This window comes from Sphingomonas sp. FW306-1B-B10E (assembly GCF_058782005.1).
Map to the genome: position 1 here is coordinate 1 of NZ_JBYSXG010000037.1, position 49,454 is coordinate 49,454.

General features: G+C 66.3%; 40 protein-coding genes and 1 pseudogene. 15 read left to right on the top strand and 26 right to left on the bottom strand.

What is annotated here, in order from left to right; all coding sequences use genetic code 11:
* Positions 1-159: 159 nt before the first annotated feature.
* Both AC3WJI_RS14445 and AC3WJI_RS14450 read right to left on the bottom strand, forming a co-directional pair.
* A complete protein-coding gene (locus tag AC3WJI_RS14445) occupies positions 160-1,188 on the bottom strand; it encodes an aspartate-semialdehyde dehydrogenase (RefSeq protein WP_492757977.1) in 1,029 nt (342 codons plus the stop codon).
* Positions 1,189-1,436: 248 nt separating this feature from the next.
* Positions 1,437-1,679 (bottom strand): hypothetical protein, encoded by a 243-nt coding sequence (locus tag AC3WJI_RS14450; RefSeq protein WP_492757978.1) that lies wholly within the window; start codon positions 1,677-1,679, stop codon positions 1,437-1,439.
* A gap of 83 nt (positions 1,680-1,762) precedes the next feature.
* Here AC3WJI_RS14450 and AC3WJI_RS14455 point away from each other — a divergent pair, with 83 nt between their 5' ends.
* Entirely contained in the window at positions 1,763-2,908 is a 1,146-nt protein-coding gene (locus tag AC3WJI_RS14455) for an aminotransferase (RefSeq protein ID WP_492757979.1), read from the top strand.
* Positions 2,909-2,994: 86 nt separating this feature from the next.
* Complete coding sequence (locus AC3WJI_RS14460; protein ID WP_492757980.1) at positions 2,995-3,669, top strand: hypothetical protein; 675 nt, start codon at positions 2,995-2,997, stop codon at positions 3,667-3,669.
* A gap of 116 nt (positions 3,670-3,785) precedes the next feature.
* Here the strand turns inward: AC3WJI_RS14460 and mtnA are convergent, their stop codons facing one another.
* From mtnA to AC3WJI_RS14485, 5 genes are read right to left on the bottom strand one after another with little or no spacing between them, the layout of a single operon-like run.
* Entirely contained in the window at positions 3,786-4,829 is a 1,044-nt protein-coding gene (gene mtnA / locus AC3WJI_RS14465; protein ID WP_492757981.1) for an S-methyl-5-thioribose-1-phosphate isomerase, read from the bottom strand.
* Complete coding sequence (mtnC, locus tag AC3WJI_RS14470; RefSeq protein ID WP_492757982.1) at positions 4,826-5,455, bottom strand: acireductone synthase; 630 nt, start codon at positions 5,453-5,455, stop codon at positions 4,826-4,828. Before mtnC ends, mtnA begins: the two co-directional genes overlap by 4 nt.
* Before the next feature lie 2 nt (positions 5,456-5,457).
* The gene (locus AC3WJI_RS14475) at positions 5,458-5,997 is read right to left on the bottom strand and encodes a 1,2-dihydroxy-3-keto-5-methylthiopentene dioxygenase (RefSeq protein ID WP_492757983.1); all 540 of its coding nucleotides are present in this window, start codon (positions 5,995-5,997) and stop codon (positions 5,458-5,460) included.
* A complete protein-coding gene (locus AC3WJI_RS14480; protein WP_492757984.1) occupies positions 5,994-6,626 on the bottom strand; it encodes a methylthioribulose 1-phosphate dehydratase in 633 nt (210 codons plus the stop codon). The genes AC3WJI_RS14475 and AC3WJI_RS14480 overlap by 4 nt, the downstream gene beginning before the upstream one ends.
* Positions 6,627-6,673: 47 nt before the next feature.
* Positions 6,674-7,441: a L,D-transpeptidase family protein gene (locus AC3WJI_RS14485; protein WP_492757985.1), complete on the bottom strand. Its 768-nt coding sequence runs from the start codon at positions 7,439-7,441 to the stop codon at positions 6,674-6,676.
* Between the two features lie 306 nt (positions 7,442-7,747).
* Between AC3WJI_RS14485 and AC3WJI_RS14490 the strand changes: the two genes are divergently transcribed.
* From AC3WJI_RS14490 to AC3WJI_RS14500, 3 genes are read left to right on the top strand one after another with little or no spacing between them, the layout of a single operon-like run.
* A complete protein-coding gene (locus AC3WJI_RS14490; protein ID WP_492758016.1) occupies positions 7,748-8,395 on the top strand; it encodes a murein L,D-transpeptidase catalytic domain family protein in 648 nt (215 codons plus the stop codon).
* 60 nt (positions 8,396-8,455) lie between these two features.
* Positions 8,456-8,959: a CinA family protein gene (locus AC3WJI_RS14495; RefSeq protein WP_492757986.1), complete on the top strand. Its 504-nt coding sequence runs from the start codon at positions 8,456-8,458 to the stop codon at positions 8,957-8,959.
* A complete protein-coding gene (locus AC3WJI_RS14500) occupies positions 8,959-11,010 on the top strand; it encodes an NAD(+) synthase (protein WP_492757987.1) in 2,052 nt (683 codons plus the stop codon). The genes AC3WJI_RS14495 and AC3WJI_RS14500 overlap by 1 nt, the downstream gene beginning before the upstream one ends.
* On the opposite strand, the gene AC3WJI_RS14505 is transcribed toward AC3WJI_RS14500, so the two are convergent.
* Both AC3WJI_RS14505 and AC3WJI_RS14510 read right to left on the bottom strand, forming a co-directional pair.
* The gene (locus AC3WJI_RS14505; protein ID WP_492757988.1) at positions 11,007-12,608 is read right to left on the bottom strand and encodes a response regulator; all 1,602 of its coding nucleotides are present in this window, start codon (positions 12,606-12,608) and stop codon (positions 11,007-11,009) included. The two genes, AC3WJI_RS14500 and AC3WJI_RS14505, sit on opposite strands and share 4 nt — an antisense overlap.
* Before the next feature lie 97 nt (positions 12,609-12,705).
* Positions 12,706-13,731: an oxidoreductase gene (locus AC3WJI_RS14510; RefSeq protein WP_492757989.1), complete on the bottom strand. Its 1,026-nt coding sequence runs from the start codon at positions 13,729-13,731 to the stop codon at positions 12,706-12,708.
* 593 nt (positions 13,732-14,324) lie between these two features.
* Here AC3WJI_RS14510 and AC3WJI_RS14515 point away from each other — a divergent pair.
* Positions 14,325-14,537 (top strand): hypothetical protein, encoded by a 213-nt coding sequence (locus AC3WJI_RS14515; protein WP_492757990.1) that lies wholly within the window; start codon positions 14,325-14,327, stop codon positions 14,535-14,537.
* A 66-nt stretch (positions 14,538-14,603) separates the two neighbouring features.
* Here the strand turns inward: AC3WJI_RS14515 and AC3WJI_RS14520 are convergent, their stop codons facing one another.
* The 4 genes from AC3WJI_RS14520 to AC3WJI_RS14535 all read right to left on the bottom strand — a co-directional run bounded on the left by AC3WJI_RS14520 (position 14,604) and on the right by AC3WJI_RS14535 (position 18,498).
* The gene (locus tag AC3WJI_RS14520; protein WP_492757991.1) at positions 14,604-15,908 is read right to left on the bottom strand and encodes a Gfo/Idh/MocA family protein; all 1,305 of its coding nucleotides are present in this window, start codon (positions 15,906-15,908) and stop codon (positions 14,604-14,606) included.
* Positions 15,909-15,991: 83 nt separating this feature from the next.
* Positions 15,992-17,152 (bottom strand): Gfo/Idh/MocA family protein, encoded by a 1,161-nt coding sequence (locus AC3WJI_RS14525; RefSeq protein ID WP_492757992.1) that lies wholly within the window; start codon positions 17,150-17,152, stop codon positions 15,992-15,994.
* 10 nt (positions 17,153-17,162) lie between these two features.
* Positions 17,163-17,567 (bottom strand): cupin domain-containing protein, encoded by a 405-nt coding sequence (locus AC3WJI_RS14530; protein WP_492757993.1) that lies wholly within the window; start codon positions 17,565-17,567, stop codon positions 17,163-17,165.
* A gap of 208 nt (positions 17,568-17,775) precedes the next feature.
* Positions 17,776-18,498: a GDSL-type esterase/lipase family protein gene (locus tag AC3WJI_RS14535; RefSeq protein ID WP_492757994.1), complete on the bottom strand. Its 723-nt coding sequence runs from the start codon at positions 18,496-18,498 to the stop codon at positions 17,776-17,778.
* Positions 18,499-18,853: 355 nt separating this feature from the next.
* Here AC3WJI_RS14535 and AC3WJI_RS14540 point away from each other — a divergent pair, with 355 nt between their 5' ends.
* Together AC3WJI_RS14540 and AC3WJI_RS14545 are read left to right on the top strand one after the other, a co-directional pair.
* Entirely contained in the window at positions 18,854-20,269 is a 1,416-nt protein-coding gene (locus tag AC3WJI_RS14540; protein WP_492757995.1) for a L,D-transpeptidase family protein, read from the top strand.
* A 14-nt stretch (positions 20,270-20,283) separates the two neighbouring features.
* Positions 20,284-20,613: a hypothetical protein gene (locus tag AC3WJI_RS14545; RefSeq protein WP_492757996.1), complete on the top strand. Its 330-nt coding sequence runs from the start codon at positions 20,284-20,286 to the stop codon at positions 20,611-20,613.
* A 34-nt stretch (positions 20,614-20,647) separates the two neighbouring features.
* Here AC3WJI_RS14545 and AC3WJI_RS14550 read toward each other — a convergent pair whose 3' ends face one another.
* From AC3WJI_RS14550 to AC3WJI_RS14565, 4 genes are all read right to left on the bottom strand, one after another.
* Positions 20,648-21,688 carry a cupin-like domain-containing protein gene (locus AC3WJI_RS14550; protein WP_492757997.1) on the bottom strand — a complete coding sequence of 347 codons (1,041 nt, stop codon included), beginning with the start codon at positions 21,686-21,688 and terminating at the stop codon, positions 20,648-20,650.
* Positions 21,685-22,374: a SapC family protein gene (locus tag AC3WJI_RS14555; RefSeq protein WP_492757998.1), complete on the bottom strand. Its 690-nt coding sequence runs from the start codon at positions 22,372-22,374 to the stop codon at positions 21,685-21,687. Before AC3WJI_RS14555 ends, AC3WJI_RS14550 begins: the two co-directional genes overlap by 4 nt.
* Before the next feature lie 119 nt (positions 22,375-22,493).
* Positions 22,494-25,679: a TonB-dependent receptor gene (locus AC3WJI_RS14560; protein WP_492757999.1), complete on the bottom strand. Its 3,186-nt coding sequence runs from the start codon at positions 25,677-25,679 to the stop codon at positions 22,494-22,496.
* A gap of 279 nt (positions 25,680-25,958) precedes the next feature.
* Positions 25,959-27,542 (bottom strand): glycoside hydrolase family 43 protein, encoded by a 1,584-nt coding sequence (locus AC3WJI_RS14565; protein WP_492758000.1) that lies wholly within the window; start codon positions 27,540-27,542, stop codon positions 25,959-25,961.
* A gap of 126 nt (positions 27,543-27,668) precedes the next feature.
* On the opposite strand from AC3WJI_RS14565, the gene lldD reads away from it, so the two are divergent.
* The 3 genes from lldD (at position 27,669) to AC3WJI_RS14580 (ending at position 32,657) form a co-directional block, all read left to right on the top strand.
* Positions 27,669-28,826 carry an FMN-dependent L-lactate dehydrogenase LldD gene (lldD, locus tag AC3WJI_RS14570; protein ID WP_492758001.1) on the top strand — a complete coding sequence of 386 codons (1,158 nt, stop codon included), beginning with the start codon at positions 27,669-27,671 and terminating at the stop codon, positions 28,824-28,826.
* 46 nt (positions 28,827-28,872) lie between these two features.
* The gene (locus AC3WJI_RS14575; RefSeq protein WP_492758002.1) at positions 28,873-30,336 is read left to right on the top strand and encodes a Gfo/Idh/MocA family protein; all 1,464 of its coding nucleotides are present in this window, start codon (positions 28,873-28,875) and stop codon (positions 30,334-30,336) included.
* 122 nt (positions 30,337-30,458) lie between these two features.
* Positions 30,459-32,657, top strand: a complete 2,199-nt coding sequence (locus tag AC3WJI_RS14580) for a hypothetical protein (protein ID WP_492758003.1) — start codon at positions 30,459-30,461, stop codon at positions 32,655-32,657.
* Between the two features lie 104 nt (positions 32,658-32,761).
* Here the strand turns inward: AC3WJI_RS14580 and AC3WJI_RS14585 are convergent, their stop codons facing one another.
* Together AC3WJI_RS14585 and fucP are read right to left on the bottom strand one after the other, a co-directional pair.
* Positions 32,762-33,568, bottom strand: a complete 807-nt coding sequence (locus tag AC3WJI_RS14585) for an amidohydrolase family protein (RefSeq protein WP_492758004.1) — start codon at positions 33,566-33,568, stop codon at positions 32,762-32,764.
* Entirely contained in the window at positions 33,565-34,863 is a 1,299-nt protein-coding gene (fucP, locus tag AC3WJI_RS14590; protein ID WP_492758005.1) for an L-fucose:H+ symporter permease, read from the bottom strand. The genes AC3WJI_RS14585 and fucP overlap by 4 nt, the downstream gene beginning before the upstream one ends.
* Positions 34,864-35,018: 155 nt before the next feature.
* Between fucP and AC3WJI_RS14595 the strand changes: the two genes are divergently transcribed.
* Positions 35,019-35,810 (top strand): IclR family transcriptional regulator, encoded by a 792-nt coding sequence (locus AC3WJI_RS14595; RefSeq protein WP_492758006.1) that lies wholly within the window; start codon positions 35,019-35,021, stop codon positions 35,808-35,810.
* A gap of 3 nt (positions 35,811-35,813) precedes the next feature.
* On the opposite strand, the gene AC3WJI_RS14600 is transcribed toward AC3WJI_RS14595, so the two are convergent.
* From AC3WJI_RS14600 to AC3WJI_RS14610, 3 genes are read right to left on the bottom strand one after another with little or no spacing between them, the layout of a single operon-like run.
* Positions 35,814-36,545, bottom strand: coding sequence for an SDR family oxidoreductase (locus AC3WJI_RS14600; protein ID WP_492758007.1), 732 nt, complete (start codon positions 36,543-36,545; stop codon positions 35,814-35,816).
* Positions 36,542-37,576 (bottom strand): aldo/keto reductase, encoded by a 1,035-nt coding sequence (locus AC3WJI_RS14605; protein ID WP_492758008.1) that lies wholly within the window; start codon positions 37,574-37,576, stop codon positions 36,542-36,544. Before AC3WJI_RS14605 ends, AC3WJI_RS14600 begins: the two co-directional genes overlap by 4 nt.
* Entirely contained in the window at positions 37,573-37,908 is a 336-nt protein-coding gene (locus AC3WJI_RS14610) for an L-rhamnose mutarotase (protein ID WP_492758009.1), read from the bottom strand. Before AC3WJI_RS14610 ends, AC3WJI_RS14605 begins: the two co-directional genes overlap by 4 nt.
* 234 nt (positions 37,909-38,142) lie before the next feature.
* Between AC3WJI_RS14610 and AC3WJI_RS14615 the strand changes: the two genes are divergently transcribed.
* Together AC3WJI_RS14615 and AC3WJI_RS14620 are read left to right on the top strand one after the other, a co-directional pair.
* Positions 38,143-39,450, top strand: a complete 1,308-nt coding sequence (locus AC3WJI_RS14615; protein WP_492758010.1) for an L-fuconate dehydratase — start codon at positions 38,143-38,145, stop codon at positions 39,448-39,450.
* A gap of 16 nt (positions 39,451-39,466) precedes the next feature.
* Positions 39,467-41,071 (top strand): DUF5597 domain-containing protein, encoded by a 1,605-nt coding sequence (locus tag AC3WJI_RS14620; RefSeq protein ID WP_492758011.1) that lies wholly within the window; start codon positions 39,467-39,469, stop codon positions 41,069-41,071.
* Positions 41,072-41,080: 9 nt separating this feature from the next.
* On the opposite strand, the gene AC3WJI_RS14625 is transcribed toward AC3WJI_RS14620, so the two are convergent.
* From AC3WJI_RS14625 to AC3WJI_RS14640, 4 genes and pseudogenes are all read right to left on the bottom strand, one after another.
* A complete protein-coding gene (locus AC3WJI_RS14625; RefSeq protein ID WP_492758012.1) occupies positions 41,081-41,731 on the bottom strand; it encodes a hypothetical protein in 651 nt (216 codons plus the stop codon).
* A pseudogene (locus tag AC3WJI_RS14630) lies at positions 41,728-43,208 on the bottom strand (tryptophan halogenase family protein). The gene AC3WJI_RS14625 and the pseudogene AC3WJI_RS14630 overlap by 4 nt, the downstream one beginning before the upstream one ends.
* A gap of 53 nt (positions 43,209-43,261) precedes the next feature.
* Positions 43,262-44,770 (bottom strand): tryptophan halogenase family protein, encoded by a 1,509-nt coding sequence (locus AC3WJI_RS14635; protein WP_492758013.1) that lies wholly within the window; start codon positions 44,768-44,770, stop codon positions 43,262-43,264.
* 78 nt (positions 44,771-44,848) lie between these two features.
* Entirely contained in the window at positions 44,849-47,929 is a 3,081-nt protein-coding gene (locus AC3WJI_RS14640; RefSeq protein ID WP_492758014.1) for a TonB-dependent receptor, read from the bottom strand.
* A gap of 241 nt (positions 47,930-48,170) precedes the next feature.
* On the opposite strand from AC3WJI_RS14640, the gene AC3WJI_RS14645 reads away from it, so the two are divergent.
* Positions 48,171-49,361, top strand: a complete 1,191-nt coding sequence (locus AC3WJI_RS14645; RefSeq protein WP_492758015.1) for a dipeptidase — start codon at positions 48,171-48,173, stop codon at positions 49,359-49,361.
* The last annotated feature ends 93 nt before the right edge of the window (positions 49,362-49,454 follow it).

Here is a 49,454-nt window from a genome sequence, read left to right on the forward strand (position 1 = left end):
GTAATTCTCCCCTCCCTGCAAGGGAGGGGTCGGGGGTGGGTGCGAGCCGAAGGCGAGCCCAACGAGCCGCGCCGATAAAAGAAAAGGTCGGGCATCGAGCCCGACCTTCTCTTAACCCACCCCCTGATCCCCTCCCTTGCAGGGAGGGGAGACTCAAACTTACGCCGCCTTTTTCAAATGCCGCCGGCCAAGCAGTTCGGCGATCTGCACTGCGTTGAGCGCGGCACCCTTGCGGAGGTTGTCGCTGACGCACCACAGGCTGAGCCCGTTCTCGATGGTCGAATCTTCGCGGACGCGGCTGACGAAGGTGGCGAACTCGCCGACGCACTCGATCGGGGTGATGTAGCCGCCGTCCTCGTGCTTATCGACCAGCATCACGCCCGGCGCCTCGCGCAGGATGTTCTTCGCCTGCGCCGCGCTGATCTCGTCCTCGAACTCGAGATTGATCGCCTCCGAATGACCGACGAACACGGGGACGCGCACGCAGGTCGCGGTCACCTTGATCTTGGGATCGAGGATCTTCTTGGTCTCGACCACCATCTTCCACTCTTCCTTGGTCGAGCCGTCATCGAGGAAGCTGTCGATGTGCGGGATCACGTTGAAGGCGATCTGCTTGGTGAATTTCTTGGGCTCGGCCTGGTCGCCGACGAAGATGTTGCGGCTCTGCTCGAACAATTCGTCCATTCCCGCCTTCCCCGCGCCGGACACCGACTGGTAGGTCGCGACGACGACACGCTTGATCTTGGCGGCGTCGTGGAGCGGCTTCAAGGCGACCACCATCTGCGCGGTCGAACAGTTGGGGTTCGCGATGATATTGCGCTTGGTATAGCCGTCGATCGCCTCGGGGTTCACTTCCGGCACGATCAGCGGAACGTCCGGGTCCATCCGGTAGAGCGAGGCATTGTCGATCACCGTGCAGCCGGCCGCAGCGAAGCGCGGCGCGTGGAGCTTCGATCCCTCCGAGCCGATCGCGAACAGCGCCATGTCCCAGCCCGCCGGGTCGAAATGCTCGATATTCTGGACCTTGTACTTCTTGCCGGTCTCGCCGAAGTCGATCTCGTCGCCCTGGCTGCGCGCCGAGGCGAGCACCGCCAATTCGTCGATCGGGAATTCGCGCTCGGCGAGGATGTTCAGCATTTCACGCCCGACATTGCCGGTGGCGCCAGCGACCACGACACGGTAGCCCATTTTCGTCCTTCCCTCAGGATCGTCGCGCAAAGGGCGACGAGCGGTTCATTTGGTGGTGATTGGTTGGGAATGCCAGCGCATTCCGGACTGCTTCGAAGCAAGCCATGCTTCGCGCGCCTGAGCGTCAGACGCGTTTGCTAATTCGCGGAGTAGTTCGCGGTTTTCGAAGCATGGCGCGCCTCTAACAGACCGAAAGCTGCGTGACGAGGGCATCTGGTGAAATAATTCTGTCGTGCGTGACAGCCTGCCTATTTGCCTTCCTTGCGATTGCCGCGCCAGAACAGCAGCCCCGCGACGATCGCTGCCGAGCCGACGCCGACTGCGGCACCGATGCCGAGCTGACGCGACGAAGGGCCCGCGCGGCGCTGCTTGGCGGCGGCCATCTCACGGACGATCGCCACGGTCTCATTGTCGTGGCTGTGGTCGTGCGCCGGTTCTTCCTTGGGATAGGGAGACTGGTTTTCGGCGGGGACGGGCGGCTTCTTGCTCATGATCTTCCTTACGGACGCTACGCATCAACGATCTGCTTAATGCGGCGGTTGCGTGCTTGGTTGCAAGCAGTCACAAGCCGGGCATGAATCCGCTCTACGCGCAAATGGGCACGACGATCTTCGAGGCGATGTCGGCGCGCGCGCGCGAAACCGGCGCGATCAACCTCGGCCAGGGCTTCGCCGACGGGCGCGGGCCCGAGGCGGTCCTGGAAGCCGGAGCACGTGCGCTTCTCGAGAAATCGAACCAATATCCGCCGATGGCCGGCCTTCCCGAGCTGCGCCAGGCGGTCGCCGATCATTATGTCCGCCACCAGGGCCTCGACCTGACGTCCGAAGAAGTTATCGTCACCTCGGGCGCGACCGAGGCGCTCGCCGCCGCTCTGTTCGCATTGATCGAGCCGGGCGACGAGGTCCTGCTGTTTCAGCCGCTCTATGACGCCTATGTGCCGCTAGTCCGCCAGGCCGGCGGGGTACCGCGCTTCGTCCGGCTCGAGCCGCCGCACTGGCGCATCGACCCCGCCGCGCTCGAAGCCGCGGTCACCCCGCGCACGCGGCTGCTGCTCCTCAACAATCCGCTCAATCCCGCCGCGACGATGTCCAGCGCGGCCGAACTGGCGATGCTCGCCGATTTCTGCGTCGCGCACGACCTGGTCGCGGTGTGCGACGAGGTATGGGAGCATGTCACCTTCGATGGCGCGCGCCATCTCCCATTGATCGGCTTCCCCGGCATGCGCGAGCGGACGGTCAAGATCGGCAGCGCGGGCAAGATCTTCGCGCTCACCGGGTTCAAGGTCGGTTGGATGTGTGCCGCCCCACAGCTCGCACGCGTGCTCGCCCGCGCCCACCAGTTCCTCACCTTCACCACCCCTCCCAATTTGCAATGGGCAGTGGCCGAGGGCCTTGCGACGCAGGATGCTTGGGTGCTGGAAGCGCGCGGCCGGTTCCAGGCCGGACGCGACCGGCTCGCCACGGGCCTCTCCGCCGCCGGACTGACAGTGCTGCCGAGCGCGGCGACGTACTTCCTGTCGGTCGACCTTGCCGCCTCGGGCATCACGCTGAATGACCGGCAGTTCTGCGAGCGGCTGATCGACGCCGGAGTCGTAGCGATCCCGGTCTCCGCCTTCTATGCCGAGGACCCGGTGACGACCGTCGTCCGCTTCTGCTTCGTCAAGGAAGACGCGACGCTCGACGCCGCGATTGCACGGATCGGCGCGTCAAAACTCGTCTGATCGACAGCCGGCCTCGCTTCGCCGCCGCCCGAGCAACCCTTGTTAAGCGCACCCGTTCGCCGGCCGGGGCAACGAGGAGTTGCAAAATGCGAACGATGAAAATGATTTTCCAGGGTGCCGGCATCGCGGCGCTGCTGGCAGCCACCCCGACGCTGGCGCAAAGCCGTATCGACCGGGCCCGAACCGCCGTCGCCGAGGCCACCGCCAAGGTCGACGCCGCCGAAAAGGCCGGCGCGGGCACCTATGCCACCGAATCCATGGCACGTGCGCAGGAGTCCCTGCGCGTCGCACGCGACCAGCTCGCCCGCGACCATCGCGATTCGACGATCACCGAGGCGCGCCGCGCGTCGGGTCTCGCCGATCAGGCGCTAGAGGAAGCCGAGCGCAACAAGACTGCCCAGGCGTCGAACGAGCGCGAGCAGCGTCTCGCCGCCGAGGCAGCGGCAAGCGCAGCGGCGCAGGATGCCGCCGCCGAGCGCGAGCAGCGCGCGGCCGCCGAGAGCGCCGCGGCACAGGCGCAGAACCAGGCAACCGTCGCCAGCCAGCAGGCTGCCGCCGCGCAGCAGGCTGCAACGCTCGCCGCCGCTGAAGCCGCCGCCGCGAAGGAGTCGAGCACGACGGTCACCACCACGACCAGCGCGCCGGCTGCCCGCTCCTATTCGAGCAAGCGGACTGTGGTGAAGCGCACGACCCGCAAGCCCGCGACCGCCACGGCGCCGCGCACCACGACAACCACCACCGTCGAGACGAAGAACAATTGAGGTAGGACTGTTCCCCGGCGAGGGCCGGGGTCCAGCTGCGAGCGGCCTCGAGGTCGCGGCTCGCTGTCTACTTGGCCGAAACTGGGCCTCGGCCGTCGCCGGGGCGCAGTGATTGGCTAGACTTTGTCCAATACCCCGCGCTCGGTGATGTACCCCGTCACCAGCCGCGCAGGGGTGACGTCGAAGGCCGGGTTGGCGGCGGGTGAATCGGTGACCCTGACAGTCGCGATGCCATCCTCCGCCGGCCCGGTCAGGTGGGTGAGTTCGTCGGCGCTGCGTTCCTCGATCGGGACGTCGGCGCCGGTCGCGGTCGTGGGATCGAAGGTCGTGTAGGGCAATGCGACATAGAAGGGCACCTTGTTGTCCGCCGCGGCGAGCGCCTTCAGGTAAGTGCCGATCTTGTTGCACACATCGCCATTAGCGGTGACGCGGTCGGTGCCGACGATCACGGCGTCGACCTTGCCCTGCATCATCAGCAGCCCGCCGGCATTGTCGGCGATCACCGTATGCGGCACGCCGTGGTTCGCCAGCTCGAACGCCGTCAGCAGCGCACCCTGGTTGCGCGGCCGCGTCTCGTCGACCCAGACATGCACCGGAATACCGGCATCATGCGCGAGGTAGATCGGCGCGGTCGCGGTGCCGTAATCGACCGTCGCCAGCCAGCCGGCATTGCAATGAGTGAGCACGTTGACCGGGCGATCGGGGTTCGCCGCATGCAGCGCCTTGAGCAATTCCAAGCCCTGCTCTCCGATCGCGCGGCATAGCCCCGCATCCTCCTCGCAGATCGCATCGGCACGCCCGAACGCAGCCTCGGCGCGCGAATCCTCGGGCAATTCCGCCACCGCCGCGCGGACCTCGTCGAGCGCCCAGCGCAGATTGACCGCGGTCGGCCGGGTCGCGAGCAGCGCGTCGTAGCTACGGGCAAGGCTGGCATCGCTCGGATCGACGGCAAGCGCCATCGCCAGGCCGTAGGCGGCGGTAGCCCCGATCATCGGCGCGCCGCGCGTCCACATCTCGCGGATCGCCACCGCGGCGGCATCGACGCTGCGCAACTCGACCCAGCGCACTTCCCAGGGCAGCAGCCGCTGGTCGAGAATCCGTACCCCCGCGCCGTCCTCGGTTCGCCCGATCGAGCGGCGATGCTGACCCTGCAGGATCATGGCAGCACCGCGTCGAGGCTCTGCACGTCGCCGCCACCTTCGCGCGCGATCAGCAACGCCGCCATCCCCGCGCTGCGTGCCGCGTCGACTTCGGCTTGGACGTCCGAGACGAAGAGCATCGCCGACGTCGGCAGCCCCAAAGTCGCGGCGATCCTAGTATAGGATCCGGCCTCGCGCTTGGGCCCGCTGGTCGTGTCGAAATAGCCCGACAGCAAAGGCGTCAGGTCGCCCGCGATCGAATTGCCGAACAGCAGTTTCTGCGCCGCGACCGAGCCCGACGAATAAATGTGCACCGCTATCCCCTTCCTTCGCCACCGCCGCAGTGCCACCGGCGTGTCCGGATAGACATGGCCCTTGAGCACACCCTCGGCATAACCCTGCGCCCAGATCATTCCCTGCAGCGTCTTCAGCGGGGTCGCCTTGCGATCCTGATCGATCCATTCGAGCAAAGTCGCCACCGGGTCGTCGCCCGGCACGTCGGCGAGGATCGGCGCAGCCTGATCGGGGTGCGCCGCAACGAAGTCGCGCAGGTGCGCGCGTGAATAGGGAAAGAGTTCGTCGGCTACGAACGAGATGCTGCTCGTCGTGCCTTCGATGTCGAGCAGGATGACCTGCGGCTCGCCCACGATCACGCCGGTTCGTGCCGCGGGAAACGGTCGGCGATCGTGTCGCCGGTGAAATCGGCGACCCAGCCCGCCGGATCGGTGAACAAGCGGATCGCGGTGAAGCGCGGGCTCGGCCCCATGTCGAACCAGTGGCGCATCCCGGCGGGGACCGAGATCAAATCGCCCTCCTCGCACAGCACTGCATGGATCTGCTCACCCTCGCGCAGCGTGAACAGGCCCTTGCCCTCGACGAAGAAGCGCACTTCGTCCTCCGAATGGCGATGCTCGGAAAGGAATTTGGTGCGCAGCGCCGCGCGCTCGGGATGATCGGGCGTCATCCGGATCACGTCGACGGTGCGGTAGCCGTTCTGGGCCTTGAGCCGTTCGACCTCGGGCGCGAAGGCGTCGAGAACCGCCTGCTGGTCGGCGTCGGCGGGGAGCGCGCGCAACGGCCATTGCTCGAACCGCACGCCGATCGCGCCGAGCGTCTCGGCGACCCGCGCCGGCACCTCGGTCTGCAGCAAGCGTTCGCCCTCTTGGGTATAGATGCTGAGCTGGGTCATTGCACCACTGCCCTTCTGAAATTGCGTTCGGCAAGCTCGGCCGCGATCAGCCATTCGGTGGCTTCCAGCACCCGCTCGGCTTCGTCCACATCCTTGCCCCAGGCATAGAGCCCGTGGCTGCGGATGAGATAGGCCGGCGCCGCGCCCTTCATCGCCAGCGCCGGAGCGACCGCCGCTTCGATCTCCGCCATGTCCTGGCTGTTGTCGACCATCGGCAGCCGAATCTCGCCTTCGTGCGAAGTCGTGCCGGGAAACGCCTTGAGCATCTCATGCCCGCGAAACACCCATTCGCCGGCTTCGCTCGCGGCACGGCTAAGGCCCACCGCCTGCGGCGAGTGACCGTGGAGGACCGCTCCTGCATCCGGAAACAGCCGATAGATCGCAAGGTGCAGCGCGGTCTCGGCCGAGGGTCTGCCGGGGGTGAGCGCCTGCCCCGCCGCATCGACACGCATGATCCCCTCCGAATTCAGCCGCCCCTTATGCGTCCCCGAAACCGTGACGGCGAAGCTGCCATCGTCTAGCCGGGCCGAATAATTGCCCGAGGTCGCCGGCGCCCAGCCGCACGCGTCGAAGCGTCGGCCGATTTCGATCAGCGCCGGCACGGCCTCGGCGAAGGGAATGGCAGTCATTCCCGCTTCCTAGCGCAGGACTATGACGGATTGCAGAAGGATTTGCTTTAGCGCGATCCGCGGGCGAGCGCTGCCTCGTCGACCTCCCCGGCCCCCGTGGTCCACGAGGACGGTCGCGCGCCTGGCGAGACCCCACCCATCGTCAACATCTCATAGGCGCCCCCCGCCAGGTCGCGCGTCTCCGCCGCGAGCCGCGGTGCCGCCGGCGTAGAACTGATCAGCGAGGTGCGCAGTCCGCCCAGGTCGGCGGTGAGCACGGGTTCGAGCGGGAGATAGAGCGGCGCATCGGCCACGTCGTCGACCACCAGCACCGTCCCGCCCATCGCGGTCAGCTCGAAAAGCTGGCGCGCAAACGCGTTGGGAAGCCGGATGCAGCCATGCGAAGCCGGATAGCCGGGCAGCACGCCGGCGTGGAGCGCGACGCCGCCCCAGGTGAGCCGCTGCATATAGGGCATCGGGGCGTTGCTGTAGAGGTTCGAGCGGTGGAACGCCTTCTTTTCGAGGATGGTGAACTCGCCGAGCGGCGTCTCATAGCCCGCCGATCCGGTCGAGACCGTGGTCACACCGGCGAGCCGATCGCCACGATAGACCAATGCCTGTTGCTGGCGGATCGCGACGACGATGCGGATCGGGGCGTCGGCGCCGCTATTCGCCTTGAGCAATTCCGGGGCCTCGAACCAGATCGACTGGCCGGCGCGCAGTTTCGGGATCGCGGGCTGCTCGATCGGCACGGGCGCCGCGGCGCTCGCCATCGCGACGGGAACGAGCGCCAATGCCACCGCCACGAACAGCGCGCGCACCCCATCGATCATCATCAAACCCTCATGCCCCGCGGGACTCCCGCATCGACTTCTTAAACCTTGTTAACCGATTTTGGTGCCACCGGCGAATCGTCGGCGATCGGTTGCGGCGGCGCTAAGGTTTAGTTCCCGATTTGCGATCGAACTCGGTGAATTGGGCAGCGATTGCGGTGAGTTGCGGGGAAAAGGCCGGGTGTTCACCCCATATCAAAGCTAAGCTTGGTACGAAGACCAAGCACAATAGCGGGTAGCGGGTAACCAGTGACGGAAAATCTCGATTCGGTGCAGACGCGCCGCGCGCTGATGCGGTCGGCGCTTGTGATGGCCAGTGGCGCGGTGGTCTCGGCCTGCGCTACGCGGACCTTGAAGCTGGCCAGTGCGCCCGCTCCGATCGTCCCGGTGCCGGCACCGATCCCGGCAGCGCCGGCGCCGGTCAAGGCCGCGGCCAGCGTGCCCGGCAACATCCGCCCGCAATTGTTCAAGCGCGCGATCGCCGCGCTCGACAAGCATTCGATCCGCATCCCGTCGCACGACCGCATCGCCATCGCCGACTTCGCGACGCCGTCGGCACGGCCGCGCTTCCACATCGTTCATCTCGGCAGCGGCGAAGTGCAGAGCTTCCTCGTCGCGCACGGCGTGGGCTCCGATCCCGAGCATACGGGGCTGCTTCACAGCTTCTCGAACGCCGTGAATTCGGAAGCGACCAGCGAGGGTGCGTTTCTCACCGCCGATTATTATGTCGGCAAGCACGGCGACTCGCAGCGCCTGCTCGGCCTCGACCCGACCAACAACAACGCGATGGACCGCGCGATCGTGGTCCACTCGGCCTGGTATTCGAACGCCGACATGATCGCCAAGCACGGCAAGCTCGGCCGCAGCCAGGGCTGCTTTGCGGTCGGCGAGAACGAACTTGCCAAGGTATTCGAACGACTTGGGCCGGGCCGGATGATCTATTCCGCCAAGGTCTGAAGGATCGAATTGCGGTCCGCGGGGTTGGCACTCGACCACGCCCCGGACTAGGACCATTGCATGACCGAAACGCTTTCTCCGGTCCTCCCCGATGAGGTTGACGCCGCTGCACGCAAGTTGCTCGAGCGTGCATGCGATGCGGACGTGTCGATCGCGACGGCGGAAAGCTGTACGGGCGGCCTACTCGCCTCCTTGTTCACCGATGTCGAAGGTGCGAGCCACGCGTTCGAACGCGGCTTCGTCGTATATACCAATGAAGCCAAGGCCGAGATGCTCGGCATCGCACCCGAACTGATCGAGTCCGAAGGTGCGGTCAGCGAAGCCGTCGCGCGGCGCATGGCCGAAGGCGCGCTGCGCTTCAGCAAGGCACAGGTGGCATTGGCGGTGACCGGATTTGCGGGTGCGGGTGCCCCCGGTGACGAGCCCGGACTCGTTCACTTCGCCTGCGCGCGCGATGGCCGGCCCACCGATCACCGCGAGGAACATTTCGGTGATGTCGGCCGCGGGCCGGTGCGGATCGAATGCCTGCGCATCGGGCTCGAAATGCTGTCGGAGGCGCTGTGATGGCGAAGTCCCACCCGTTTTTCTCGCTTCACCGCCAGGGAATGATCCGCGCCGGCGTCTGCACGCCCGCGGTGGTGGTCGGCAACCCGGCTGCGAACGCCGCCGCGACGATCACGCTGGCGCAGAAGGGGGATGCCGAGGGCGCCGACCTGCTCGTCTTCCCCGAGCTCAACGTCACCACCTACGCCATCGACGACCTGCATTTGCAGGATGCGATCCTCGACGCGACCGAAGCCGGCATCGCTGCGATCGTCGAGGCCAGCGCGAAGCTGAAGCCGGTGCTGCTGGTCGGCGCCGCGCTTCGCCGCAACGGCCGGCTGTACAATTGCGCACTCGCGATCGCCCGCGGTCGCATCCTCGGCGTAGTACCCAAGCAGTTCCTGCCCAATTACCGCGAATATTACGAGAAGCGCTGGTTCGCCTCGGGGCTCGGTCTGACCGGCCTCGACATTCAGGTCGCAGGCCAGACCGTGCCGTTCGGCACCGATCTGATCTTCGCCGCGTCGGATCTCGAGGATTTCGTCTTTCATATCGAGATCTGCGAGGATTATTGGGCGCCGACCCCGCCCTCGACCGAAGGCGCGCTCGCGGGCGCGCTGGTGCTGTGCAACCTCTCTGCATCGAACATCGTGATCGGCAAGGGCCGCGAGCGCGAGCTGCTTTGCGCGGCGCAATCGGCGCGCACGCTCTCGGCCTATCTCTACTCGGCCTCGGGACCGGGCGAGAGCACCACCGATCTCGCTTGGGACGGCCAGGGCCTGATCTATGAATTCGGCGAACTGCTTGCCCGCTCCGAACGGTTCGAACTGACCACCGAGGTCGTCTGCGCCGATCTCGACCTCGAGCGGCTTCGGCTCGAGCGGATGCGCGATGGCACCTTCAACGACAGCACGCGCTACGCCGATCATCCCGAGCTGCGCTTTCGCCGTGTCACCTTCGCACATCAGCCCGACATGGCCGATCGCGGGCTGGTCCGCCCGCTGCGCCGCTTCCCGTTCGTGCCCAACACCCCGGCGCGGCTCGAGGAGGATTGCTACGAAGCCTTCAACATCCAGGTCGAAGGGCTGCGCAAACGGCTCGAATCGACCGGCAGCAAACACCTCGTCATCGGCATCTCGGGCGGGCTCGATTCCACGCATGCGCTGATCGTCGCGTGCAAGGCTATGGACCGGCTCGGGCGTCCGCGCTCGGAGATCCTCGGCTTCACCATGCCCGGCTTCGCGACGGGCGACGCCACCAAGTCCAACGCCTGGGCGCTGATGCGCGCGCTCGGCGTGACCGGCGCGGAGATCGACATCCGCCCGACCGCGCGGCAAATGCTCGCCGATCTCGGCCACCCCTTCGCCGAGGGCGAGCCGGTCTATGACGTGACCTTCGAGAACGTCCAGGCGGGGCTGCGCACCGACTATCTCTTCCGCCTCGCCAATCAGCGCCAGGGCTTCGTCGTCGGGACCGGCGACCTGTCCGAACTGGCGCTCGGCTGGTGCACCTATGGCGTCGGCGACCAGATGAGCCACTACAACGTCAATTCTGGCGTACCCAAGACGCTGATCCAGTATCTGATCCGCTGGACGGTGAGCAGCGGCCAGTTCACCGCCGACGCGGCGCAGGTGCTGAGCGCGATCCTCGAAACCGAGATCTCTCCCGAGCTCGTCCCGGCCGATGCCGAGGGGAAGATGCAGAGCACCCAGGACCGGATCGGCCCCTATGAGCTCCACGATTTCTTCCTACATTATGTCGTCCGCCACGGGCTGCGCCCATCCAAGATCGCCTTCCTCGCCTGGCACGCCTGGCGCGACCGCGATATCGGGCGATGGCCGATCGACTTCCCCGAAGCGGAGCGCAATGTCTACGACCTCGAGATCATCGCAAAATGGCTCGAGACCTTCCTGTTCCGCTTCTTCCAGACCAGCCAGTTCAAGCGCTCGGCGATGCCCAATGGCCCGAAGGTGTCGGCCGGCGGCGCGCTCAGCCCGCGCGGTGACTGGCGCGCGCCGTCGGACAGCGTCGCGACCACCTGGATCGAGGAATTACGCCGCGCTTTGCCCTAGCGGCGCAGCAGGCCGGCGGTCTTGCGAAGCAGTTCCTGCGTCTCGAACGGCTTCCACAACACCGCGACGCTCGTTCCGGCAACCGAATTGAGCTTCTCGGTATCGGCGAAGCCGGTGACGATGATCACCGGCAGATCGGCCCTGTCCGCGCGCACGCGTTGCACGACATCTACGCCGCTGAGCCCCGGCATCGCGAAATCCACGACCAGAAGATCGGGCTGCACGCTACGGACCAGTTCGATCCCGGACGCGCCATCTGCCGCCTGATGCACCGCGGCGCCGGCGGCCCCCAGGATGTCGGCGAGCGAGCCGCGGACCTGCGCATCGTCGTCGACCAGCGCGATCGTGCAGCCGGTGAGATCGACTCGCGCATCGGCACGTGCATCGTCGCCGACGACACGGCGCGGCTGTCCCGCCGCGACGCGCAGGAACAGCGTGATCGTCGTGCCCTCGCCCTCCGTGCTTTCGATCGCGAGCGATCCGCCCGCCTGCCGCGCCACGCCGAGCGCCATGGAGAGTCCCATGCCGGTGCCCCTCCCCGCACCCTTGGTAGTGAAGAAAGGCTCGGCTGCGCGCGCACGAACCTCTGCCGGCATCCCGGTACCGGTATCGGTCAGCGTCAGCGCGACATAATCGCCCTCGGGCAGGTCGGGCGCGACGAGACCGCTGCGGCGCTCGGCGGCGATCGTCAGCGTGCCGCCCTCGGGCATCGCGTCGCGCGCGTTGAAGGCAAGGTTGAGCAGCGCCAGCTCGAGCTGGAGCGCATCGACTTCGATGTTGAGGCCGGGATCGATCCGCTCGACGCGCACGCGGCCGAGCGGCGCGACTGCGCGCTCGATCAGATCCTTCACGCCGCCGACCAGCTCGATGAGGCGCACCGAATCGAGATCGATGCGCTGCTTGCTCGAAAAAGCGAGGAGCTGCCCGGTGAGCAGCCGCCCGCGTTCGACTGCGTTGAGCGCACTCGCGCTCCATGCCACGACGCGGTCAATATCGTCGGGCTTGCGCGAGATCAGTTCCAGATTGCCGGCAACTGCCTGCAACAGGTTGTTGAAATCATGGGCGATCCCGCCGGTGAGCTGCCCCACCGCCTCGAGCTTCTGCGACTGGAGCAGCGCCGCCTCCAGCTCGCGCCGCTGGGCGCTCTGCTCGCGAAGTTCGGCAAGCGCGGCATCGCGCTCGGCCACCATCGCTTCGAGCTCGGAATTTGCCGCAGTCAGCTGCGCGCGCGAGGGCATCGTGATCACCTTCGAGACGAGGGGCCAGAGCGCGATAGCCGTCGCGATCGACGTTGCCGCGGCAAAAGCCTTAATGATGGCCTGCAAGCCATAGAAAGGATGCCACAAAGTGACAATGCTCATCAGATGGATGAAGCCGTCCGCGGCCAGGAAGAGCGCGAAGCACCAGAACATCCAGCCAAAAGCGAAATCGCGTCGACGGCCTATCAGCACTGCCAGCCCCAGCGCGATCGAGAAATATGCGAAGGCGAGGATCCCGTCGGCGGCGACGTTCGACCACAAGAGTTCGGGACGCCAGGCCATGGCCGCTCCATGCGGCGCGTAGCTGCCATTCGACAACGCAGCCAGGAAGCTCAGCATGCCAAATCCCTAACCTGCGAACGAGTCGCGGAAGTAACGCGCTATAGACGCTTGAGAATCCTGGCCCACCTAAGGGAAATGCCAGAGGTCTATCGTATCAGAACGGTAACGCGCGGCGCTCGGCTGCGCTCCGTCGGGCGAGTTCGATGATCCGCAGCCCGGCAAGTGCGTCGGCAGGCGAAACCGGCGGCGCGGTCCCGTCGCGGATCGCCCGCCCTACTCCTGCGTAGAAGTGCCTATAGTCGCCTTGCTCGGATGGGATTTGCTCGCGCGACCCGTCGCTCGACACGAGCACGCCATGTTGCGACGGATCCTCGATGCCGTGCGCGGGATCGTCGGCGCGGCCCCCGGCGCGCAACTGGGCTTCCTGCGGATCGACCCCATGCTTGACGAAGCTCGCCTTGGTGCCGTGGACGGCGAAGCGCGGGCGCGGCTCCGGGACGATCGCGGCAGAGGATAGGATGGCGCGCATCCGCCCATAATGCAGCGTCAGCTCGAAATAATCGTCGACCAGCGAGCCCTTCCGCTGCGCTATGATGTCGGCGGTTACGCTTTCCGGCGGACCGAACAAGGTCAGCGCCTGGTCGATCAGATGCGGCCCCAGGTCGATCAGGACGCCGCCGCCGGGCCCCGCCTCCTCATGCCAATTGCCGCGCAGCGCCGGGCGGAAGCGATCCCAACGCGCCTCGTAGAGCGTGATGTCGCCGAGCCTCTGCTGGTCGAGCAGCGTGCGCAGCGTGCGGAAGTCGCTGTCCCAGCGACGATTATGGAAGACGCTGAGCACGCGCCCCCGCGCCTCGGCAAGCGCGATCAGCGCCTCGGCATCGGCGACGGTGTTAGCAAAGGGCTTGTCGATGACGACGTGCTTGCCCGCTTCGAGCGCCGCCTTGGCCAGCGGGAAATGCGTGTCGTTGGGCGTCGAGACCACCACCAGCGCGATCTCGGGATCGGCAAGCAGGGCCGCGACCTCGGGCACCACCGCCACGTGCGGATAGCGTTCCTGGACCGCCGCGGCGCGCGACGTGACGATCGCCGCAAGGTCGAGCTCGGGGACCGCATCGATCAGCGGCGCATGAAACGCCATGCCGCCCAGGCCATAGCCGATCAGTCCGGTGCGGATCATGCGAAGCTCCTTTTGCCCGTCGCGCAGCTCGCCTTATGCCGTGCAGCCGGACTTTCCAATCACTGGTCCGACACACTGCTTGCAATGTAGGATTCCAACTGCTTGCCTCGGGCGGCCGGGATCGCCGTCACGCTCTTTGAACCGTCGCATCGATCGGACGTACGGGGCCGGGTCTATCGAACTGCGTTGTGCTTCCGTGTGACCTTGGCGGCGCGAAACTTGCGGTGTCGCATAGGTGCCGCGTGCATGGTGCATCAGCGACGCCTGTATGTCGCTTACGTGTCCCCTGGATGGTGCGTCAGTGGCGCGTGGGTGGCGCGTGGGTGGCGCGTGGGTGGCGCGTGGGTGGCGCGTGGGTGGCGCGTGGGTGGCGCGTGGGTGGCGCGTCGCGGGCGACTAGATGGCGCGCTCAGTCAACCGCGCCCAGCATAAAGAACGCTAGATCAATGACTTACGTATTCAATGTCTTCCCGCCCCCCAATATCGTGTCAACCTTGTCAACCGACTGGCCCGCTAGATTGGAGACTCATAAAAACTGCCGGTCCGCTAGCGCCCCAGTTGCGGACATTGGGGGCTATGGCCAAAATGGGGAGATGAGCAGCTATGAATGGAACGGCGCACCTCCCACCGTCCTGCAACGGGTAGTCGCTGCGGTGTACGGGGCGATACTGCTCGTCGCGCTCGCCAACACCTGCTTCGAGTGGCGGCTAGTAGGAGACTACGGAAAACAGTTTTCTGCGGGCTGGACACTGGTGGGAGCGATATTGTTCCTCCGCTTCATGCCGGCTGTGCGCCGCACGAGGTGACCGCTTTCCACCCAGTCTCGGACGTTCAGCCTTTGCGCTGTGAGCGGTCGTTTAAGGATTCACGACCTAGATCGCGTACTTCGCCCGCTGCGGCCGGCTGAGCATCGCATTGGCCTCGTCGTCGCCGATGAAGCGCTCGGCTTTCGGATCCCATTTGAGCCGCCGCCCGGTCTTCATCGCGGTCCAGTGGAGCAAGCAGGTCGAGCAGGCGCGGTGCCCTATCTCGGCGGGCGCGCTAACCGGCACACCGGTGAGGATCGCGTCGAGCCAGTTGCGATGCTGCTCGGGCACCTTGAGCAGATGGACTTCATTGGGACCGATCACGCTGGTCAGGATCTTGGGATCGCTCGCCTGCAGCGGCTCGACGGGCTTCGCACCGGCGCTCGGGTCGCTCGCAGTGACCGCGCCACTCCGCGTCACGAAAATCCAGCCCCGGTCGCCAATGAACTTCACGCCGTTGGTCAGCGCACCCGACACCGTCATCGTCACGCCATTGGCATAGCGCGCATGCGTCTCGAACGGGCCATGGACGTTCCACAGCCCACTCTTGGGAAATTCGGCCTTGCCCCAGATCTCGACCGGGCCCGAATGCTCCATGTCCATGCCCCAATGCGCGGTATCGATATGGTGCGAGCCCCAGCCGGTGATCATCCCGGCGCCGAACTGCTCGATCCGCAGCCAGCCCGGCCGGTCCTCGAATGCATTTTGCGGATGCACGCCGATCTCGGTATACGGGATCTCGGGCGTGGTGCCGAGCCAGGCGTCGTAATTGAGGTTCGACGGGATCGGCATCGGCGGCGCCTCGGGCCCCGATGGGTCACCGGGCAGGCCGACCTCGACATGGCGCAGCTTGCCGATACGCCCGTTGCGGACCAGCTCGCACGCGCGGTGGAATTGCGGCCACGGCTCCTGCCCGCGCTGCTGCGAGCCGATCTGGACGACCTTGCCACTTGCCTTGACCGCATCGGCCATCCTGCGGCCCTCGGAGATGGTCAAGGCGGCCGGCTTCTGGAGATAGACGTGCTTGCCGGCGCGTACTGCGTGCACCGCCTGCGGCGCATGCTGGTGATCGGGGGTCGAGATCAGGACCGCGTCGATCTCCTTGTTCGCAAGCAGCTCGCGATAGTCGTGATACATCCGCGTGCCCGAATAGGGCTTGCCGGTGCTCGCAGTGTAACGCGAGTCGACCAGTTCCTTGCCCGCGCCCAGGCGGATCGTGTCGACGTCGCACACCGCGACGATCTGGGCGTCCTTGTGCTTGTGGATCTCCTTCATGTCGTGTCCGCGCGAAATCCGGCCGACCCCAATCGCGCCGATGACGACGCGGTTCGACGGCGCGTTCTGGCCGAATACGGTCGAGGGCACGATCATCGGAGCGGCCACAACGGCACCCGTCTTGAGAATTCCGCGTCGAGTTGTTTCGAAAGGCATGAGGGATCCCTCCAAATTCTTTGTCAGCCCAGCTTGGCCGGGGTCGCATTCTTCTGCGCGGTCAGCACCAATTCGGCGGCAAGCAAGGCCTGGTCCTGGTCCTGCGCGATCGCACTGCGCTCGACCACGTCGGTCACGAATTGCGGGCCGAACGGCAACGGCACCTTGGAACAATCGATATAGCGCACGCCCTTCTTATCGGTCAGGAACAGGTGGTTGGCGCCCGGCCTCCCGGCGATGTCGACATATTTGCGCAGCTCGATCGAGCCTTCGGTCCCGACGAGGAACAGCCGGCCGTCGCCCCAGGTCGGCAGCCCGTCAGGCGTGAACCAGTCGACGCGGATATAGCCGGTACCCCCATTGCCGGTGGCGATCATGTCACCGAAATCCTGGAACTTCGGCTTGTCGGGCCAGTGGAAATTGCCGGTCTGTGACGCGACGACGTGCGCCTTGGTCGAGCCGGTATAGAACAGGAACTGATCGGCCTGGTGGCTGCCGATATCGGTGAGGATGCCGCCGTAGCGCGCCGTGTCCCAGAACCAGTCGGGGCGGCTGGGTGCGCTCACCCGGTGCGGGGCTAGGTTGACCGTCTGAATGACCTTGCCGATCGCGCCCTGGGCGACGAGCTCGCCGGCATAGACGGCGGCGCGGACCTCGAGCCGCTCGGAATACATGATCGCGAACTTCTTGCCGGTCTCCTTGATCGTGCGGCGCACCTCGGCAAGTTGCTCGAGGCTGGTGATCGACGGCTTGTCGCCGAGGAAATCCTTGCCCACACGCATTGCCCGGATGCCGAGCGGCGCGCGCAGATCGGGGATCGGCGCACCGAGGATGAGCTGGATGCTCTTGTCGCCGAGGATCTCGTCCTCGCTCTTCGCAAGCCGGACGCCGTTGCCGTAGCGCTGCTGGAAGGTCGCGATGAGCTTGGGGTCGGTCGCGAAGAAGGCCGCCGGCGTGCCGCCGCCGCGGATCATCGCATCGGTCATGCCATAGATATGCGCGTGATCGAGCCCGATCACGCCGAACTTGATGCGGTGCTTCGCGGTCGGCTCCGGGGCAGAGGGCGCAGCGTCGGCGGAGACGCCATTGCCCTGGGTCTGCGACTGGGCGGCGAGCAGTTCGGGCGGCAGGGCGGCGGTGATCCCGGCCAGTCCAGCGCCGGTGAGCATCGTGCGGCGGTGCATTCCAGTCTCCTCAATGCGCCGGGGTCGCGGCGGTCTTCCAGTTTATGACGTGATAGGTCGCGGGTTTTGCACCTACGTTGCGCAATGCGTGCGGCGAATTGGAAGCATTGAAGATCACCGAACCTGGGCCGAGGCGCTTCCAGACCCCACCGCTCAGCGTCTCGACGGTGCCCTCGCGGATTATGACCAGTTCCTCGTTGGGATGCTGGTGCGGTGGGTGTGAGGCGAGGCCGGGATTGAGTGTGGTGACGTGCATCTCGAGCTCGTCGAGCGTCGCGGTGGGCTGGCGGACGAGCGTGCGGATCGCGCCGACATCGGTCGGTTTCGCCGCCATCTGCGTCCAGTCGAACACCGCAGGGCCGAGCTTTGCCGACGGGGTTTGCGCCGCGGTGACGGCCGCGCCGCCGGTCAGCATTGCGATGGCCGCGACGCACACGTCTCTATGCGTAATTCGCAACTGCCTCTCCTCTCGTTCCCCTGCCAAAACAGGAGTCCAGGCTTCCTACCGGTCCGCGTGTAATCCTTGCCGCCTGCTTTCGCGGGAGCACGAATCCGGTCGCCGGCTCAGCTTACGCAAAAATGATGCCGACGGAACCTATTGTCTGAGAATATCGTAACGAGCGTCAGATCTTCCGCGCTCGCAGGAAGGGTTCGATCACCGTGGCCATCAGGTCATAGCCCTGGTCGGTTGGGTGGACGCCGTCATTGGCGAGGCCCGGCTTCATTGCCCCCGCCTCGTCGGCGAGCACCGGCCAATAGTCGATCCAGGTCGCGCCGGCGGTCCTGGCATGGCTTTTGAGCCAGGCGTTGATCGCGCGGATCGGCTTGACCGTCTCCACCCCCGGCCGCCACGGGAAATGATCCGCCGGCGGCACCGAGGCAAGCAGGACCTGGATGCGATTGGCCTGCGCGATCGCGCTCATCATCCGGAAATTGTCGAAGGTCTGGTCGAGCGTCATCGGGCCCGTGTTGCCGGCAACGTCGTTGGTCGCCGCCATAATGTGCAGGTAACGCGGCTTCAGCGCGACGACATCGGCCATCATCCGCAGCACCATCTGTGGCGTGGTCTGTCCGCTGATCCCGCGCCCTACCCGCCCGGACTTGAAGAAAGCGGGGCGCTGGCGGCGCCAACCCTCGGTAATCGAATCGCCGAGGAAGACGATATTGGTCGTGGTGCCCGCCGCAAGCAGCGCGCGATTCTCGTCGGCATAGCGGCCGAGCGCAGGCCAATCCTCGCGCAACTGGCGCTGGCGCTTGTCCTCGGCGCCTTGCTGCACCTTGGCTTGAGCGGCGAGCGGCAACGCTAGCGCGCCGGCAAGGAAACCGCGGCGAACAATGGGTGGCATGCGCTCTCCTGTATCGGCGGGATCGTCCCAGGGCATTTTCGGGCAAGCTTAACGGCCGAAAGAAAGCTGGCAAGCACGCACCGCCGCTGCCGTTACTATAGTCGAGCCCGGAACGGGCGCGGTTCCGGGCTCTGTTCGGACAGCGATCCGCGCCCCTGTCATGACCCGCGGCCGGGATATCTCGGCCGCGGGTCAATAGTTGCTCGCACTCGCCCCCGAACTTCGCTTATTAGCACCGCGATTCAGCCGTGTTGCAGTGTGGCACGGCCGGGCAGGAGTATTGAGTGTGACATCGCGAGCGACTTTGGGACGAACCGTACGATTGGGCACGGCGATGGCAGGGATCGCCGCGCTGATGAGCACCCCTGGCTTCGCCCAACAGACGCCCGCCGCCGCGCCGACCGTCCAGGCCGTCCCGCCGGTAGTTCCGGTGGCACCCATCGTGCCGCCGCCTACGATCAACAACGATCAGGCGGCACAGCTTGCCAAACTGCTCGCCGATGCCGGCTTCGCGCACGGGCTTCGCCACGACGGCACCGCGGCAGCGCGGCCCGAAAACAACGAGGCGGTGGTGCGCGCGGCGCTCGATTACGCCCGCGCGGTGCATTCGGGCCGGCTCGATGCCAGCGACTTCCAGCAGGATTGGGGGCTTCGCCCCGCCGCCTATGATCCCACCCCCGCTTTTGCCGACGCAGTGAAGCGCGATCGCATCGCAGCGTGGTTCCGCGCCCTACCGCCGCCTTATGCCGGCTATGACGGGCTGCAAAAGGGCCTCGCCAATTACCGCAAGATCGAGGCGAATGGCGGCTGGGCCACGATCCCCGCCGGGCCGGACATGGCAATGGGCGCAAGCGGCCCGCGCGTCGCGGCGCTGCGCAAGCGGCTCGCGGTCGAGGATAGCGAAGTCGTCGCGACCGGGTCCAGTTTCGATGCCGGATTGAAGGACGCGGTGGTCCGGGCGCAGCGGCGCTACGGGCTCAACCCCACCGGCGTGGTGTCGACCGGGACGCTCGGCGCGCTCAACGTGCCGGCGAGCGACCGCGTGCGCCAGATCATGGCGAACATGGAACGCTGGCGCTGGCTGCCGCAGGAGCTCCCGGCCAAGCGCATCCAGGTCAACATCGCCGCGGCAGTGCTCACGGTGTTCGAAGGCGACGCGCCGATCGCCTCGATGAAGGCGGTGACTGGGCGGCCGGGCCACGAGACGCCGATGCTCCAGTCGCGGATCCACTCGATCGTGCTCAATCCGCCGTGGAACGTCCCCGCCGGTATCGCCGCCAAGGAGCTGTTCCCCAAGGGCGCGGCCTACCTCGCGCGCAACAACTACAAGATCATCGGCACCGGCGCGAGCCGCCGGATCCAGCAGCAACCGGGGCCGAAGAGCGCGCTCGGGCTGTACAAGTTCGACTTCGACAATCCCTATGCCGTGTATCTCCACGATACCCCGGCACAGGCGCGGTTCGCGAGCTTCGACCGGCTCGACAGCCATGGCTGCGTGCGGCTGGAGAAACCGGGCCCGCTGGCGGAGCTGCTGCTGCGCAACGACCCTAATTGGCAGCCCGACCAGATCGACACTGCGCTCGCAACCGGCAAGACGCAGCGCGTCCAGCTGCAGCCGCAGGACCAGGTCCATGTCTATCTGCTCTATTGGACCGCATTCGCCAGCGCGAACGGCGCGATGAACTTCCGCGGCGACCCCTATGGCTGGGACAAGACGCTGGCGGCGAAGATCGAAAGGCGCTCGGCGATCACCGCCGTCGCCGCACGTTGAAAAGGGACCATTCGATGAATCTCAAGCGTTTCGCATTGCTCGCTTCGGTTGCCGGCGCACTCGCGCTCGGGGGGTGCGGCGGCGGCAAGGACGAAGCTCCGGCGCCGACCAACGCCGCGGACATGACGCCGATCGAGGTACCAAACAGCACGGCCGACACGACCGTCCCGACCGAAGCACCGGCCGCTCCGCGTATCGACAATGCGACGACGGAGAGCACGCCTGACGCCGCACCGCCGTCGCTGAGCGCCGACGAGCAGACCCAGGACGATGCCGATGCAACGGGCATGACCGCGCGCGTCTCGCGCGACGAAGGCGGCAACGACAGCCAGCCGGCACAGTAATGGGCGGGGACTGCCGCCGGCAGTCCCCGCCCATTTAGCGGTTGAGCTTGGCGAGAAGCTGGGCGCGCAGCCGCCGCGCCTTGATCTCGTCGAGCGTGCCGAGCGGACCACGGGCATGTTCCGGAAGATGCGCCCCGGCGCGATCGGCCGGACCGAAGATGTAATAGTCGAACAGCGCCTGCCAGCCACGCTTCTCGGCTTCGGGACGATCGCGCAAACTGAGCATCGCGTGGAGCAAGGTGTTTTGCGGGGTGTCGAGGAAGGTGGGGGAGGTGTTCCACCAATAGTTGATGAGCACGTTGAAAGGATCGAGCGCGTCGACCTGGTGCCACCACAAAGCGGGATAGAATAACAGGTCGCCGGGCTCGAGATCGGCGATTTGGGCGGCGTCGAGCGCGTCGCGGAAGCGCGGATAGCGATCCAAATCGGGTGCCCGGAAATCGACCATGGTAAGCGCCTGTCCGCCGGGGGTCGGCTCGAGCGGGCCGGGATAGAGATTGGCGACCTGATCGGGCGGGAACAAGGTGAAGCGCCGGCGCCCGACCACGCAGCAGGCCAGATTGTTCGACATGTCGTAATGCGCCGCGGCGGTCGTCCGGTTGCCGATCCAGATGCTCGCGATCGGCGGATTGGCGGCGAACATCGGATCGTTGAGCAGCAGGTCGTTCTCGCCGCGCAGCCCGGGCAGATAAGTGTCGAGATCGGTCGAGCCGATATAGAAAGACGGCGGCGCGGCGTCCGCCAGGTGCGCCCGGATTTTCGACAGGAAGCTGCTCAGCGGCTGGCGGTCTCCAGCGAAGTTGAACGCAGTCAGCTCCGCGTCATAGGCGAAGCGCCCACCGATCTCGGGCGCGCCGGTGAAGCCGACCACCGGCCAGCCGGCATCGAAGCGCAGGAGATAGTCCATCGCAGCTGCCGGCGACTCCAGGCCGAGCCGGACCAGCGGCCAATCGCGCGCGACGCCCTTGAGGATTGCAGGCCGCTGCGCCGCCAGCAGCTCGGCATAAGGGATCGCGTCGGGCGCGATACCCTCGATCACCTCGGTGCGGCGCGAAATGGCGAACGCGTCGCTCATGCCGCGAGCCGCATCAGCTTGCGCTCGATCAGGCGGTTGACGTTGCCGAGCGAGGCGGAGGCGAGCACCGCCGGCCGCAGATAATCGTCGCGGCTGAGCTGCTCGAGCTCGGCACCGCCCAGGTCGGCCAGCGTCTCCGCGGTGATCCCCGAATAGTCCGCAATCGCATAGCGGCGCTCCGCGTCGATCTCCACGTCGAGCTCGAGCGGCTGGAGCAGGCCGAGTGCATCGAAGGCCGAGTACATGTCCCGCGCCGCACTCGCATTGCTGCGCAGCAATGCGAGCACCCGCGTCGCATGGTCGAGATAACGGCCATTGCCGCCATGCGGCAGGAACAGCGGCTCACCGTCCTCTGCGCCTACGCGAGGATCGTCCATATCGACGTGCAGCCCCGTCGCGCCCAGCGAGAACGGACCGCGCTGCTGCACCAGCGGGATATGGCGGCTCGCCCATTTCTCGCCTTCGAGGAAGAGGTTCTCGTCGCGGTCGAGACCGAGCAGCACCACCGCCTGCAGCGCATCCTCGGCATCGCGCCGGAACAGGATCGGGAAGTCGCGCTGCGCCTCCTCGAACTCGGCAGGAAAAATCGGCAACTGGTTGACCGCGTCGCCGTACGCCGCGCCGTGACGCAGCGCGACCTTGAGGTCGCGGTGCGCTCCATTGTCGAGTGCGACCCGATTGGTCATGCTGTCCTTCCGCCGCCCATGCGCGCACCATGGCGCAAAGCCCCTGGCCGCTCAATCAGCGAGAAAAGGGCCGCTGCATCGCAACGGCCCCCTCTCCGCTCTTTCAGGCCTTGCGCGGCTCAGAACTTGAAGCGCGCACCGAGCAGGAAGCGGCGGTCGAGTTCCTGTGCGTACCACAGTTGCTTCTCGTCGCGGGCGTAGGTCCGCACGCTCTCCTCGGTGAGGTTGATCCCCTCAAGCGTGACCGCGATGTTCGGCGTGATCTCGTAGCTGATCGTCGCATCGAGCTGGCCGAACGGCGCCGTGAACTCAGGGTTGCGCGAGCCCTGGCGATTGATCCCCGACAGGAACTTGTCGCGCCAATTATAGGCGACGCGCGCAGAGAGACCGTTCTTCTCGTAGATCAGAGTACCGCTGAAGGTATCGCTGAGCCCCAACAGTGCGAACTGATCCTCGCCCGGGCTCGCTCCGATGTTGAAGCCGACGTCGCCGCGAACCAGAGTGTATTGCGCGCCGATGCCGAAGCCGGTGCTGCCGAGGAAATACTGGCCGGCAAGCTCGACGCCGTAGATCTCGGCATCCTTGTTGTTGATCGGCCGCGACAGCTGGAACTGATACAGTGGATCGGCGGCATTCGCATTCACGTCCAGCGAATTATTGATCGCCTGCACATAGGCGTCGCTGAGCGAGCCGGTTGCCGTATTGTAGTTCGCGCTGAACTCGGTCGTCGCCGCCGCGACCGAGCCGCGCGCCTGGATCAGCGCGGTCATCACGAACAGATTGACGTCGCTGGTTCCAACGCCAAGCCCCTGCAGCGCGGCCCGGGCGGCTGCCGAACGACCCGACGTGCCGGAGCTCGGATCGCGCAGCCCGAACAGGCTGGTGTTGGTCTGGCCGTTGCCGATGAAGTTGTGGACGCGCTTGTCGAAGAACGCGACCGACACATAGCTGTCCGGCTTGAAATACCATTCCAGCGAAGCATCGAAATTGTCCGAGACCAAGGGCGACAGCCGGGCGTTGCCGACATTCGCATTGGGGATGCCGCCATTGTAGATCGGCCGCGGCGGACCGCCGACCGTCGTGGCGGTGTAGAGGCTGTTGTAGTTCGGACGCGCTATCGTCTTGCTGTAGGAGAGGCGGCCGATCAGGTTGCGCGCCACTTCCACCTGGAAGTCGATCGACGGCAAGATCTGATCGTAGCTGTGGCCGTCGTCGACCACCTGGGTCGCGTTGGAGATCACCACGGTGAAGTCGTTGTCCGACACCCAGTTGATCGCGCCCGGGATCGCTTCGAGCGAGGTGGTGTGCGACTTGGTACGCTCGTAGCGAAGACCGGCGACGAGGCGCGCATCGGCACCGCCCAGGTCGCCCTTCCAAGTCAGCTGGCCATAAGCGGACCAGATTTCTTCCTTGACCCGATTGTCCTGGTTGCTGGTGACGCCCACCGCGTTGCCGCGGCCGGCATAATAAGGCGAGAGGATCGAATAGATGTCCGACGCCACGCCGCGGAAGGCGAGCTGCGATTCCGGATCGCCGCCCGGATTGAACTTGTCGAACTTACACTCGAGGCAGAAGCCCTGCAGCGCGCCGGGCGCCAGCCGCTCCACGTCGCCGGGGCTGTTGATGCCCCAGTCGCCCAGCGTCTGCTGGGTTGCGACGAAAGTCTGGTGCATGTCGGTCTTGCGATAGTCGCCGCCGAAATCGAACCGGCTGCCGGCGCCCAGATCCCAGCCGAAATCGGCGCGGATCTGCTTGACGGTCTGCTCCTGAGTCGACCGGTTGGTACGGCCGACCTGCGAGCCGACGTCGTTGACGTCGAGCGGCCCGCTCGCGCCGAACGTGATGTCCTGCTGCGGGATGCCGTTGGTGTAATCGACCGAATGCTGCGCGACCACGTTGGCGCCCATGCCGACCAAGGTCGAGGTCACGCCATTGGGATTATCCGGACGGCTCGACGACTTGGAATAATGGCCGTCGAGGTTGAGCGAGAAATTGCTCGCCAGCTCCCACTGCGCATTGAGGCCGTAATCCTGGAGCTGGCCCTTCTGCGCGCGCGATTGCGCTTCGAAGCCCTCGTCCTTCTGGCCGTTGATCGTCTCGCGCAGATATTGCGCGGTCGCGACCGTGGGATTGCCGTCGAACGTTACCACGTCAAACGGACGGCTGAACCAGTTCGACAGGTCCGACCGCGTTTCGCGCTGCTTGTTCTGCGCATAGAGCGCGTCGGCGGTCAGCGTCAGCGCGTCGGTCGGCTTGAACTGGATCACCGCCTGGCCGTTGATGCGCTCGCGCGTGCCCTCGGCATAGTGATAGCGGCTGTCGTTCGGGATCGCGACCAGCTGGTTGGGATTGGACGGCGCGTTGTTGATCACCGTGCAATTGGCCGCCGGGGTGCTGCCCGCGCAGATCTGCGGGATCGGCGGATCGCCCACCACCGTCGCCGGAGTGTTGCGCACGAAGCCGCCGGTCAGGAAGGTGCTGTACGGTACGATGTTCCAGTCGTTGGAAGTCGCCGCGATCGAAGTGTAGTTGCGCTTCTGATAGCTGCCGAACAGCGATACGCCGAAGCGCTGCTCCGGATCGCTCCAGCTCAGCACGCCGGAGAATTCGGGCGTGACCTTCGAGCCGCAATCGATGCAGTCGTTGACGCTGGTGTCGTACACCGCCTTGGCGCCGATGCTGCCGTTGAGGCCGGTATTGTTGCCGTCGAGCGGCCGCCGGGTGACAACGTTGATCGTCGCACCGATGCCGCCCGAGGGAACCGCGGCGCGGCCGGTCTTGTAGACCTCCAGCGTGCGGACGCCTTCGGTGGCGAGGTTGGAGAAGTCGAACGAGCGGCTGGTGCCCTGCGCGCCGTCGGCATTCTGGTCGCCGCCGACCACCGAGACGGTCGAGGTGGCGAGCTGGCGGCCGTTGAGCGTGACCATGTTGTAGGTCGGGCCGAAGCCGCGAACGGTGACCAGCGAGCCTTCGCCGTTGGTGCGGTTGATCGACACGCCCGGGATGCGCTGGAGCGATTCCGCCAAGTTGGTGTCGGGGAACTTGCCGATGTCTTCAGCCGAGATCGCGTCGACCACGCCCGACGATTCGCGTTTGATCGCGATCGAGCGTTCGAGGCTGGCGCGGATGCCGGTGACGACGACTTCGTCGCCCGCGGGTTCGTCCTGCGATGCGGGCGTCGCCGCCTCGGGTGCAGCGCTGCCCGCATCCTGCGCATAGGCCGCAGCGGGCATCAGGAAGCTCGCGGCGATGGCGAGCGCGGAAGCCGAGCGCGCGAGCGCCGGCGAAAGCCGAATGCTGTTCATTGTCCCCTCCTTGTCGGCGCGTCGAGGCGCCGCATGGTTTTTATATGAGCCGGCGAAGTCGCCTCTCGATGTTAACGCTACCACCTTGTCCTACGTTGTCAATGGGCGGGAAGCGGGGAACAACAATCTTGCAAATTCGGCGATGTCGATTATTTCTCAATTACTTGCTGAGGTCGACGCAGTGAGGTCCACGCGAAACTTTTCATCTGCGACAAAAATGGCACAGCGGTTTTTGTGCGACCGCCACCCTGTCCCCTCCCCGCTCACAGGGACGAATTGCTAGCGCGCCTCGCGTGCGACCCTGAACCAGTCAACGTCGATCGAACCCCGAGTCGCCGCGTCCCCCCGCGTGAAAGTGAACAAGGCAGGCCGCGAGCCCTTCCACCACGAGAAGCGCGCCAGCCAGAGCGGCGGACCGAGCGGGATGAAGCGGCGGCCGTCGAGGCTGTACGAATAGCGCACCGTCTGGTCTTCGCCGACATCGGCAGCCAGGATCACGGTCGCGCCGGCCAACCGCGGGCCTTGGGTCTCCTCGCCCTCCGAGGCGAAAGTGACGTGGTTGACGCCGCCCGCCCGCACCACGCCGATCCAGCTTGGCCGCACGCCGAACAGGGAGAGACCGGCGCGCTGACCCTCGGCCATGCGACCGACGTCGATCCGCGTCGTGATTCGGCTGCGCGGGCCCTGGAGGGTTTGAGTCAGCGTGTTGCGCGCAGTGACGAGATGCTCGGCGGGGAGCGCAGTGAGCCGCAGCCAGCCGGGGCGCCGCGACAGGCTCCACGCGCTGTCGAGCGGGTTCTGGTTCCATGACCATTGCAGTCCCAGCCGCGGGCCCATGAATTCATCGGAGTCCTGGATCCGATCGCTGGTGGGCACGGCGCCGGTGTCCGGCATGCGATAGCTGAGCACGGGCTGCCCCGATGCCTTGTCGGGGATCGGCTCGCCGACGATCGGCCAGCCCTCGGCCCAGCGCACCGGCTGGAGGTGGACGATGCGGCCGAACGCGCCGGTCGAATTGAAATGCGCGAACCAGCCCTCGCCCGACGGCGTCTCGACATAGCCGCCCTGGTGCGGCCCCTGGACGGGGGTGTTGCCCGGCTCGAGCACGGTCCGCCATTCATAGGGTCCGCGGATCTCGCGCGCGCGGCCTACCGCCTGCGGCCCGGTGCCGACGCCGCCGATCGGCGCCCAGATATAGTAATAGCCGCCGCGCTTGTAGAGCTTGGGGCCTTCGAGGACCGGGAGCTTTTCCTTGTCCTCGGCGATCACCTTGCCCTGGTCGAGCACGCCGGTACCGTCGGGGCGCATGCGGTGGAGTACCAAAGGACCGGCGCCGACTTTGCCATGGACCAGCCATGCGCTGCCGTCCTCGTCCCAGAATGGGCACGGGTCCTCGAGTCCGGGCTGGGCGATCACCGCAACGGGCGCAGTCCACGGGCCGGCCGGATCGGTCGCGGCAGCCATGAACACGCCTTCGTCGGGGGTCGCCCAATAGACGTAGAACTTGCCGGCGTGATGACGGATGCTCGGCGCCCAGACGCCGCTGGCATATTTCGTGCCGCCGATCGGCTTGGAGATCTTGTCGGTCAGCGTGTGCGGTCCCGGCATGTCGTAGAGCGGCCCGAACGGCAGCTTCGGCAGGACATGCCCGAGGATGCGCCAATGGACGAGGTCGCGCGACGTGAGCACGGGGATGCCGGGCGAGAAATGGAAGCTCGAGGCAACCATGTAATAGTCCTGCCCGACGCGGATAACGTCGGGATCGGAATAATCGGCATAGAGGATCGGGTTCGTGTAGCTCGCCTGCGCATGGGCCGCGGCCGGCGTCGCGAGCGTTAGCATGATCGCCGCAAACTTCCACATATCGGCCTCTCCTCCCGGTTTATGGGAGCGCTACCATTTATCGCTGGCGTCCGCCAAGCCCGGCGGGCATCCTGCACCAATCCGGCTCGACAGCGGCTCCCATCTTATGGCACATCATGTCAGGCAATGAGACGCGCAGCTTCCACTCTCGATTACCGCGAACTCGCCCGCCGGCGGCTTCCGCATTTCCTGTTCGAATATATCGACGGCGGCTCCTACGCCGAAGTAACGCTGAAGCGGAATGTCGACGATCTCGCGGCGATCGCGCTGCGCCAGCGCATCCTGCGGGATATTTCGTCGCTTGACCTTTCGACGACATTGTTCGGGCAGAAGCTCAAGATGCCGGTCGCGCTCGCGCCGATCGGGCTGGCGGGGATGAACGCGCGGCGCGGCGAAGTGCAGGCGGCACGGGCGGCGGAGAAGGCCGGTATCCCCTTCTGCCTGTCGACGGTGTCGGCGTGCCCCTTAAGCGAAGTCGCGCGCGGCACCAACGTGCCCTTCTGGTTCCAGCTCTACATGATCCGCGACCGCGGCTTCATGCGCGAACTGCTCGACCAGGCAGTCGCGGCCGGGTGCAACGCCTTGGTGTTCACCGTCGACATGCCAGTGCCGGGATCGCGCTATCGCGACTATCGCTCGGGGCTCGCCGGGGCGAGCGGCGCAGCGGGCGGGCTGCGCCGGATCTGGCAGGCGGTCAAGCGGCCGCATTGGGCGTGGGACGTCGGGGTGCACGGGCGGCCGCACCAGCTCGGCAACGTCGCGCCGGTGCTCGGCAAGAATACCGGGCTCGAGGACTTCTTCGCCTGGATGCGCAACAATTTCGACCCGACGGTGAGCTGGCGCGACCTCGACTTCATCCGCGAGCGCTGGAACGGGCCGCTGATCATCAAGGGCATCCTCGACGCCGAGGACGCCCGCGCCGCGGCCGAGATCGGCGCCGACGGGATTGTCGTGTCGAACCATGGCGGGCGCCAGCTCGACGGCGTCCCCTCGACCGCGCATGCGCTGCCGGCGATCGCCGATACCGTTGGCGACCGGCTGACCGTGCTCGCCGATGGCGGCGTGCGCTCGGGGCTCGACGTCGTGCGGATGCTGGCGCTCGGCGCCAAGGGCGTGCTGCTCGGCCGCGCCTGGGCGTTCGCGCTCGCCGCGCGCGGCGAAGCCGGGGTCAGCCACATGCTCAAGCTGGTCGAGGCCGAGATGCGCGTCGCGATGGCGCTGACCGGCTGTACCAGCGTCGACCAGATCACGCGTGACGCCTTGGTGGAGACGATGCGCCGCTGAGCTTTGGAGATAAGGCACGGGCATAACGCCCGGCAGGGAGAGGAAGATGGATCGTAGCGAAGGAACCGCCCTCGGGCGGCGGGACGTTCTCGGCGGGCTTGCGGCGGGCACTGCGCTCGCCACTGCGCTCGACGCCAATGCGGCGAGCATCGCGGCGGCCAAGCGCAAGCGCTACGTCGCCGTCGGTGTTGGCAGCCGCAATCGGATGTACCAGCAGGCCCTGTGGGGACCGCACAAGGCGCATGGCGAGCTGGTCGCGGTCTGCGACACCAATCCCGGGCGGCTCGATTATGTCGCGCGCAACGCCATCGCCGTGGGCGCCACGCCGCCCAAGCCCTATCTCGCCGCCGATTTCGACAAGATGCTGCGCGAGCAGAAGCCCGACGCAGTGATCGTCACCCCGCCCGATGCCTTCCACAACGATTATATCATCCGCGCGCTCGACGCCGGGGTCAACGTCATCACCGAAAAGCCGATGACGACCACCGCGGCCAAGGCACAGGCGATCCTCGACGCGGTCAAGCGCAGCGGGCGGCACATTCGCGTCACTTTCAACTATCGCTACTCGCCCTTCCGCAGCCAGGTGAAGGAGCTGCTGATGTCCGGTGTGATCGGCGACATACTGTCGGTCGATTTCCACTGGCTGCTCAACACCGTCCACGGCGCCGACTATTTCCGCCGCTGGCATTCGAACAAGGCCATTTCGGGCGGCCTGATGGTGCACAAGGCGACGCACCATTTCGACCTGGTCAACTGGTGGCTGTCGGACATGCCGGTCAGCGTCAACGCCACCGGCAAGCGCGAATTCTACACGCCCGAAATGGCGCGCCGCTTCGGGCTGCAGGGCGCGCACCAGCGCTGCCACACCTGCCCGGAGAAGGACAAATGCACCTTCTTCCTCGATCTCGCCGCCGATCCCGGGCTCAAGGCGCTCTACCTCGATGCCGAGAAATATGACGGCTATTTCCGCGACCAATGCGTCTGGCGGCCCGAGATCAGCATCGAGGACACGATGAACGTGATCGTCGGCTATGCCGGGGGCACGACGCTCAGCTACAGCCTCAATGCATTCAATGCCTGGGAAGGCTATACCGTCGCGTTCAACGGCACCAAGGGCCGCCTAGAGCATAGCGTGGTCGAGCAGGGCGCCACCGCGGGCGCGAGCAACGAGCGCGACGAGGACCGAATCAAGACGCGGATCATCCCGATGCGGGGCGAGGCACGCGACATCCAGCCCGACACCGGCGCGGGGTCGCATGGCGGCGGCGACGCGGTGATGCTCGCCGACATCTTCGATCCCAACGCGCCCAGAGATCCACTGATGCGCGCCGCCGACGAGCGGGGCGGCGCCGCCTCGTGCCTGATCGGCATCGCGGCAGACAAATGTTTCGAGACCGGCCAGCCGGTGAAGATCGCCGACCTGATCACCGGCCTCGACATGCCCAAGCTCCCCAAGATGCCCGGGCACAAGGAGCGCGTGCCGATGCCGATGCGATTGCAGCAGGGCTGAGCAGATTGACCTATGCGCCGTCATCCCCGCAAAAGCGGGGACCCATCTCCTACAGTATCGGCGAGTGCACGCATGCCTTTCGCCGCGCGTTGCGGATGTGGGTTCCTGCTTTCGCGGGGTTGATGCTGGTATGTGCGAGCGCGGCCCCTGCCCTCGCCCAGCCGATCGACCGGCATGCCTTGGTCAACCGCCACGACGTGACGCTCACCCGCGTCGACCCGCATGCCCCGCTGATGCTCGGCAACGGCAATCTTGGCTTCACCGCCGACATCACCGGGCTGCAGACCTTTCCCGAGCAATATGCGCCGATCGCGCCGCTGCTGACGATGGCGCAATGGGCGTGGCACAGCTTCCCCAATCCCAAGGGCTATAGCGAGCGCGACGGGCTGGTAATGGTCCCCGTGCCCGGCCGCGGCGAGCAGGGCTATCCGTGGATCCGCGACTGGTCCGAGATCGAGAAACGTCCCGCGTTGCAATGGCTGCGCGAGAACCCGCATCGCTTCTCGCTCGGTCGGGTGAGCCTCGCGCTGCTGCGGCGAGACGGCACCCAGGCACGCTTCTCCGACCTGTCGGCGACGCGGCAGAAGCTCGATCTGTGGTCGGGATCGCTGACCAGCAGCTTCGTCTTCGACGGCCAGCCGGTGACCGTCGAGACACGCGTGCATCCGGACCGCGACATGGTAATGGTGTCGATCCGCTCGCCGCTGGTGGCGCAGGGCCGGATAGGCGTCGATGTGCGCTATCCGGGCGTGTCGGCGAAGCTCAATCCCGACCCATCCGACTGGACGCATGACGAAAGCCACCGAACGCGTATCCTCGAACAGGGGCCTGGGCAGCTGGTCGCCGAGCGCCTGCTTGATGACACGCGATATTTCTCGGCGATCGGCTCGCCCGGAAGTGCAATCACCCGAGCCGGATCGCATAGCTTTCGCGTGCTGCGTCGTGACGGCGACCGGCTCGACGTGACAGTGGGCTTCGAGCGCATCCGGCAGGCGCCTGGCGCCTATGACGTCACGCCGGTCGCGCGGCACTGGCAGCATTACTGGACGCAAGGCGGCGCGATCGACTTCAGCGGCAGCACCGATCCGCGCGCCGCCGAACTCGAACGCCGCGTCGTGCTCTCGCAATATCTCGCCGCGATCAATCAGGCCGGCGAATATCCGCCGCAGGAGGAGGGGCTGTTCTCGAACAGCTGGAACGGCAAGTTCCACCTCGAGATGCCGATCTTCCATGCCGGGCATTGGGCGAGCTGGGGCCGGCCCGAACTGCTCGAACGCAGCCTCGGCTGGTATCTCCAGGTCCTGCCCCAGGCGCAGCGGCTAGCACGCAGCCACGGCGTAAAGGGCGCGTGGTGGAGCAAGATGACCGGCCCCAATGGCTGGAACAGCCCGAGCACGGTCAACCCGTTCATCATGTGGCAGCAGCCGCACCCGATCTACCTCGCCGAACTGGTCCGGCGCGCACGCGGCGACCGAGCGACGCTCGAGCGTTATGGCGAAATGGTCGAGCAGACCGCCGAGCTGCTCGCCAGCTGGCCGCGACGCGAGGGCGACCGCTATGTGCTCGGTCCTCCGATCATCCCGGTGCAGGAGAACCATCCGCCGCTGACCACGATCGACCCTGCCTTCGAGATTGAATATTATCGCTGGGCGCTCGGCACCGCGCAGCGCTGGCGCGAACGGCGCGGGCTGGCGCGCAACGCGGAATGGGATCGCGTGATCGCCGGGCTCGCGCCACCGCCCGAGCGCGACGGGCTGTACCTGCCGGTCGAGAGCGAACCCGATTTCTGGCGCACGAGCAGCGCACCCGAATGCAGCCGCCACGCGACGCCGCCACGCTGCCTCAATCGCGACCACCCCTCATTCCTGATGGCCTATGGACTGATCCCCGGCCGCGTCGATCCAGCGGCGATGCGGCGCACGCTGGCGGCAACCGAAGACCATTGGGACCTGCGGCAGACCTGGGGCTGGGATTTCCCCGTGATCGCAATGTCCGCGGCGCGGCTGGGGGATCGCGAGCGGGCGGTCGACTGGCTGTTCCGCGACCTGCCCAACAATCGCTGGGGCGTCAGCGGGATGACCCCGCGCGTGCATCTCGAAGAGGAAAAGCAACTCGTCGGCCCCGCCGCGGGAAGCGCGGGACTCGGTCCGGACGGCCCCGGCTATGCGCGCGCTGCCGAGACCTATTTCCCGTCGAACGGCTCACTGCTGCTCGCGGTCGGGATGATGGCGCAAGGTTGGGACGGATCGTCGGGACCGGCGCCCGGATTCCCCCGCCGTGGTTGGAAAGTGCGCGCAGAGGGGATCACCCCGCTGCCTTGAACTGTCCCGCTCAGGTGTTTTTCCGTACTGTTCGCCCGACCTATTCAGGAGTATGAAGGTTAGGCTCCGCAGGGTTCCCCCTAAGGGGTACGGCCGGGCGGCGTTTAACTCCCTTTTCCGCCGTCCGGCCGGCCGTGCTCCAGCCGATACAGGCGCTGCGCATTGCCCCCGAATATCGCCGCGTGATCGCCGACCGGCACCAGTGCGCGCGCCTTTTCCAGCCAATCGCCATAGCTTGCGACAAGCGTCAGCACCGGCCAGTCGCTCCCCCAGATCAGCCGCTCGCGTCCGAACGCGCGCCACAGTCGGTCGAACACATCGGCCACCGGCGCGGTCTCGGTCACCAGCCCCGACAGCTTGGCGTGGACATTCGCGCATCGGGCGATCGAGTCGATTCCGCGCGACCACGAGTCGAAACCCTGCGCCTGCGGTTTTGCGGCGTGATCGATGACGATCTGCAATTCGGGGTGCCGCGACGCGAGCCGCGCGAGTGATTCGAGATGGCGCGGCTGGATCAATGCTTCGAGCACGAGCCCTTGCGCCGCCATCACCGTCAGCGCCGCGTCGTCTGCCCGATCGTACCAGTCGTCCGCCAGACCCTGCACCATCGGCCGCAGGCCGCGCAGCCGCGGATGATCGGCCAAGGCTGCGACGCGTGCCTCTGCATCTGGCGCAGCCAGGTCGACCCAGCCCACCACGCCCGCGATCAGCGGATCGGCGAGGCTCAGCAGCCAATTGGTGTCGGCCGGGTCGGTCTGGCTCTGGACGAGCAGGACGCCCTCGACGCCCTGCCCCGCCGCGGCACGATAGCCGGCAAGATCGAAGTCGCGGTGGATCGTGGGAAGATCCGCGTCCGGCCAGACGCAGCCGTTGCGGCCAATCTGCCAGACATGCACATGCGCATCGATCAAGCCGCGCCCGCCCTGGATTTTAGCGCGAACGCCAGCACGACAAGGAAGCCCCCGGCCGGCACCAGCATCGCCCACAGGATCGAGCCGCTCACGTCCGAGACGTAGCCCATCAGCGCGGTCAGCACCGCGCCGCCGATGATCGCCATCACCAGCAGTGCCGCGGCCGATTTGGTGCGCGTCCCCAGCCCCGCCACCGACTCGGCGAAGATCGTCGGATACATGATCGACATGAAGAAGCTCGTCGCGACGAGCGCGGCGATCCCCAATGCTCCGCCCAATGTCGCGGCAATGGCGCAGAGCAAGGCGGCGATCCCGGCGAAGCTGGCCAGCAGCGGCAGCGCGGCGATTCGCCCCATCAGCGCCGCGCCGGCGAAGCGCCCGGCCATGAACAAGGCCAGCGACAGCGTGAGCCAGCCCGCGGCGCGATGCTCGCCGGTCCCAGGCAGCGCGACCTGCGAATAGCGGATCAGGAAACTCCACACGCCGACCTGCGCGCCGACATAGAAGAATTGCGCGACCACGCCGAACAGCAAGCGCGGCTCGCGCAGCAAGATGCGAAAGTCATCGAGTGCCCCGACACCCTCGTCGACATCACGCTCGGTCGCCACGGCGGGAAAGCGGACGACACGGATCAGCACCGCCCAGCCGATCACGACGAGCGCGATCAGCAAATACGGCAATTGCACCGACGCCGCCTCCTGCGCGCGCCACGCCGCCGCCGCGGCCGGCTCCATCGCCGCAATCTGCGCCGGCGACACCGCGACTCCCGACAGGATGAACTGGCTGCCCAGCGCCACGCCGGCGATCGACCCGAGCGGGTTGAACGCCTGGGCGAGGTTGAGGCGCCGCGCGGCGGTTTCCTCCGAGCCGAGCCGCGCTATCAGCGGGTTCGCCGAAGTCTCGAGAAAGGCGAGTCCGCCGGCGATCACGAACAAGGCGGCGAGGAAGAAGGGATAGCTCTGCGCGCTCGCTGCCGGCCAGAACAATAGCGCACCGGCGCCGTAGAGCCCGAGCCCGGCGAGCACCGCCGCGCGATAGCCGTTGGCACGCATGAACAAGGCGGCCGGGATCGCGAGGCAGAAATAGCCGAGATAGAATGCCGATTGGACCAGCCCGGCCTGCAGGTCGCTCAGGGTGAACAGTTTCTTGAAGTGCGCGATCAGCACGTCGTTGAGGTTGTTCGCCATGCCCCAGAGGAAGAACAAGGCGACGATCAGTACCACCGGCAGCAGCGCTGACGGACGTGCGCCGCGGGGCGAAACCTCGGTCGATGCGATCTGGGCTTCCACGCTCATTCTCTCCCTGCGCCGCCCGTTTTGGGTCTTGCGCATATAAAAACACTCTTCAAATACGAATGCAACAAGCGCTGTGCCTCATCTGTCGCCGCCATCTTCATTCCGGGGCCAGCAACAGATACACGGTGCGGGACAGAACGCCATGAGGGGGTGCCGTGAAGAAGGTCGCTGAAGACAAGAGCGAGATCGATTCGCGCTATCGCGCGCCGGCGTTGGAGAAGGGTCTCGACATCCTCGAGCTGCTGGCGACCGAGGCGCGGCCGATGACCCTGACGGCAATCGTCAACCGGCTCGAACGCTCGCATGGCGAGCTGTTCCGCATGGTCCAGGTGCTCGAATTCCGCGGCTATATCGAGCAGGATCCGTCGAACGAAGGCTACCGGCTGACCGACCGGCTGTTCTCGCTCGGCATGCAGCAGCCGCGCACGCGCAACCTGATCGAGGCGGCGCTGCCGGTGATGCGCCAGCTCGCGTCGAGCGTCGGCCAGTCGTGCCACCTCGCCATGCACACCTTGGGCGAAATGGTAGTGGTGGCGCGGATGGAATCGAGCGAGCAGCTCGGCTTTTCGGTCCGCGTCGGCTATCGTCGGCCGCTGCACCAGGCGGCGTCGGGGGTGATCCTCTATGCCTTCCAGCCCGAGGATGTCCGCGAGCGCTGGGAAGCCCTGCTCGATCCGCCCTTGCCCGAAGCCGAGTTGGCAGCGTTCCGCCGGCATGCCGACGAGATACGCGAGCGCCAGGTCGAGCTTACGCCGAGCCAGTTCGTCGCCGGGGTGACCGACGTATCGGCACCGGTGATGCGCGGCGGGATGGCGGCGGCGGCGCTGACCGTGCCCTATCTCAAGAAGCTCCAGCCCTCGGTCTCCGCCAAGGAGACCGCCGAGCTGGTCCGGCTCGCCGCAGCGCAGATCTCCGAGCAGCTCGTCGAAGGCGACAGCCGGATCTGAGGATCAGACCGTCCAGCCGCCGTCGATCACCTGGATCTGCCCGGTGGTGAAGCTGGATTCGTCCGAGCCGAGATAGAGCGCAAGCGCGGCGATCTCGTCGACCTTGCCCAGCCGGCCCATCGGCTGGCGCGCGTTGAACGCGACCAGGGCGTTCTCATAATCGCCGGTCGCGCGCAGCCTTTGATGGAGCGCGGAGGTGTCGATCGTGCCGGGGCAGATCGCGTTGCAGCGGATGCCCTGCGCGACATAATCGGCGGCGACCGCCTTGGTGATGCCGATCACCGCCGCTTTGGACGCGCCATAAGCGAACCGATTGGGCACGCCGGTGATCGAGCTCGCGACCGACGCCATGTTGACGATCGAGCCGCTGCCCTTTGCGAGCATCGCCGGCAGCGCCGCGCGGATCATGCGGAACATCGCGGTGACGTTGAGATCGAACGACGCTTGCCAATCGGCTTCGCTGCAGTCGAGGATCGTGCCGGCGGCGACCATGCCGGCGCAGTTGAACAATATGTCGAGCGGAGGCGTCTCGGCGAACAGCGCGTCGATCGCCGCGGCGTCGCAGATGTCGACTTGGCGCGTGACGCAATTGGCGAGCGTTGCGAGCGCGTCGCCGTCGCGATCCACCGCCCATACCGTCGCGCCTTCGCGGACATAGAGTTCGGCGGTGGCGCGGCCGATCCCGTGCGCCGCGCCGGTGATCAGCGCCGTCTTTCCTGCAAGCCTGCCCGTCATGCCCTTAGTGTCTCCAATGTTTCGGTCGTCGGGACGAGCGCATCGCCGCGCAGCAGCCCGAGATGTTTGAGTTCGGCCCAGAGCTGCACCGGGATCGTCGTCGCGTAGCGCGCGAGCGTCTCGGCGACTTCGGCGGCGCTCGCCAGCCCCGGGACCACGCTGACCACCGCAGGATGGCCGAGCACGAACTGCAGGGCGGCGGCGCCGAGCGCGACATCGTGCCGTGCGCAGACCGCCTCGATCTGCCGCGCGCGCTCGACGATCGGCGCAGGCGCCGCGGCATAATCGTAATGCGCGTCGGCGCGCGTCCCCTGCCCCGCCAATATCCCGCTATTATAGGGGCCACCGATCACGATTCCGACGCCTGCGTCGATGCAGCGCGGCAGCAGCGCGTCCATCGCGCCCTGTTCGAGCAGGGTATAGCGACCGGCGAGCAGGATCACGTCCAGCGACGCGCGGCCTAGCAATTCGAGCGCGACTTCGCATTCGTTGACGCCGATCCCGAACGCCGTGATCGCGCCTTCGCTGCGCAGCCGTTCGAGCGCGCGCAGCCCGCCGTCGAGTTCGACCATCCGCCCGGCGTGGCGGTCGCCGTGCGTCAGCCGGCCGATATCGTGGACGAGCAGGATATCGATCCGCTCGACGCCGAGCCGTGCCAAGCTCGCCTCGTGAGAGCGCAGCACGCCGTCATAGGAATAGTCATAGACCGGTTCGTAGGGTTCGGCCGAACGGAAGCCGTGCCGCTCGGCTGGAAGCGCGCCCTCCACCGGCACGAGCAGGCGGCCCACCTTGGTCGAGACGACCACGCCTTCCGCTGTTGCCAACCCGGCACCGAGCCGCTTCTCCGCGAGGCCGAAGCCGTAATAAGGCGCGGTGTCGCCGTAGCCCATGCCGCCCGCGAGCGCGGCGGTGACCGCAGCGGTGGCATCTTCATCCGAGACGGTGCGATAGAGATTGCCGAGCGGTGCGGTGCCCAGCCCGAGTTCGGACAATTCGAGCCCGCAGCTCGGCAGGCGGCGTGTCGCGATCATCGCGTCTCGCCGAAGGCAAAGATGCGCTGCATCGGCACCCATTTCTCGCCCGGCGCGGCATGCGGCAGCGCACGCTGGAAACGCCACATCAGCGCTTCCCAATCCTCGATCTCGGCCGGCGCCACCACAGCGCGGGGGTAATCCTCGGCCACTTCGGAGATCATCACCATGCGATCGCCGGTGCGCCAGATCTCCATCGTCTCGACGCCCTGCGCGCGGAGATGATCGAGCACCACCGGCCAGACCGCGCCGGGCGCATGGCGCGCCTCATATTCGGCGATGAGCGCCGCATCGTCGATCAGATCGAGCGCAAAGCAGTGCCGGATTGCCATCGTGTCCCTTCTTCGCGGCGCCTATCCTGGCGCTGTGATCCTCGCCGCGCCTCTAGCACAACAGGAAACTTGCACCACAGCCAATTCGCACCTATAAAAATTCAAATCATCTGCGAACATGCAGTGTCGCGGCGCGGAGGTATCGCGCGGTGTTTTGGAGGGGGCAGCAAAACCGATGATCGACAGGGCATGCGCGACGCGCCGGCAAGCATATCGGGGGCCGGTCTCCGCACAATGACGATAATTCGCAAGCTGCGCGTGCTCGACGTCCGTTTCCCGACGTCGCAGATGCTCGACGGATCGGACGCTATGAATCCCGATCCGGATTATTCGGCGGCCTATTGCATCCTGGAGACCGATGACGGGCTAGAAGGGCACGGTCTCACCTTCACGATCGGCCGCGGCAACGACATCGTCTGCGCGGCGATCGAGGCGCTGGCGCCCTTGGTCGAAGGGCTCGACCTCGACTGGATCCGCGAGGACGGCGCGCGCTTCTGGGCGCACATCACCGGCGACAGCCAGCTGCGCTGGATCGGGCCCGAAAAGGGGGTGATCCACCTCGCCACCGGCGCGGTGGTCAACGCGGTGTGGGACCTGCTCGCCAAGGTGGCCGGCAAGCCCTTGTGGCAGCTGATCGGCGAGATGTCCCCGGCCGAGCTGATCGGGCTGATCGACTTTCGCTACATCACCGACTGCGTTACGCGCGAGGAAGGGCTGGCGCTGCTCGAGGCGCGCGCCACGGGCAAGGCCGAGCGTATCGCGACGCTGAGCGACAAGGGCTATCCCGCCTATACCACCTCGGCGGGCTGGCTCGGCTATTCGGACGAGAAGCTCGCGCGGCTCTGCCACGAAGCCGTGGCCGAGGGCTTCGACCATGTGAAGCTCAAGGTTGGGCGTTCGGTGGAGGACGATGTCCGTCGCGTCCGGATCGCGCGCGAGGCGTTGGGTCCGGACCGCAAGCTGATGATCGACGCCAACCAGGTTTGGGAAGTCGATCAGGCCGTCGCGCATCTCGGCGCGCTCGCCTTTGCCGATCCTTGGTTCATCGAAGAACCCACCAGCCCCGACGATGTCGAGGGGCATCGCCAGATCCGCGAGGCGATCGCGCCGATGCGCGTCGCCAGCGGCGAGATGTGCCAGAACCGAGTGGTCTTCAAGCAGTTCATCATGCGCGGCGCGATCGACGTGGTGCAGATCGACGCGTGCCGACTGGGCGGTGTCAACGAAGTGCTGGCGGTGCTGCTGATGGCGGCGAAGTACGACTTGCCGGTATGCCCGCATGCCGGCGGCGTCGGCTTGTGCGAATATGTCCAGCACCTCGCGATGATAGACTATTTGTGCTTTGCGGGCACGACCGAAGGCCGCGTGATCGAATATGTCGACCATCTCCACGAGCATTTCGTCGACCCCTGCGTGATCGAGCGCGGCGCCTATCGCGCGCCGACCCTGCCGGGCTTTTCGATCGAAATGAAGGCAGCGAGCCTGGCGACTTTCCGCTATCGCAAGGATGGGCAAGTGCTGGCGGCAGACGCGGCCGAATAATCGGGGGGGAATTTCGATGCGGCGGGTGCTGGGAGTGTTGGCGGCGCTCGCGGCGCTGCTCGGAGTCCCCGCCGCGGCGCAAGACGTGCCGCACATCGTCTCGCGCGGCGGCAAGCACGCGCTGATCGTTGACGGCGCGCCCTTCCTGATGCTCGCCGCACAGGTCAATAATTCGAGCAACTATCCGGCGATGCTGCCCAAGGTGTGGCCGGTGATCGATCGGCTCCAGGCCAACACGTTGCAAGTGCCGATCGCTTGGGAGCAGATCGAGCCGCAGGAAGGCAAGTTCGACTTCGCCTTCCTCGACACCCTGCTCGAACAGGCCCGCGAGCATGACGTGCGGCTGGTGCTGCTGTGGTTCGCGACGTGGAAGAACACCGGCACCGCTTATGCCCCGGGCTGGGTCAAGCGCGACAATGCACGCTTCCCGCGGATGATCGGGCGCGACGGCAAGACGCACTACGCCTTCACACCGCTGGCCAAGTCGACTCTCGAAGCCGACACCAAGGCGTTCGTCGCGCTGATGCGGCACCTGCGCGCGCGCGACTCCCAGAACACCGTGATCCTCGTCCAGGTCGAGAACGAGCCCGGCAACTATAGCAGCGCGCGCGATCATTCGCCCGAAGCCGACCGGCTATTCGCCGGCCCCGTCCCCGCGGCATTGCTCAAGCAGACGAGCAAGCAGCCGGGGACTTGGGCGGCAGTCTATGGCCGCGATGCCGAGCTGTTCTTTCAGAGCTGGCACGTCGCGCGGTACATCGATCAGGTCGCCGCGGCCGGAAAGGCGGTAAAGCCGTTGCCGATGTACGCCAATGCGGCGCTGACCGGCAGCCCGTTCGGCTGGCAAGACCCCAACACCTATGCCAGCGGCGGCCCGGCGCACACCGTGATCGACGTGTACAAGCCTGCAGCACCGCACCTCGATCTGGTCGGGCCCGACATCTACAATCCCGATCATAAGGCGTATCTCGGCTTCCTCGATGCGTACGCGCGCGCCGACAATCCATTGTTCGTACCGGAGACCGGCAATGCGCGCGGCTATGCCCGCTATTTCTTCCCGACGATCGGCCGCGGCGCCGTCGGCTGGTCGATTTTCGGGATGGACGCGACCGGCTACTCGAACTTCCCGCTCGGCGCACCGACCCTCGACGCGGCGACGATCGACCTGTTCGCGCGCAACTACCGCCTATTCCGGCCGATGCAGCGCGAATGGGCGCGGCTCGCCTTCGAGAGTCAGGTGTGGGGCGTCGCTGAGCCCACAGACCCCACGGCCAAGCACAGCCAGTCGCTCGACCTCGGCGCGTACGAGGCGACGGTGACGTTCGGACGCGGGCAATTCGGCTTCGAGGCGCCCAAGGGCAATGCCGAACCGCTGGGCGGCCTCGCCGTCGCGCGGATGGGCCCCGACGAATATCTGGTGACAGGCTTCGACGCGCGCGTGGAGTTCGCGCTCGCCGATCCGGGCGGCCGCAATCTGATGTTCGACCGCGTCGAGGAAGGCCATTTCGCCGAAGGCAAATGGGTTTTCGATCGCGTCTGGAACGGTGACCAGACCGATTATGGGCTCAACTTCACCGGCGAGCCGCAGGTGCTCAAGGTGAAGTTCGCGACCTGGCCGTGACCGACTGATCTACTGCGGAGCGTCGAATGTGAAGCGGTGCGCCTCGTCCGCGATCATCACCGTCACCACCAGCCCCCGCGCGCGCTTGTCGCGGAACTTGATCTTCTCGGTGACGAGCTGCCCGGCGGCGACCTGTCCGGGCGCGATCACCCCGTCGGCGAGGATGCCGGCCTTCAAGGCCGCCACCTGCGCGTCGGCCGCGGCGACGTCGGTAGCCTTGGGCTTGCGCCGGCGCGATCCCTGCGCGACGCCGGCCCCCATGCCGCCGGTATAGCCGCTGACGTCGCGCTGGCCGGCATTGTTGGTGAGCATCGCCGGGGCCTCGATCACGCCCGAGACCGACCCGCCTCCGTCCCCCGCCGCGGCGCGCGCTTCTGCGATCAGCGCCGCGAGGGGCAGGATCACGACCCCCTCCCCCGCTCCGGTGGCGATCCGCACCGAGGCGGGGCCGAAGGGAACCGGCGCCTTGGTCCGGTTCTGCGCTGCCACGCGTAGCACCAGCCGGCCACCCGAGAGAGCGGGGTCGGCGCTGATGACGACGGTGCTCACGGTCTTGGCCGAAGTAACGCCCGTCGCGATGTCCTGCGCCCGCGCGCCGGACAGGGGCGACGCGGCGCTCATCAGCAGCAGCAGCGCCGGCAGGATCATGCGGTGCTTCATCTTTCGGCTCCTATGAGGCGAGCGGCATCGGCGCGCGGCGTGGCGCGGCAATATCGGTCGATGAACTTCGCGTGCGTGAGCATCTGACCGGCGGCGCGATCGATCACCTGGCGCATGCCGGCGAGGATCGCCGCCAATTCCTGCGGCGCGACGCTGTCGGCAAGCGGATCGTGCCCAGCAGGCGAGATGCCCTGCCCGGTCAGCACGGCGAGCCAGCTCGGCGGATTGAAGACGTCGCCCGGCCGCTCGACCAGCCGGCCGCTGGCGCGGAACAGCTCGATACGGTCCGCCAGCGTATCCGGGATCGGCATCGCACGGCACTGGCGCCAGAACGGCTCCTCGCGTTCGTTGGCGCGATAATGGAGGACGAGGAAGTCGCGCACCGCCTCCATCTCGACGTCGACGAGCCGGCTATATTCCTGCGCCAGCCGAGGATCGCAATTGCGATCGGGAAACAGCGACAGCAGCTTCGAAATCCCCGTCTGGATCAAATGGATGCTGGTCGATTCGAGCGGCTCGAGAAAGCCCCCGGCAAGGCCCAGCGCGACGCAATTGCGATGCCACGGGCGTCGTCGCCGCCCGGTGGCGAAGCGGAGCGCGCGCGGCTCGCCTTCCGGAAGTCCGTCGAGGTTGCCGAGCAGGCTGGCGTGCACCGCCTCGTCCGAAATCGCGCCGCTGCAATAGACCTGGCCGTTGCCGGTGCGGTGCTGGAGGGGGATGCGCCATTGCCATCCCGCCGCGCATGCGGTTGCGCGGGTGTAGGGCAAGGGTCGGCGACCCGCGCGCACGCGATTGCCAGCGCGCGGTCGCACGGCAGCCAGTGCGACCAATCCTCGTAGCCGGTATCGATCGCCTCGGTGATCAGCCCGCGAAAGCCGGTGCAGTCGAGGAACAGCTCGGCGCCGAGTGCACGGCCGTCGGCGAGGACCAACCGATCGACGAACCCGTCCTCGCCCCGCAGCACGACATCGGCGACACGCCCCTCGACGCGCTCGACGCCGCGCGCCTCGGCGAACGCGCGGAGATAGCGTGCGTAGAGCGCTGCATCGAAATGATAGGCCCAGGAGAAAGTCGAGAATACCCGCCCCGATTTCGGCGTCGGCACCTCGAACCGGCCGCGATATGCCGCCTGGTGGTTAAGCGAATAGGCGTCGATCGGCGTGTCGGCGCCCAGCGCCCGCGCGCGCAGCCAGTGCTGGTGGAACGGCGCCATGCCGAAATCGTCGCCATAACGCCCGAAGGGATGGAAATAGTGCGCCCCCTCGCGCTGCCAGCCATCGAACTCTATCCCGAGCTTGAACGTCCCCTGCGTCGCCGCGAGGAAATCGCATTCGTCGATCCCGAGCATCCGGTTGAACAGCTGGATGGGCGGGATCGTCGCCTCGCCGACGCCGACCGTGCCGATCTCATCCGATTCGACCAGGACGACGCGGCATTGGTGCGGCCGAAACGCCACCGCCAGCGCTGCCGCTGCCATCCAGCCGGCAGTGCCCCCGCCGGCGATCAGGATGGTGCGGATGCGATCGTCGCTCACGCCGCCGCGAGCCTGCAACGCTCGATGAAAAGCTGGTGCGGCGGCATCGCCTCCGCCGCGCGGGCGACCTCTGCGCGGCGGTGCGCGAGGCCGGCGCGCAGGCGCTCGGGATCGAGCCGGTCGACCAGCGGGTCATAGCGATCGGGAACCACGCCGTTGCCCGCGAAGATCGCCACCCAGCTCGGCTCCTGATACGATTCCTCGGCGAGCAGCGCGACCCGCCCGCTGGCGTGGAACATCTCGATCTTGTGGCGCAGCGTGTCGGGCACCGCCATCGACCGGCAATAATCCCAGAGCGGCGCGTCGTCGCGGCGGGTGAGGCTGTAATGGAGGATCAGGAAGTCGCGGATCCGCTCGAACTCGCTCGTCGTGACGCGGTTATATTCGTCGGCGATGCGCGGGTCCCAATTGCGGTCGGGAAAATATTCGATGAGCCGCGCGATGGCGGTCTGGATCAGCTGGATGCTGGTCGATTCGAGCGGCTCCATGAACCCGCCGGCGAGCCCGATCGCGACGCAATTGCGGTTCCAGAACCTCCGCCGCCGCCCGGTGGTGAAGCGCAGCACGCGCGGATCGGCGAGCAGATCCCCGTCGATATTCGCAGTGAAAAGATCGCGGGCGCGCGCATCGTCGGTGAAGCGGCTCGCATAGACATAGCCGTTGCCCATCCGGTGCTGGAGCGGGATCCGCCATTGCCAGCCGGCCTCGCGCGCGGTGGACAGCGTATAGGGCGCGGGCGGTCCGGTCGGCGCGCTCGGCGCGACCACTGCGCTGTCGCACGGCAGCCAGTGGCGCCAATCCTCATAGCCTGTGCCCAGCGCCTCCTCGATCAGCAGCCCGCGAAAGCCCGAGCAGTCGACGAACAGGTCGGCGGCGTGTCGCTGGCCGTCGGCGGTGACCACCGCGGCGATATGGCCGCTCTCTCCGTTCAAGACGGTATCGACCACCTTGCCCTCGATCCGGCGCACACCGCGCCCCTCGGCATAGTCGCGCAGGAAGCGAGCGTAGAGCAGGGCGTCGAAATGATAGGCGTATCGGTAGAAATGCTGCGGATTGCCCGGATCGGACGAGGGCGGCGCGAAGCGGCCGCGGCGGGCCATCGCGGCAGGCAGGCTATACGCGCCGAGCGGCGTCGCATCGCCCTCCCCGCGCAGCTTCAACCAATGATGGTGCGGCGCCACGCCTTCGATCGCGTCGCCATAATCGCCGAAGCCGTGGAAGAACGCGTCGCCGATCCTGCCCCAATCGCGAAATTCGATGCCGAGCTTAAAGCTCCCCTGCGTCGCGCGGACAAAGTCGCGCTCATCGATCCCGAGCAGCCCGTTGAGGTGCTGCATCAGCGGTACCGTCGCCTCGCCGACGCCGATCGTGCCGATTTCCTCTGACTCGATCAGGGTGATGCGGCAACGCTCGGGCGCAAGGAAGCGCGCGAGCACCGCCGCGCTGATCCACCCGGCGGTGCCGCCGCCGACGATGCAGATCGATCGGATGGCCTGGTCGGACATGCTCCCCCGAAGCTTAGGCGCGGCGAACTCCGCAAGAAAGAGCGGCGCCCCGGATGAGGCGCCGCCCAGTTTCTGGGATCAGAAGCTGGCCCGGATGATACCGGCGATGCGCCGGTCGGTATCGGTCCAGCTGTAGCGCGGATGGAGGACCGCACCTCCGACGTCCAGGAACGTGCGGGTGTTGAGCAGATTGGTGCCCTGCACCCCGATCTTGATATTGTCCGTGATGCTGACGAGGATCGAGCCGTCGAGCTGGCCGTAATCCTCCGACCAGACCGGCGCGTTGAGGTTGGCCGCGGAGGTGGTCAGCAGATATTCGGAGCGCCAATTATAGGCGAGCCGCGCCGAGACGCCGTATTTCTCGTAGATCGCGGCGACGTTGTAGCTCCATTTCGACAGGCCCTCGAGCGGCAACGTCGTATCGTTGGCGTTGTTGATCTGGTTGGGATCGAGCGTGTTGACCGGCTGATTGGCGCCGCCGCTGCTGTCGACCCAAGTGAAATTGCCCTGGAAGCCCAGCCCGCCGAGCGCGCCCGGCAGCATGTCGAAGAACTGAGTATAGGCAAGCTCGACGCCCTTGATCTTGCCGTGATCGCCATTGACCGCGCGCGTGACGTTGAAGGTCAGCGATTGGCCGTTGCTGACATAGGTCTCGTCGACATTACCCGAGATGATATAGTCCTTCACGTCCTTGTAAAAGGCCGCGAAGGTCAGGCTGTTCGACCGGCCGAAATAATATTCGGCGCTGAAATCGAATTGGGTCGATTTGGTTGGCCGAAGATACGGGTTGCCCGCCTGGCCGGTCAGGCCGAGCGGCTGGGGCAGCAAGGCAGTGCCCGCGGTGTTGAGCGTGAAGCTCAATGAGGCATAGGGGCGCAGCTGCGAGAAATTGGGCCGGACCATCGCCTTTCCCGCGGCGAAGCGCAATTGCAGGTCATCGGTGACCTTGTAGCGCAGATTGAGCGTCGGCAGCACGTCGGTATAGCTGTTCTTGTAAGTCGCATTCGACAGCCGTCCGCCGGCGCCGTTGTTCGAAAAGGCGATCGCGGCGGCGACCCCGGCACATTGTGGCGCAGTGGGCGTGGCGACGCAGCCCGAAGTGATCGTGCCGATGCTGAGATAGCCGACCGCTTCGTTGCGGGTGCGGACGACGCGGACGCCGATATTGCCATCGAGCGCCCCCGCGCCGAAACGCAGCATGCCATAGCCGGCCAGCGTCTTCTCGCTTTGCGTGGCGACGCCGCCCAGCACGTTGTCCGAGCCCGGATTGGCGTTCTCGAAGCTCGCATCGGTCAGCGGCGCCCAGCCCCAGCCCGAGCTCTGCGTGACGCGGAGATAATCATAGGCGTTCGCAGTGCCGTTGGTCATCAGTCCGGTCGAGGGGAACCAGCCCACGCCGGGAACGCCTATCTTGCCGCGGAAGAAGTCGCTATAGTTGAACTGCTCGGCCTGGTTGGGAAGGCCGGGATTGCGCTGGCCGTTGATCGTGAAGTCGTCGGCTGTCGCCGGGCGACCGTCTGGCAGCGGATCGGTGGCCGTGCCGTTGTTGTTGACATAGGTGTCGTAGCCGGTCTGGTTGACATAGACCGGCGGCGCATTGCCCGTCGCGCCCCAGAATTGCTGTGAGAGAAGCCCCCAATTATAGCCGGTCTGCCGGGTGACCGCGTCGCGATCGGTGGCGCGCACGCCGGCGCGGAAGGATTTGAGGAAACTGTCGTCGTCGAAAGTGTATTCGACGTCGAAGCGCTCAGCCCATTGGCCGGCGCGATTGTCCTCGAGATGGTCCATCGCCGCGGCCCACCAGTAATTGGCGGCGTTCGCCAGCGATGCACCGTTCTCGGTAGCAGTGACGCTCGGACTGTTGCCGCGCAGGTCGAACGCGATGTTGGGGCGGCGCGCGTCGAAGAAGCCCGGGGCGATGCCGAATTCGGTAAAGGCAGTGAAGCTCAGCACGTCGGCGCTCGAGGTGACGCGCTGGACGTCGGCGCTGACCGCCCAATGGTCGCCCGGCGCCCATTTCCAGTTGAGCGAATAATCGCGCGTAACCTTGTGCGACTCGCCGTAGCGCGTGTCGAGGTCCATATTGGCGTTGGTATACGAACCGACATCGAGCACGCCGTCGCCATTGACCTTGTACGAGGATTCATAGTCGGGAAGCGAATAGACGCCCTCGGCATGCTCCATGTCCTTGGGGTCGGCAGAGGAGAGGAACGCCTCTGCTGTGAAGGTCATTTCCGGGCTCGGGCTCCACTGGATCGATCCGTCGACCGAGGTGCGCTTTTGCTGCCAGTCGATCCGCCGCCAGCCGAGCGACGAGGGCACGAGGATGTTCTGGAACCCGGCCGGCGCGCCGCCATTGGCGCGCACGGTATAGGTGCCGAGCTGGATACTGTCGGTGCGGTTACCGATATTGTTGATGCTGCCCGAGACCAGGATGCCGATGTCACCGAGCCCGGTCTCCCAGCGATTGCTGTACAGGCCATTGGCCGACCAATAGCCGCGCTTGCGCATGTCGGCATAATTGTAGTCGCCTGACACCGCGAGCAGCTGGCCGCTCTGGTCGAACGGCTTGCGGGTGCGCAAATTGACGATGCCGCCCACTCCGCCTTCGACCATCTCGGCCGAAGGGTTCTTATAGACGTCGACGCCGGCGAGCAGATCGGGCGAGACATCCTCGAAGCTCAGCCCGCGGCCGCTATTGGCCGAGAAGATGTCGCGGCCATTGACCTCGGAGCGCACCCAGGACAGCCCGCGGATGAACACCCCGCCGCCCTCGGCCGCGAGCCGCGCCGGATCGCGATTCTCGTTGGTGCGCTGGAGCGTGATGCCGGGAATGCGTTGGAGCGCCTCAGAGACCGATCGGTCGGGCAGCGCGCCGATGTCCTGCGCGCTGATCGAATCGACGATCTGGTCGGAATTGCGCTTGATGTTGCGCGCGCTGGTGAGCGACGCGCGGATACCGGTAACAACGACCTGGTCCTGATCCTCAGGCGGCGCCGGACTCGGTTGCGCGCTCTGATCTTGTGGCAGCGCTGTCACGACAGACGGATCATCGGCGGCGAAAGCCGATGCCGCCCAGCCGGTGGCGGCCAGCGCAATGGTGGAAATGCCGGTGCGGAGCACCCGCGACGCATGAAGACTCGAACGAACCTCAGCCATCAAACTCCCCCTCAGCCACGAAAGGGAAGCGCTCGGCATGATGCCGTTCCGCACCCCCTCCACTCGCCCCCCGGGCCTCTGATGGGCGGGGTAGCTGCCATATTTATTAGCGCTAACAATTTTCACATACAAGTAGCTATTGCAATATGCAGCAAGGCTATGGCGCGGCGTTTGCGGGCGGGCTGTACGGGGGCGGCGCTGCGGCATAGCTATGATTCGTGATCGTTGACTCGAGGTACCGATGAAAAGACTTGTCCTGCTTGCGTTGCTCGCCACCACTGCCGCCGCCGCGTCCTATGCCGCGCCCGGCGACGACAAGGACCTGCACAAGCGCCTCCTGACACTCGACACGCACCTGGACACCCCCATCCATTTCAGCCGCCCGGGCTGGAATTTCGGCGAACGGCACGACCATGCGACCGATCCGGTCCAGGTAGATCTCGGACGGATGGACGCGGGCGACTTGGACGGCGGATTCTTCGTGATCTACACCCCGTCGGGTCCGCTGACTCCCGAAGGCTACGCCGCGGCTAAGGCCTTTGCGCTCGGCCGCTCGGACGAGATCCATGCGACCCTCGCCAAATTTCCCGACCGCATCGGGCTGGCGATCAGGGCGAGCGACGCGGCGCGGCTCGACAAGGCCGGCAAGCGTTTTGGCTTCATCAGCATCGAGAACAGCTACCCGCTGGGCGAGGACCTCTCGCTGCTCGGCGAATTCTACAAGCGCGGCGTGCGGATGGCCTCGCCGGTGCACTTCAAGAACAATCAGTTCGCCGATTCGGCGACCGACACGCCCAAGTGGAACGGGCTCAGCCCGCTCGGCAAGCAATGGGTCGCCGAGATGAACCGCCTCGGCATGGTGCTCGACGCGAGCCACGCGTCGGATGCGGTGCTCGACCAGATGATAGCGCTATCGAAAACGCCGGTGATCCTGTCGCACAGCGGCACCAAGGCGGTATTCGATCACCCGCGCAACGTCAGCGATGCGCTTGCCCGAAAGCTCGCGGCGTCGGGCGGGGCGATCTGCGTCAACAGCGCCTATCTCGGCGAGTCCAACCCCAATGCCGAGCGCTCGGAGATCTCGGACAAGCTCGAGGACGCAGGCAAGCTCGGGCTGACTGCCGAGCAGGTCGCCGCGCTGACCCGGCGGCTGCGCGAGATCGAGGCGACTGCACCGTCGCAGCAGGCCGATTTCGAAACCTATATGCGCGCGGTGCTCCACCTGATCCAGGTGGCCGGGGTCGACCATGTCTGCTTCGGCGCCGATTGGGACGGCGGCGGCGGCGTGCCGGGGTACGAGGACATCGACGCGCTGCCCAAGGTCACCGAACGGCTGCGCGCGGCGGGCTATTCGGCGAAGGATATCGAGAAGATGTGGAGCGGCAACGTGCTGCGGCTGGTCCGCATCGCCGACGAGAGGAAGGGACGGTAGCATTTCACTCCCCTCCCTGCTGGCAGGGAGGGGCCGGGGGTGGGTGCGCGCGTCTGCGCGTTCAAAAGACTCCGTGCCAAGCATCGAAGCGCG

Coding starts and splice junctions, on each gene's coding strand:
- AC3WJI_RS14540 (WP_492757995.1), top strand. CDS start 18,854: ATGAGCACCCCTGGCTTCGCCCAACAGACGCCCGCCGCCGCGCCGACC.
- AC3WJI_RS14505 (WP_492757988.1), bottom strand. CDS start 12,608: ATGCTGAGCTTCCTGGCTGCGTTGTCGAATGGCAGCTACGCGCCGCAT.
- AC3WJI_RS14485 (WP_492757985.1), bottom strand. CDS start 7,441: ATGATGATCGATGGGGTGCGCGCGCTGTTCGTGGCGGTGGCATTGGCG.
- AC3WJI_RS14450 (WP_492757978.1), bottom strand. CDS start 1,679: ATGAGCAAGAAGCCGCCCGTCCCCGCCGAAAACCAGTCTCCCTATCCC.
- AC3WJI_RS14625 (WP_492758012.1), bottom strand. CDS start 41,731: ATGAAGCACCGCATGATCCTGCCGGCGCTGCTGCTGCTGATGAGCGCC.
- AC3WJI_RS14510 (WP_492757989.1), bottom strand. CDS start 13,731: ATGATCCGCACCGGACTGATCGGCTATGGCCTGGGCGGCATGGCGTTT.
- AC3WJI_RS14530 (WP_492757993.1), bottom strand. CDS start 17,567: ATGCTGACCGGCGGCGCGGCCGTCACCGCGGCGCAAACCCCGTCGGCA.
- AC3WJI_RS14645 (WP_492758015.1), top strand. CDS start 48,171: ATGAAAAGACTTGTCCTGCTTGCGTTGCTCGCCACCACTGCCGCCGCC.
- AC3WJI_RS14600 (WP_492758007.1), bottom strand. CDS start 36,545: ATGACGGGCAGGCTTGCAGGAAAGACGGCGCTGATCACCGGCGCGGCG.
- AC3WJI_RS14545 (WP_492757996.1), top strand. CDS start 20,284: ATGAATCTCAAGCGTTTCGCATTGCTCGCTTCGGTTGCCGGCGCACTC.
- AC3WJI_RS14635 (WP_492758013.1), bottom strand. CDS start 44,770: ATGTCCGACCAGGCCATCCGATCGATCTGCATCGTCGGCGGCGGCACC.
- AC3WJI_RS14480 (WP_492757984.1), bottom strand. CDS start 6,626: ATGACTGCCATTCCCTTCGCCGAGGCCGTGCCGGCGCTGATCGAAATC.
- AC3WJI_RS14575 (WP_492758002.1), top strand. CDS start 28,873: ATGGATCGTAGCGAAGGAACCGCCCTCGGGCGGCGGGACGTTCTCGGC.
- mtnA (WP_492757981.1), bottom strand. CDS start 4,829: ATGATCCTGCAGGGTCAGCATCGCCGCTCGATCGGGCGAACCGAGGAC.
- AC3WJI_RS14515 (WP_492757990.1), top strand. CDS start 14,325: ATGAGCAGCTATGAATGGAACGGCGCACCTCCCACCGTCCTGCAACGG.
- fucP (WP_492758005.1), bottom strand. CDS start 34,863: ATGAGCGTGGAAGCCCAGATCGCATCGACCGAGGTTTCGCCCCGCGGC.
- AC3WJI_RS14555 (WP_492757998.1), bottom strand. CDS start 22,374: ATGACCAATCGGGTCGCACTCGACAATGGAGCGCACCGCGACCTCAAG.
- AC3WJI_RS14535 (WP_492757994.1), bottom strand. CDS start 18,498: ATGCCACCCATTGTTCGCCGCGGTTTCCTTGCCGGCGCGCTAGCGTTG.
- AC3WJI_RS14565 (WP_492758000.1), bottom strand. CDS start 27,542: ATGTGGAAGTTTGCGGCGATCATGCTAACGCTCGCGACGCCGGCCGCG.
- AC3WJI_RS14640 (WP_492758014.1), bottom strand. CDS start 47,929: ATGGCTGAGGTTCGTTCGAGTCTTCATGCGTCGCGGGTGCTCCGCACC.
- AC3WJI_RS14605 (WP_492758008.1), bottom strand. CDS start 37,576: ATGATCGCGACACGCCGCCTGCCGAGCTGCGGGCTCGAATTGTCCGAA.
- AC3WJI_RS14525 (WP_492757992.1), bottom strand. CDS start 17,152: ATGCACCGCCGCACGATGCTCACCGGCGCTGGACTGGCCGGGATCACC.
- AC3WJI_RS14495 (WP_492757986.1), top strand. CDS start 8,456: ATGACCGAAACGCTTTCTCCGGTCCTCCCCGATGAGGTTGACGCCGCT.
- AC3WJI_RS14615 (WP_492758010.1), top strand. CDS start 38,143: ATGACGATAATTCGCAAGCTGCGCGTGCTCGACGTCCGTTTCCCGACG.
- AC3WJI_RS14520 (WP_492757991.1), bottom strand. CDS start 15,908: ATGATCGTGCCCTCGACCGTATTCGGCCAGAACGCGCCGTCGAACCGC.
- AC3WJI_RS14580 (WP_492758003.1), top strand. CDS start 30,459: ATGCTGGTATGTGCGAGCGCGGCCCCTGCCCTCGCCCAGCCGATCGAC.
- AC3WJI_RS14455 (WP_492757979.1), top strand. CDS start 1,763: ATGAATCCGCTCTACGCGCAAATGGGCACGACGATCTTCGAGGCGATG.
- AC3WJI_RS14610 (WP_492758009.1), bottom strand. CDS start 37,908: ATGGCAATCCGGCACTGCTTTGCGCTCGATCTGATCGACGATGCGGCG.
- lldD (WP_492758001.1), top strand. CDS start 27,669: ATGAGACGCGCAGCTTCCACTCTCGATTACCGCGAACTCGCCCGCCGG.
- AC3WJI_RS14490 (WP_492758016.1), top strand. CDS start 7,748: ATGGCCAGTGGCGCGGTGGTCTCGGCCTGCGCTACGCGGACCTTGAAG.
- AC3WJI_RS14445 (WP_492757977.1), bottom strand. CDS start 1,188: ATGGGCTACCGTGTCGTGGTCGCTGGCGCCACCGGCAATGTCGGGCGT.
- AC3WJI_RS14475 (WP_492757983.1), bottom strand. CDS start 5,997: ATGACCCAGCTCAGCATCTATACCCAAGAGGGCGAACGCTTGCTGCAG.
- AC3WJI_RS14460 (WP_492757980.1), top strand. CDS start 2,995: ATGCGAACGATGAAAATGATTTTCCAGGGTGCCGGCATCGCGGCGCTG.
- AC3WJI_RS14500 (WP_492757987.1), top strand. CDS start 8,959: ATGGCGAAGTCCCACCCGTTTTTCTCGCTTCACCGCCAGGGAATGATC.
- AC3WJI_RS14620 (WP_492758011.1), top strand. CDS start 39,467: ATGCGGCGGGTGCTGGGAGTGTTGGCGGCGCTCGCGGCGCTGCTCGGA.
- AC3WJI_RS14560 (WP_492757999.1), bottom strand. CDS start 25,679: ATGAACAGCATTCGGCTTTCGCCGGCGCTCGCGCGCTCGGCTTCCGCG.
- AC3WJI_RS14550 (WP_492757997.1), bottom strand. CDS start 21,688: ATGAGCGACGCGTTCGCCATTTCGCGCCGCACCGAGGTGATCGAGGGT.